The organism is Novosphingobium sp. BL-S-24, assembly GCF_055521575.1.
The window spans coordinates 1-47,947 of the sequence record NZ_JBVFVM010000003.1; the positions used below are offsets into that span (position 1 = coordinate 1).

The 47,947-nt window shown below is 56.6% G+C and carries 45 protein-coding genes and 1 other annotated feature; of the genes, 12 read left to right on the forward strand and 33 right to left on the reverse strand.

Features of this window, described 5'->3' with window-relative positions:
- Positions 1–379: 379 nt before the first annotated feature.
- The 8 genes from ACZ1JM_RS18460 to wecB form a co-directional block, all read right to left on the reverse strand.
- Positions 380–709: a hypothetical protein gene (locus ACZ1JM_RS18460; RefSeq protein WP_465135158.1), complete on the reverse strand. Its 330-nt coding sequence runs from the start codon at positions 707–709 to the stop codon at positions 380–382.
- Positions 710–783: 74 nt separating this feature from the next.
- Complete coding sequence (locus ACZ1JM_RS18465) at positions 784–2,010, reverse strand: hypothetical protein (protein ID WP_465135159.1); 1,227 nt, start codon at positions 2,008–2,010, stop codon at positions 784–786.
- Positions 2,011–2,021: 11 nt separating this feature from the next.
- Complete coding sequence (locus ACZ1JM_RS18470; RefSeq protein WP_465135160.1) at positions 2,022–4,235, reverse strand: GumC family protein; 2,214 nt, start codon at positions 4,233–4,235, stop codon at positions 2,022–2,024.
- Positions 4,236–4,249: 14 nt separating this feature from the next.
- A complete protein-coding gene (locus tag ACZ1JM_RS18475) occupies positions 4,250–4,960 on the reverse strand; it encodes a polysaccharide biosynthesis/export family protein (protein WP_465135161.1) in 711 nt (236 codons plus the stop codon).
- A gap of 34 nt (positions 4,961–4,994) precedes the next feature.
- Positions 4,995–6,380: an O-antigen ligase family protein gene (locus ACZ1JM_RS18480; RefSeq protein ID WP_465135162.1), complete on the reverse strand. Its 1,386-nt coding sequence runs from the start codon at positions 6,378–6,380 to the stop codon at positions 4,995–4,997.
- A 140-nt stretch (positions 6,381–6,520) separates the two neighbouring features.
- A complete protein-coding gene (locus tag ACZ1JM_RS18485; protein WP_465135163.1) occupies positions 6,521–7,750 on the reverse strand; it encodes a glycosyltransferase family 4 protein in 1,230 nt (409 codons plus the stop codon).
- A 239-nt stretch (positions 7,751–7,989) separates the two neighbouring features.
- The gene (gene wecC, locus ACZ1JM_RS18490) at positions 7,990–9,279 is read right to left on the reverse strand and encodes a UDP-N-acetyl-D-mannosamine dehydrogenase (RefSeq protein ID WP_465135164.1); all 1,290 of its coding nucleotides are present in this window, start codon (positions 9,277–9,279) and stop codon (positions 7,990–7,992) included.
- Positions 9,276–10,439, reverse strand: a complete 1,164-nt coding sequence (gene wecB / locus ACZ1JM_RS18495) for a non-hydrolyzing UDP-N-acetylglucosamine 2-epimerase (protein WP_465135165.1) — start codon at positions 10,437–10,439, stop codon at positions 9,276–9,278. The genes wecC and wecB overlap by 4 nt, the downstream gene beginning before the upstream one ends.
- Positions 10,440–10,698: 259 nt before the next feature.
- On the opposite strand from wecB, the gene ACZ1JM_RS18500 reads away from it, so the two are divergent.
- Positions 10,699–11,793, forward strand: a complete 1,095-nt coding sequence (locus ACZ1JM_RS18500) for a DegT/DnrJ/EryC1/StrS family aminotransferase (RefSeq protein WP_465135166.1) — start codon at positions 10,699–10,701, stop codon at positions 11,791–11,793.
- 5 nt (positions 11,794–11,798) lie between these two features.
- On the forward strand, positions 11,799–12,401 hold the full coding sequence (locus tag ACZ1JM_RS18505) for a sugar transferase (protein WP_465135176.1): 603 nt from the start codon (positions 11,799–11,801) through the stop codon (positions 12,399–12,401).
- Positions 12,402–12,438: 37 nt separating this feature from the next.
- Here the strand turns inward: ACZ1JM_RS18505 and ACZ1JM_RS18510 are convergent, their stop codons facing one another.
- The 6 genes from ACZ1JM_RS18510 to ACZ1JM_RS18535 all read right to left on the reverse strand — a co-directional run bounded on the left by ACZ1JM_RS18510 (position 12,439) and on the right by ACZ1JM_RS18535 (position 20,418).
- Entirely contained in the window at positions 12,439–14,253 is a 1,815-nt protein-coding gene (locus tag ACZ1JM_RS18510; RefSeq protein ID WP_465135167.1) for an alginate lyase family protein, read from the reverse strand.
- Positions 14,254–14,279: 26 nt separating this feature from the next.
- Complete coding sequence (gene asnB, locus ACZ1JM_RS18515) at positions 14,280–16,139, reverse strand: asparagine synthase (glutamine-hydrolyzing) (protein WP_465135168.1); 1,860 nt, start codon at positions 16,137–16,139, stop codon at positions 14,280–14,282.
- Between the two features lie 34 nt (positions 16,140–16,173).
- Positions 16,174–17,391: an O-antigen ligase family protein gene (locus tag ACZ1JM_RS18520; protein WP_465135169.1), complete on the reverse strand. Its 1,218-nt coding sequence runs from the start codon at positions 17,389–17,391 to the stop codon at positions 16,174–16,176.
- Positions 17,388–17,861 (reverse strand): serine O-acetyltransferase, encoded by a 474-nt coding sequence (locus ACZ1JM_RS18525; RefSeq protein WP_465135170.1) that lies wholly within the window; start codon positions 17,859–17,861, stop codon positions 17,388–17,390. Before ACZ1JM_RS18525 ends, ACZ1JM_RS18520 begins: the two co-directional genes overlap by 4 nt.
- Positions 17,858–19,201, reverse strand: a complete 1,344-nt coding sequence (locus tag ACZ1JM_RS18530; protein WP_465135171.1) for a hypothetical protein — start codon at positions 19,199–19,201, stop codon at positions 17,858–17,860. The genes ACZ1JM_RS18525 and ACZ1JM_RS18530 overlap by 4 nt, the downstream gene beginning before the upstream one ends.
- 452 nt (positions 19,202–19,653) lie before the next feature.
- Positions 19,654–20,418, reverse strand: a complete 765-nt coding sequence (locus tag ACZ1JM_RS18535) for an SDR family NAD(P)-dependent oxidoreductase (RefSeq protein WP_465135177.1) — start codon at positions 20,416–20,418, stop codon at positions 19,654–19,656.
- Positions 20,419–20,502: 84 nt separating this feature from the next.
- Between ACZ1JM_RS18535 and ACZ1JM_RS18540 the strand changes: the two genes are divergently transcribed.
- Positions 20,503–21,171, forward strand: a complete 669-nt coding sequence (locus ACZ1JM_RS18540) for an acetyltransferase (protein ID WP_465135172.1) — start codon at positions 20,503–20,505, stop codon at positions 21,169–21,171.
- Here ACZ1JM_RS18540 and ACZ1JM_RS18545 read toward each other — a convergent pair.
- From ACZ1JM_RS18545 to ACZ1JM_RS18570, 6 genes are all read right to left on the reverse strand, one after another.
- Entirely contained in the window at positions 21,081–22,178 is a 1,098-nt protein-coding gene (locus tag ACZ1JM_RS18545; RefSeq protein ID WP_465135178.1) for an aromatic ring-hydroxylating oxygenase subunit alpha, read from the reverse strand. The genes ACZ1JM_RS18540 and ACZ1JM_RS18545 overlap by 91 nt on opposite strands.
- A 5-nt stretch (positions 22,179–22,183) precedes the next feature.
- The gene (locus tag ACZ1JM_RS18550; protein ID WP_465135173.1) at positions 22,184–23,230 is read right to left on the reverse strand and encodes a ketoacyl-ACP synthase III; all 1,047 of its coding nucleotides are present in this window, start codon (positions 23,228–23,230) and stop codon (positions 22,184–22,186) included.
- Positions 23,227–23,439, reverse strand: coding sequence for a phosphopantetheine-binding protein (locus ACZ1JM_RS18555; RefSeq protein WP_465135174.1), 213 nt, complete (start codon positions 23,437–23,439; stop codon positions 23,227–23,229). The genes ACZ1JM_RS18550 and ACZ1JM_RS18555 overlap by 4 nt, the downstream gene beginning before the upstream one ends.
- Positions 23,440–23,462: 23 nt before the next feature.
- Entirely contained in the window at positions 23,463–24,500 is a 1,038-nt protein-coding gene (locus ACZ1JM_RS18560) for a ketoacyl-ACP synthase III (protein ID WP_465135175.1), read from the reverse strand.
- Positions 24,501–24,769: 269 nt separating this feature from the next.
- Positions 24,770–26,710 (reverse strand): polysaccharide biosynthesis protein, encoded by a 1,941-nt coding sequence (locus ACZ1JM_RS18565; protein WP_465135135.1) that lies wholly within the window; start codon positions 26,708–26,710, stop codon positions 24,770–24,772.
- A 394-nt stretch (positions 26,711–27,104) separates the two neighbouring features.
- Complete coding sequence (locus ACZ1JM_RS18570; protein ID WP_465135136.1) at positions 27,105–28,535, reverse strand: hypothetical protein; 1,431 nt, start codon at positions 28,533–28,535, stop codon at positions 27,105–27,107.
- A 285-nt stretch (positions 28,536–28,820) separates the two neighbouring features.
- Here ACZ1JM_RS18570 and ACZ1JM_RS18575 point away from each other — a divergent pair, with 285 nt between their 5' ends.
- Positions 28,821–29,141 (forward strand): hypothetical protein, encoded by a 321-nt coding sequence (locus ACZ1JM_RS18575; protein WP_465135137.1) that lies wholly within the window; start codon positions 28,821–28,823, stop codon positions 29,139–29,141.
- A gap of 422 nt (positions 29,142–29,563) precedes the next feature.
- Here ACZ1JM_RS18575 and ACZ1JM_RS18580 read toward each other — a convergent pair whose 3' ends face one another.
- Complete coding sequence (locus ACZ1JM_RS18580) at positions 29,564–29,869, reverse strand: conjugal transfer protein TraD (RefSeq protein WP_465135138.1); 306 nt, start codon at positions 29,867–29,869, stop codon at positions 29,564–29,566.
- 19 nt (positions 29,870–29,888) lie between these two features.
- Positions 29,889–30,212 carry a conjugal transfer protein TraD gene (locus ACZ1JM_RS18585; protein ID WP_465135139.1) on the reverse strand — a complete coding sequence of 108 codons (324 nt, stop codon included), beginning with the start codon at positions 30,210–30,212 and terminating at the stop codon, positions 29,889–29,891.
- Between the two features lie 168 nt (positions 30,213–30,380).
- Here ACZ1JM_RS18585 and traA point away from each other — a divergent pair, with 168 nt between their 5' ends.
- Both traA and ACZ1JM_RS18595 read left to right on the forward strand, forming a co-directional pair.
- On the forward strand, positions 30,381–33,278 hold the full coding sequence (traA, locus tag ACZ1JM_RS18590; RefSeq protein WP_465135140.1) for a Ti-type conjugative transfer relaxase TraA: 2,898 nt from the start codon (positions 30,381–30,383) through the stop codon (positions 33,276–33,278).
- Positions 33,279–33,289: 11 nt separating this feature from the next.
- Positions 33,290–33,988, forward strand: coding sequence for a DUF6118 family protein (locus ACZ1JM_RS18595; protein WP_465135141.1), 699 nt, complete (start codon positions 33,290–33,292; stop codon positions 33,986–33,988).
- Between the two features lie 105 nt (positions 33,989–34,093).
- Here the strand turns inward: ACZ1JM_RS18595 and ACZ1JM_RS18600 are convergent, their stop codons facing one another.
- The 7 genes from ACZ1JM_RS18600 to ACZ1JM_RS18630 form a co-directional block, all read right to left on the reverse strand.
- Complete coding sequence (locus ACZ1JM_RS18600; protein ID WP_465135142.1) at positions 34,094–35,368, reverse strand: HipA domain-containing protein; 1,275 nt, start codon at positions 35,366–35,368, stop codon at positions 34,094–34,096.
- Positions 35,365–35,625 (reverse strand): helix-turn-helix transcriptional regulator, encoded by a 261-nt coding sequence (locus ACZ1JM_RS18605; RefSeq protein ID WP_465135143.1) that lies wholly within the window; start codon positions 35,623–35,625, stop codon positions 35,365–35,367. Before ACZ1JM_RS18605 ends, ACZ1JM_RS18600 begins: the two co-directional genes overlap by 4 nt.
- Positions 35,626–35,864: 239 nt before the next feature.
- Entirely contained in the window at positions 35,865–37,346 is a 1,482-nt protein-coding gene (locus tag ACZ1JM_RS18610; RefSeq protein ID WP_465135144.1) for a SulP family inorganic anion transporter, read from the reverse strand.
- 71 nt (positions 37,347–37,417) lie between these two features.
- Positions 37,418–37,473 (reverse strand) — a sequence feature (sul1 is cis-regulatory element that is thought to sense ions involved in sulfur or methionine metabolism; They are found in Alphaproteobacteria).
- A 127-nt stretch (positions 37,474–37,600) separates the two neighbouring features.
- Entirely contained in the window at positions 37,601–38,002 is a 402-nt protein-coding gene (locus ACZ1JM_RS18615; protein ID WP_465135145.1) for a type II toxin-antitoxin system VapC family toxin, read from the reverse strand.
- Complete coding sequence (locus ACZ1JM_RS18620; RefSeq protein WP_465135146.1) at positions 37,999–38,235, reverse strand: type II toxin-antitoxin system Phd/YefM family antitoxin; 237 nt, start codon at positions 38,233–38,235, stop codon at positions 37,999–38,001. The genes ACZ1JM_RS18615 and ACZ1JM_RS18620 overlap by 4 nt, the downstream gene beginning before the upstream one ends.
- 121 nt (positions 38,236–38,356) lie before the next feature.
- On the reverse strand, positions 38,357–38,746 hold the full coding sequence (locus ACZ1JM_RS18625) for a type II toxin-antitoxin system VapC family toxin (RefSeq protein WP_465135147.1): 390 nt from the start codon (positions 38,744–38,746) through the stop codon (positions 38,357–38,359).
- Entirely contained in the window at positions 38,743–38,985 is a 243-nt protein-coding gene (locus tag ACZ1JM_RS18630; protein ID WP_465135148.1) for an AbrB/MazE/SpoVT family DNA-binding domain-containing protein, read from the reverse strand. The genes ACZ1JM_RS18625 and ACZ1JM_RS18630 overlap by 4 nt, the downstream gene beginning before the upstream one ends.
- A gap of 313 nt (positions 38,986–39,298) precedes the next feature.
- Between ACZ1JM_RS18630 and ACZ1JM_RS18635 the strand changes: the two genes are divergently transcribed.
- From ACZ1JM_RS18635 to ACZ1JM_RS18660, 6 genes are all read left to right on the forward strand, one after another.
- A complete protein-coding gene (locus tag ACZ1JM_RS18635; RefSeq protein WP_465135149.1) occupies positions 39,299–39,862 on the forward strand; it encodes a recombinase family protein in 564 nt (187 codons plus the stop codon).
- A 320-nt stretch (positions 39,863–40,182) separates the two neighbouring features.
- Positions 40,183–40,509, forward strand: coding sequence for a hypothetical protein (locus ACZ1JM_RS18640; RefSeq protein WP_465135150.1), 327 nt, complete (start codon positions 40,183–40,185; stop codon positions 40,507–40,509).
- A gap of 165 nt (positions 40,510–40,674) precedes the next feature.
- Positions 40,675–41,649: a replication initiator protein A gene (locus tag ACZ1JM_RS18645; protein ID WP_465135151.1), complete on the forward strand. Its 975-nt coding sequence runs from the start codon at positions 40,675–40,677 to the stop codon at positions 41,647–41,649.
- Positions 41,650–42,073: 424 nt separating this feature from the next.
- The gene (locus ACZ1JM_RS18650; protein ID WP_465135152.1) at positions 42,074–42,934 is read left to right on the forward strand and encodes a helix-turn-helix domain-containing protein; all 861 of its coding nucleotides are present in this window, start codon (positions 42,074–42,076) and stop codon (positions 42,932–42,934) included.
- A gap of 195 nt (positions 42,935–43,129) precedes the next feature.
- Positions 43,130–43,795 (forward strand): ParA family partition ATPase, encoded by a 666-nt coding sequence (gene parA / locus ACZ1JM_RS18655; protein WP_465135153.1) that lies wholly within the window; start codon positions 43,130–43,132, stop codon positions 43,793–43,795.
- A complete protein-coding gene (locus ACZ1JM_RS18660; RefSeq protein ID WP_465135154.1) occupies positions 43,792–44,070 on the forward strand; it encodes a ribbon-helix-helix domain-containing protein in 279 nt (92 codons plus the stop codon). The genes parA and ACZ1JM_RS18660 overlap by 4 nt, the downstream gene beginning before the upstream one ends.
- An 83-nt stretch (positions 44,071–44,153) precedes the next feature.
- Here ACZ1JM_RS18660 and rfbA read toward each other — a convergent pair whose 3' ends face one another.
- Genes rfbA through rfbC form a run of 4 tightly spaced genes read right to left on the reverse strand, consistent with a single transcriptional unit; the run spans position 44,154 to position 47,682 of the window.
- Positions 44,154–45,107: a glucose-1-phosphate thymidylyltransferase RfbA gene (gene rfbA, locus ACZ1JM_RS18665; protein ID WP_465135155.1), complete on the reverse strand. Its 954-nt coding sequence runs from the start codon at positions 45,105–45,107 to the stop codon at positions 44,154–44,156.
- Between the two features lie 12 nt (positions 45,108–45,119).
- A complete protein-coding gene (gene rfbD / locus ACZ1JM_RS18670; protein ID WP_465135156.1) occupies positions 45,120–46,019 on the reverse strand; it encodes a dTDP-4-dehydrorhamnose reductase in 900 nt (299 codons plus the stop codon).
- A complete protein-coding gene (gene rfbB, locus ACZ1JM_RS18675; RefSeq protein ID WP_465135157.1) occupies positions 46,016–47,092 on the reverse strand; it encodes a dTDP-glucose 4,6-dehydratase in 1,077 nt (358 codons plus the stop codon). The genes rfbD and rfbB overlap by 4 nt, the downstream gene beginning before the upstream one ends.
- Positions 47,083–47,682 (reverse strand): dTDP-4-dehydrorhamnose 3,5-epimerase, encoded by a 600-nt coding sequence (rfbC, locus tag ACZ1JM_RS18680; protein ID WP_465135179.1) that lies wholly within the window; start codon positions 47,680–47,682, stop codon positions 47,083–47,085. Before rfbC ends, rfbB begins: the two co-directional genes overlap by 10 nt.
- Positions 47,683–47,947: the final 265 nt, after the last annotated feature.

Genomic DNA, 47,947 nt, shown 5'->3' on the forward strand with positions numbered 1-47,947 from the left:
CTGAGCGCCGGTAGCGGTGGACGTGGCAACGGTGAGGGGACGTGCTGGGGCAGGCGCTGCTATGGACGGTCGTTCCGGGCGCCGTCGTCCGCGCGCTGCCGGAGTGAATGGCCGTGAGCACGTTCGACCTACCGATGTGGGGAGGCAGTCAGTATCTCATGTGGGTTGCGTTATGGCTTTGCCAGCATCGCCTATAGTCATGGGATCATTACTGCCAATCGGCGAGGTATTAAAGGGATGCCAAAGATCGCGAAGCAGTGAAATGTACCGTGAGTAGCAACACAGTCGAAACGCCACTCATAGCGGACCTAAAGATCCGCTTTACCAGCCAAGCAGGGCGAATATTAGATCAAAGCGGTTAGAGAAATAGAATTTAGCGCTAACGCCTACTCGTGCGGGACTGATCTTCAGCGATGACGAAGGGGGCCGTCACGTTTGCCTGCGGATCATAATTTTGATCAATCCGGTTGCGGATGCGATTCTGCACACGGTTTTGAATTCGGTTCGTGATACGAGCCATTACCTCAATCCCGGTTTTGCTGGCCTCCGTATCACGGGTTTGTCGCTGGCCTACCTGCCCGATTGAAGAGCCTGCGGTGCGTCCGGCCTGATTAATCTCGAACGATGTTTGAGGCTGCTGTTGCGGCAACGCCACTTGCTCGTCGTATTGGCTGTCAGCTTCGGAGGTCGTGCTCTGGGTCTGCCGCACTTGCGCGACTAAAGGCGATCCAACAAGTAGGAATCCAATACCGATTAGGCTATAAAGGGACATCACACTCTTTATCATCGCGCCGTCACTGGAACCAGTTCGATGCGGTCGATTTGGCCTGACAAACCAGAAATGGCATCCGATGGCTGTCCTATCAGAACGAGGGTTTGCGCCGGACAATTTTCCGGGACGCTGAACGTACCAAAAAAATTGCCGCTCGCGATATTAGAATTTGGCACTTCTATTCGCCCGAGCTCCTGTCCGTTCCGACAGATAAGCGTCCAGTAGGGCCGAGAACTATCAGCCTGCTCGATCGCGATGCTGTGTCCGGTCAGGCGATAGGTGCCTGGGGGAAGCAGCTGGAATTGCTGCAGCAATGGTCCGCCGACACTAGCTGGAGCAGCGAAATCGAAGAGGCCGCCCTGAATACTCGTCGTGAGACCCGACCCGTCATTGAGCGGCAACCAATCAAATTGCGATGGTGTATCCGGGGTTATCGCAAAGCGTGGATCGCGTGACCGGCGACGATCAACACCCGGGTGGGTGGCGGCATAATAGGACCAAGCGGCATCGATCTGGCCAGCTAAAATCAGCGCGTTCACGGCACCAGCTCGTGCTGCCTCGGGTATACGGACGCCGGTACGGCGCAAATCGAGAAACAACGCTGCGGTTAATTTCGGATCAACCCCGTTAACTGCCACGAAGCTGATGAAGTCCTCACCCCACAAAGGCTTGTCAGCCAGTGTTTTAACCAATTCTTGTCGGATCAGTGGATCAGCACTCGCTGACGCTAGCACAGGATAGAGCACTTTGCTGAGCGTCGGAAAGACACGCAAGGTAATGTCATACTGATGTAGCGCTCCCCGAATATCGCCCCGCCGTACCGCATCTTCGATCATGAATAGCTGAGTGCGCAGATCCCTCCGAGACAGTCTTTGCGCATAGGCGAAATAGCGCCGTGCCGTTGAGCTGTCGCCTCGCAGATCTGCGTTCACACCAAGCGTCGCTGCCGCAGCGACCGCTGTTGAATCTTGTTGGAGGGCATGCTTCGCCAAAATATCGGCATGGGCACGATCCTCCGGTGTCGCATCGATCCCTGCCAGTGACGTCGCATAGGCAGCAGTGACCCGACCATCATAGGGCGCAAGTCGATAGGCAAGCGCCGGGTTACTCCTGAGCAGCACTTGTGCGATCGAAAAGGTTACGCTGTAATATCCGAGCACGATCGCAATGGCGGCTAGTGCAAGACGTACCGTCCACTCACTAGACGAACGTCGTTTCAGATCGCGATAGAGAGACATGGTCGAGGCGCTTAAGCCTTCACATCTTTATCGCGGCCATAGCCATATCCGTATTCATAACCATATCCGTAGTGCGCCTTTCGGGCTTCAAACTTTGTGAGCACCCCGCCGAAGATTCGGGCATTCGCAGCAGCGAGGCGGTTAAGCGCGGTTTTGACCATACTCGAGCGAGTGCCATGCGATTCAACTGCGTAGATGACGCCCTCGACCCGGCTCGCGATCAGCGGTGCATCGGCGAGACCCATGACGGGTGGGCTATCGATAACAATATGATCAAAACGCTCAAGCAATCGATCAAGCAGGATGCCTAAACGATGGCCGGTCAGAAGCTCGGCCGCATTCGGCGGGATTGGGCCTGCCGTCATCGCAACAAAACCGAGATCATCCATAGAGAAAACCAGCGAATCGATATCATCATCGCCAACCAAGAAATTGCTGAGCCCACGGGCATGATCAACACCGCCAAAATGATGGACTGACGGTGAACGCATATCGCCATCGACCAGAATCACCCGCTTGCCCGCTCTTGCGAGCATCGTTGCAAGAGCCAGCGACGTTGTCGATTTACCTTCCGACGGTCGCGTTGACGTGACTATAAAGGACCGCGGTGCACCATGCTCAGTGGTGAAGCCAAGATTGGTGCTGATCGCGAGATACGCATCGACAAGGTCGGACTTGCGATCAAGTAGTTCTTCGCGTGGTGCCGCGCCATCAGTAATCTTGGGTACGGCACCAAGCAGTGGCAAGCCAAGACGACGCTCGACCTCCGCGGGATCTGCAATGGCCTCATCCATTTGCTCAAGTACAAAGGCTGCAAGCCCGCCGAGGACCAAGCCAGCTAGGAAAGAAATGAGCAAATTGACGAGAATAAGCGGACTTGAAGGCCGCTGCGGGATGTCAGCGGCATCAACTATCGAGATATTATTAACACCAACACCGCCAGCTACACCAACTTCCTTGTAGCGCTGCAACAGGCCATCATAAAGTGCGCGGTTGGTATCCACTTCCTGCTGATAGATATTGTACTGAATACTGCGCCGACGGTTATCGAGATAACCTGCTTTCAGTTCATTGACGCGAGTTTGAAGCGCACTTTCGCGTTGTACCGCTTCTCGGTACTCAGCCTGCAACGATCCGGAAACACGGCTTTCTTCGCGCGCAATTGAGCGATCAAGCTGGTTAATCTGGTTTTGAATCGCCTTTGCAGCCGGATAGCCTGGCTCAAACTGAACCATTAGCCGCTGATATTCACCCGAGAGTTCTGCACGACGTTGACGCAGGTTGTTGATTGCTTGGTTACGCAGCGCTTCAGCTGAAGCGCCGCCGCCGCTGCCCTGTTGTGCGCGAGCTTCGGCTTGGATACGTTCAGCAGTCGCTTGTGCCAAAGAAGCATTAAAGGCGGCCAGATCGTCAGCGACGATGGAACGCTCAACGGTCGTCGGGCTGCCAGTACCGGTGCCCTGCGCAGGCAAATTAATAATTTGCTGTGCGGATGCGTAAGCGACTAATTGCCGTTGGCTGTCGTCAAGTCGCTGTTTCTGCAATGCTAACTGACGTTGGAGCAAATTGCGGCCGTACGACGTGGCCTGAACCTTGCGCTCCAGGTTTGTTTGGATGAAGTTGTCCGCCCAAGCATTCGCAATACGCGCAGACAAGCTTCGATCTGCACTGGTAAATGTGATATCTACAAGGCGCGAGAAACGCGTCGAATTAATTTTTAAATTATCTTGTAATATATCCCCAGCGGTCCGCTGACGTTCAGCACGTCCCGCAGGAAGGTACCGGCCGTTAACAAGGCGAAATGCAGGATTGTCGCTTTTAAACTTAAACAATTCATAGAACTTAGGATCATCAACAAGGCGCAACTGTGTTGCCACCCGTTCCGATAAGGCTCGGGACTTTAATAAGCCATATTGGGTCTCATAAAATTCTGGATCGACAGAACTAGATTGCCGCTCGACGCCTTGAAAATTGGTTACTTGGCTTCCTTCACGAGCAATCTCGACGGTAGCGGTCGCCGCGTATTTCGGCGTCATGAGCAGAGTAACAATAAGTCCCAGTAGCACACATGCAATGGTTGCGCCGAGGATCACCCACCGCCATCGCATCACAATCCGAATATACTGACGTATGATAGACGGACCGTCAGTCGCTGATGGCGATACGATCGCAGACTGCGGGTGGGCAAAAGTACCCGCATCTAGGTTGGACGAGATGACATTCATGATCGTTCAAACCTTCACTGCAGAATAGCGATAAGCGGTGCCGCAAGCAGCGGCGCTAGCGATACAAAATCGCGGAACAGGCGTCGCTGCGGGGAGTCCCCGACGACGATGACATCGTTAGCGTATATGGCAGGATCGTCATACGAGCCTCGCCGGATAGCATCGATATTATAGAGACCAGCCATCTTGCGCCCCTCGACCGTGCGCAGGATCACCACATCTTCCTGGCGTGCAAATTCGCTTAACCCTTTGGCTGAAGCGATCGCACGCAGCAGTGTCATTTGGTTAGTTACTGGATATAGTCCCGGTTCGATCACCTGCCCATCAATAGTCACGACTTGGCTGACCGAGCTCTTAATGTTGATGGTGACTTCTGGATTGCGGACGTAGCGTTCTTTCAGCGCTATATCGATGGCTGTAGCAAGTTCTTGTGCGGTCTTGCCGCGTGCATCAACCGTACCAACTAGTGGCATTGCAATACGCCCGCTGGCATCAACTTGCATTTCTCGGCTTAGGTCAGGCACATTGAACACATCGACTTGGATCGTATCAAGTGGGCCAATCAACGCAGGTCGATCAGATGCAGTAAGATCTTGACGGGCCGGTGCAGGCAGCACGGTCGTATCTTGAACAACGGTCAGTCGTTCTGTCGAGGCCAAGGGCTCACGACGTGCGCACGCTGATAAGGCCAACATGAGCAAAAAGGCGGTGCAGATCTTTCGCATGCGCTAGGAATTTCCGATAAGCTGGGATCAGGCGCTATAGATGTTGGTTTCGCGCAGGTAAAGCTGACACCGTATCCTCATCAGATTGGCTTGAAAGCCACGCGCCAGCCAGCACCATCAGCGCCATGATTAACGGCGTTCGAGCGGGATAATCGAACCCGCTAGCGACAATGACAAGCAGCAACATTGCTGAACCAAGGCGTTGAAGAGTTGATCGCTGGTCTGCTAGACCGCGCCAAGCGCCAATGCTTGCCCATGCCCACCAAGCCAAGGCGGCGAACAGCAGCACCACCCCAGGCACACCGAGCCCGAGCGTCACTTCGATAAAATCATTGTGGGCATGATTGAAGTAGGTCGGTTTCAACAGAGCTTCTGGCTCACGAATCCGGAAAATTGGATCGAAACCTCCCAGTCCGCTTCCTGCCGGGAGGGCGGCGCGGGTCATTTCCCATACGACTGGAAAGGCGCGACTGCGCATGTCCTGATCGACATCAACTGCTAGGCTGCGTTGAATCGAAACTGCACGATTCGCGGCTACGCTGGTAAGCACGAGTGCTGCGGTAACTGCGATGGTTGCCGTTAACGCAGCTGGGAAAACCCAACGAGGTGCGTGACGTAGTCCCCGACGTAGCCCACGCAACGCAATAACTCCAGTGATGCTGATCGCCAGCGCTCCAACCGCCAAGCCCGCCCGCGATCCGGTAGCGAGTATCGTAAGCATAAAAAGCAAGAGTAACCCTAGTCCGACCGGGCCGCGCCACCGTAACGGCTTCCCTTCACGAAACACCCATACCGGCAAAAATAGAATGCCCAATGCCAAGAAAAGCGCGAAATGATTACGGTTCGCAAATGTACCACTAACGACGCCTGGCGTATCATTGACTAAAGGATTGCCGATATCGGCCCCGGCGAACTGCAGCAATCCTAGCAACATGGATCCCACCGCAAGTATCAAAATAAGATTAGGTAACCATGCTCTCTCGACCTTGTTTAATGCCGAGGTCGATACCAAAACAGCTAGCGGGACAATAAGCGCAGTCAGTGCATTAACGGTAGCTCCGGGCACTAGCGAGAGCCTTTGCCATGCCCCTTTAGCGTCGTTTTCGGTCGCTGCGCTGACGAAGTGACGGTCAGGCAATACCTGCCAAAGGCTTGCTGGAAGCGGCAGCAACTGGATTGAAGTGATCGCGATTGCGGCCCCAAGGAAAATCCATACTGGCCTAGCGTATGTGGTCGTGGGCGGCCGTCCAATCAGAATCACAATCACCAGCGCAAAGGATGCCGCCGTCCGAACAACGATCTGTCCGGCTGCATCACCGCGCGAAGCCCCGCCGGCGAACCATAGAGTTATCAGCAATAAGCTTAATGTTACAAATGCTGGACTTGGCCGGAGCGCGAAGCTGGAAGATCTGATGAGCATTTGCGATGTCTAACTGGCTATTTGGGATAAATCAGAGCCACAGAAGCACCTGTCACAAAGCTGACAAGACGCCAATATTCTCATAATATTCCCAATCTGATGACCTAGTGACAATCCAAAAAAATGCGCATTGACACCACTTAACGATGCGTATCTCGCTCCGCACCTTCGATCCAATCAGCCCATCGATCCGCCAGCATATCACGCGCGAAGCGACTCTGGGCAAGATTCTTGGCGTGCCGGCCCATCCGTGCTGTCATTGCACGGTCATCGGCAAATCGCTCCAATGCGTCGGCAAAGACTGAAGGATTCTCAGGTGGTACGGCAATGCCGCATTCTACCTCAGTAATGATTTCGGATAGCCACCCAGGATAATTGTTCAGCACCGGCAGTCCGGATGCAATGTAATCGAAGAATTTGTTGGGCGAGGTACCATAATAAAAAGCTGGCACATTCGCTAGTACCTGCAGTCCGACGTCTGCCCGCTTGAGTAACCCAACAAGCTGTGTTTTACGCACGGGATCAAGGAACAGGATATTGTCCAGTCCCTCATGCGAGGCGCGTACCTGAAGCATAGGCTTACACATGCCATTGCCGATCAGGACGAGTTTGATATCGCCGCGCCCACGCTGCTTAAGGATCGCGGCTGCGTCCAGTACGCTGTCAAGTCCGTTGGCAAGACCGTGCGCCCCCGTGAAGACTGCAACTAGATCTGTATCCTGCACCCCAGCAGGCTGCCAGGGTGCCACATCGGTTGAGAAAATATCAATGTCGCAGCCATTGGGTACGGAGACGATACGCTCTCGCGCAACGCCGCGACGGGCAATGCCATTCACAATACCAGGCGAAAGCGCGATGAGGCGGTGCGCCGAACGATAACTGATCCATTCCAGCATCGACATCGCGCCAAGCACCAGCGGATTGCTGATAACCCCCATCGCCCGAGGCAGTTCGGGCCAAAGGTCGCGAACCTCAAACACGAATGGCTTGCGACGAAACCAGCGCCCAAGGACACCCGGCACGCCGACCGTGAGCGGAGTTGTGGTCGCGAATAGGAGGTCGTATTTTTCGGTAAAGACGAGGCGGCTCGTACGGAACATGAACTGAAGAAAGGTCTTCGTCCGCTTGGCGAAGCCGTCCTTGTTGGAATAGACGAGATCGACCTCGATCACGTCGATCCCATCGACCGTACCACGGCGGATACCTTTTTCGAACGGGCCAGCGAGACCGCTTTGACCATCCACACCACGGCCGCACAGCATCGTTACTCTATGGCCGCGCTCGATTAGGCGGCGCGCCATCTGGTAGGATCGGATACCGCCAGCGCCCTGCGGCGTGGCGAAATGCTGATGGATATACAGCAGCCTCATAAGATTAATGACACTCGCTCATGATGTGTCGCGTCCGTTAATTGTCACTTCGAGTAACGAACGCCGGTTTCCCCGAAATAAGCGGCTTTCTGGACCGATAACAAAGGCTCATTACTGACAGTCGGATATGGCAAAACGCCAATCAGAACCCTTTCTCACAAGTGAAGCCGGGCACCGTCGGTGGACCTGCTTCCCAAGCGCGTACGCATCGTCAGATGTCATGCGCCCGGTTGCTCCGATCAGGCCACCTTGTTTGGCAGAGCTTCGGTCCCGGTCCACAGCCCACGCGTGTCAATCACCTGTGCATCAGCCGACAAATGAACCTGTGCCCCGCGAAACGCGGCGTGATCGACCAGCAGCAGTGCGATATCGGCAGCCTGCAACGCTGTCGCGACATCTTCCAAACGAACCCGTCCGGCCAGTCGTTCGGGCAGCACGTCGATATGGGGTTCCACAGCGATCACTTCGATTTCGGGCATATCGACCAAACGTTCACAGATAGCCAACGCGGGGCTCTCACGCAGATCGTCTATGTTGGGCTTGAAAGCCAACCCCAAGCAGACGACACGCAGAGTACCGACACGACGCTCGCGCAGATCAGTCACGGCGGTACGAACCTTGTCGATCACCCATTCAGGTTTGCCGTCATTAACCTCGCGCGCGGTCTTGATCATCCGGGCCTGCTCCGGCGTAGAATGAACGATGAACCAGGGATCGACGGCTATGCAGTGACCGCCTACGCCTGGCCCTGGCTGCAGGATGTTGACCCGTGGGTGGCGGTTGGCCAGCTGGATCAGCTCCCATACGTTGATGTTCAACCGGTCACATATCAGCGAAAGTTCGTTGGCGAATGCGATATTGACATCGCGAAAGCTGTTCTCCGTCAGCTTGCACATCTCTGCCGTGCGCGCATCCGTGACGATGCATTCCCCCTTCACGAACGAGTCATAGACCGCGCGAGCAGCCCCCGAACACGCCGGGGTCAGCCCGCCGATCACCCGGTCATTGCGCACGAGTTCGACCAGGACATTGCCCGGCAGAACGCGTTCTGGGCAATAGGCGATCGCGATGTCGGCCTCTCCTTCGACATCGTCGAACGCAGGGAGCCGCAGGTCGGGACGGGCCGCGGCGATCCAGCCCGCCATCTTCTCCGTCGCTCCCACCGGGCTGGTCGATTCAAGAATAACCGTATCCCCCTTTTTGAGGACCGGTGCGATAGCCTCGCTCGCTGCCTGAACATAACGCAAGTCTGGCTCGTACGACTCCTTGAATGGCGTCGGCACGGCGATGAGGAACGCGTCGGCCGGTTCAGGCGTGGTCGTTGCGCGCAGCTGACCACTGGACACGGCCTTGGCAACCATATCGTCCAGCCCCGGCTCGACGATATGGATGCGCCCTTCGTTGATCGTCTCGACAGTAGAGGCATTTACGTCGACGCCGATCACCCGAAGCCCCGCCGTGGCAAGCACGGCAGCAGTCGGCAGGCCGATATAGCCAAGACCGATTACGGAAACTGTAGTCATCGTCATGCTGTCTGGAACTTCCTGTTTATTGCCTTGCCCTCCACCCAGGAGACGAGGCCGTCAACGATGCGCGCAGCTGCGGCACCATCCCCATAAGGGTTGTGTGCGAAGCTCATGCGGGCATATTCGTCATGATCGGTAAGAAGCGTAGTGACCTCGCGCAGGATGACATCCGCATTCGTTCCCACCAGCTTGACCGTACCTGCCTCGACCGCCTCGGGGCGCTCGGTGGTGTCACGCATCACCAGAACTGGCTTGCCCAAAGACGGCGCCTCTTCCTGCACCCCGCCGGAATCCGTCAGCACCACATACGCCTGATTCATCAAATAGACGAAGGGCAGGTAATCCTGCGGCGCAATCAGGTGGATGTTCGAGATACCGGCCAGTAACCGATTGACCGGCTCCTGCACGTTCGGATTCAGATGTACGGGATAAACAATCTCTACATCGGGAAAGCGCGTGGCGACGGTCGCCAATGCCTGACAGATGCGCTCAAACCCGTCGCCGAAACTTTCCCGTCGGTGACCGGTCACCAGTATCATGCGAGAACCGGGGCGAAGCTCAGGCAGTTCCGCACGGATTGTAGTGTTGAGCTTCTCATCTTCCCGCAGCCGCTCGGTCACCTGCAGCAGCGCGTCGATTACCGTATTGCCGGTGATCATCATGGTATCTTCGGACACGCCCTCTCGGCGCAGATTTGCGGCGGAAGATGCAGTTGGTGGGAAATGTAGCGTTGCCAGCGCTCCGGTGAGCTTACGATTCGCTTCCTCAGGCCAAGGAGAATATAAATTGTGAGTCCGCAACCCCGCTTCGACATGCCCGACTGGGACCTGATGATAATAGGCCGCCAAGCTGGCAGACAGAGTTGTCGCCGTATCACCATGGACCAGGACAATGTCTGGTGTGAAGGAACGAAATACGTCGCGCATTCCTAGTAAGATTGCGCTGGTCACGTCGCTGAGATCCTGCTTTGGCCGCATGATTTTTAAATCATAAGCGGCCTCAAGCCCGAAGATACGTAAAACCTGATCCAGCATTTCACGATGCTGGCCTGTGACGCAGATTCGGCAGTCGAACCGCTTATCCTGCATGAGCAACATTGCGACTGGCGCCATCTTGATAGCCTCGGGCCGCGTCCCGAAGACCAGTATCACTTTGATCGTCATTGTGAAACGGTAGCCCCTACCTCGGAAATGCAACGCCCTTGGCATAAAGTAGTGACAGGGGCTACCCCGTTGATAGGCTACAAGCCCGTTATTCTGTTTTAAAAATGCAGGCTGACCGCCGAGAATGTCCCTTTGCGGCAGCTAACTATTGACACCAATCTGTCCCCCTTTAGGCGTTCCGGCAGATTTCCGACTGCGGTCACCGTTCCTTGTTTGAGAGGTTTTTGTGCCAGATCGTCTTTTTCTGTCTGCGCCGCACATGGGCGGCGCTGAACCTCAACTCGTCCAAGAAGTGTTTGCTTCGAATTGGATAGCGCCGACTGGACCGATGGTGACGGCATTCGAACAGGATTTGTCAACGCTGACAGGCATTTCTCATGTCGCAGCCCTGTCAAGCGGTACAGCAGCACTCCACTTGGCACTCCGACTCAGCGAAGTTGGGCCCGGCGATGAGGTGTGGGGGACAACCATGACTTTTATCGGGGGAGTAGCCCCGATCCTGTATGCTGGCGCGACACCGGTTTTCATCGACATCGACGCAGACGATTTTTTGATGGATCTGGATCTTCTCGAAGCAGAGCTCTCGCTCGCGCAAGAGAAAGGTAAATTGCCCAGGGTCGTCATCACGACCGATATCTATGGCCATGTTATCGATGGTGACCGTGTCGCCCATCTGCGTAAGGAATTTGGCTTCATCTGGATCAGTGATGCGGCCGAAGCCGTAGGTGCATATCGCAATGGGCGGCATGCGGGAAAAGGCGCTGATTTCGCGATCCTGTCTTTTAATGGTAACAAGATCATCACAACTTCCGGGGGCGGCGCGCTGGCGAGCGACAACGAAGAGGCCATCGAGCAGGCACGATTCCTATCGACTCAGGCTCGCGATGCGGCCCCCCACTACGAGCACACAACTTATGGCTACAACTATCGCTTAAGTAATGTTTGCGCCGCGATTGGGGTCGGGCAGTTACAGGTTCTTGAGAATCGTGTGGACCAGCGGCGACGCATCCATGACTGGTATCGCGATGCACTTGGATGCGTTTCGGGGCTGGAATTCAGTCCGGAAGCCGATGGAATGCGAGCCAATCGCTGGCTGACGACGGTTTTGATTGATCCAGATGCTTCAGGCTTCGATCGTGAGACGGCACGATTAGCGTTAGAAGCTCAGAACATAGAAAGCCGGCCGTTTTGGAAGCCGATGCATATGCAGCCAGTTTTTGCCAATGCCCCGTGTCGTGGTGGGCAAATGGCTGCTGCAGTGTTTGAGCGGGGACTTTGTTTACCCTCAGGTTCGGCGATGACGTCTGGTGATGTCGATCGTGTGGTCGCAGTGCTGCACAAGCTTGTTGCTTGATGTCGATGCTTAAACGGTTCGTGGATATCGTCGGTGCCGGAGTGGGTTTAATCTTGCTTTCACCAGTGAGCATGGTGTGCGCCGTTGCGGTAGCGCGAAGCATGGGGCGGCCGGTGTTGTTTCGACAGAAACGGCCAGGCAAGGGAGGTCGCCAATTTGGCATGGTGAAATTTCGCACGATGTCGGATGCGCGCGATACCGAGGGCCGTCTACTGCCAGACGGGGAACGACTGACTCGCGTCGGTCGCTTTATGCGATCGACGAGTCTTGATGAATTGCCCGAGCTTTGGAACGTGCTGGTAGGTGATATGAGTCTAGTCGGGCCACGTCCGCTGCTAACGAACTATCTAGAACGTTACACTTCTGAACAGGCACGCCGGCATGATGTGAAGCCGGGAGTCACAGGATGGGCTCAAATTAACGGTCGCAATGCAATTTCTTGGGACGAGAAGTTTGCTTTGGACATATGGTACGTGGACAATCAGTCTTTCTTTTTGGACCTAAAAATACTCTACTTAACTGTAATGCAGGTAGTGCGGCGTAAAGATATTAACTCAGCTGAGGCCGCAACGATGCCAGAATTTCTAGGAAGCTGTGATAAGCCTTAAAGGACTGTCGTCATTATCGTTGCAGCTAGTAGCGAATTTACCAATGAAAGAGACTCGTGACCCGCCCCGGCCGATGAATTTCCAATTCTAGCACTGGAAGTGCTGTTTTCTCAAGATAATGACGCGATTCTAGTCCTTCGACAATTTCCAAGCGAGTGATTGGAGAGTCGCTGCTGAGCGTAATACGCATTTCGTTGCATATGACCCCATCCGGGGTTAATTGCCACTGACGTGGTGCTAGCCGCCACCGTAAAACGGCACGTTGCGCAAATCCGTCAATATCATCGATCACCTCTAGAGTGTTCGATGTGAGGGTGACGGCACGAGCATGTGATGCTCCCATCCAATCGCGGTAACGAGCTGCGAGATGTGCTTCCAAAGCCGATTCTGTTGTATATGGGCTGGCAAGAATATCGCCTTGAGGCCAAGCGCCGTAAAGAAAGCGGCTCAACCGGGGCATTTGATCGCGATCGTCAAATTGTACCGTGTTATGGCTACGTACGCCGCTGAAATAGTCGAGCAACTCAGGGTCGAGTGCATAACTAAAGCTGCCGCCATCCCGAAGCCAGTTTTCTCCCGCAATGGTGAGGTCGAGATGAAGCGCATCAGCCTGTGATGGCCGAAACCGGAACCGTGGAAAGCGCAATAACACTGCGGCATTTCCGCGCCGAAGCACGCCGAAGCCGCCATCTTTAGCGATCCGATCGCCAAGCGGAGCAAGCCTTTTTTCAATCGGAGAAAGGTTTAACCAGCGGAGCTGATCGTTCCACCGTCCTTCACCATAAGCGACCCGATCTAGGAACAATTGAGAAGCCAATTGTACACTAGGTCGGTAATCCCGGAATGGTGTATCACTCAGCGGTATTAAGCGAGAACCATCGTTTTGACCGGTGTTGGGTACATCTCCGGTCACCGGATCAGTCAAGGCGCGTAGCCACTCAGTCGCGCGACCCGCCTGACGGTAAAAAGTGTCGGAAAATGGCGGCAGCTTCAGCTTTCTCCGCCAGAGCTCGATCAGTGACAATGTATCTAATACGGAGCGGTGATAATTCGTCGAATATAAGCTGAAAGTGCCATCTGCACCAATTAACCGCGAGACGCGATTTTCGAGCCATTTGCGCCCACTATCACGCCAGCGCTTTGCTCGGGCATCGCCGCGCAACGCGGGCCAACTGCCAGCTAGGAACAGCGCTGCTGCCTCCGATGTTCCGTGATTATTGTCTTGGGCGATGGCATATCCGATAGTCGGATGGATCCGGGCGGCATGACAGGCAACTAACCCGGTCAACCCTTCGGGCGGATCATCATGTTGGTTCAGCACCAGGGCGGCCGTTACCAAGTGCATGATACGTATCGATGCTTCTTGACCGCATTTCCAATTGGGTCCGCGCGCGGGTGGGTTTTGCGCACACCAACGCGTGATCCAAAGGTTCAGTTTCTCGATTGCAAGCGAATCACCCGCGCGGGCCTGCTGAGCAAAAGCAGGAGCCCAAGCAAAGCGCGAAAGTTCCCAAATTTCTTTAATATCACCGGCTTCGGCTGTGAAGTCGGGGATGGTCCACCAGAGTTCGGTTGCCGCGCCGAACTGAGCACCGGAAAGTGGATTGCTTAGAAAGTCAGGAATCCCATCAGGAAGAGAAATGCAATGTTTTCCAAACAATAATCCTCCTTCTTTCCAGCTCGAGACGGCAGGAAAGGTGACGATTGCTTGGCTAGAGTCCACCGGTCGAAAATAGGGACCTTCAGGCAGATGTGAGTCAGCAGGTGGGCGGGTGACTTTCAACAGCAAACGATAACGAAAGACCCGGGCGATGTTGATCAGCCCAAGCGCACTGGCAGTTCGCGCCAGCATCAAAGTATGCTTTAGACGAGCCCGCATTATTGAATTAGATAATCGTTGAAAGTTGATAACCAAGTATCCAGCGCCCAAGCAGTGAAGATTTGTCGATTTGCAACAGATCGGTCCCCATTGAGGAACTTTTCCCATAGTGAAAGCAACGCAGGACGATCCAGGAAGCCATAATCGTAGATTGCAGCATTAGATCGGAAGAGCGTGTCTAAATGATTTCGTAATGGTCCGCGCAACCATTCTTCCTGAGGATTAGAAAATCCCTGCTTATCGCGACGCCAGATGATCTCTCGAGGAAGGATATCCTTGAATGTGGTGCGCATCAGAGATTTGGTCCAGCCTCGCGAAACTTTGAGTTCCGTTGGCAACGACAATCCGAACTCGACGATCCGGTGGTCGAGATAAGGCAAGCGCACCTCCACACCATGCGCCATCGACTGCCGGTCCTCATAATGGGTTAAGTAAGGCACAGAGTAATGCTGAAGATCTGAAAGTTGCCGCTCTGCAAGCGTTTTGCTTCCTAACGCGACGTCGCGGCGATGGACTACGCTTCGTATTTGCGGGTTAAGAGCCGAGGGAGCGCGCCCTTGGCCAGGGAGGTAACGCTTGGCATCACTGTAGTTGAGTTGGCTCAGTACCGTCCCGGAAATAGCTGACCCTGCCATATTCCCGAGAGCATCAGTCAACCGATGGCGACGAAGTTGATCTCGCATTGCCCAGAAAAAGTATTTCCGATACCCACAGAAGATCTCATCTGCGCCCTGGCCACTAAGAGAAACAATCAGCCCTTGCTGACGCGCCAGTTGCATCAGTCGGAAAAAGGCAACGTTGGAAAAGCTTCCGAGCGGCGCATCGTTGTGCCAAGTGACATTCGGCAACAGCGCCGCATTTTCATGAGCATCAGTACCCAGATCGACACGATGGGCATTGATGCTCAATGACTTGCACACGCGGTCTATATGCATTGATTCGTCACCAGCCACCCCCGGTGAAACTGATGAAATGGCATGAACACGCGCGGGATCCCCTGCTTGCAGGGCCATCTGTGCCGCAAGAATGCTTGAGTCCAACCCACCCGAGAGGGTGATCCCTACTGGAACATCTGCGCGCAACCGGATCCTTACCGAATCCTCTACCAACTCGCGAAGTTGGGCCTCAGCTTCAGGGCGATCTATCGCAATAGGACGCGTTTGTGGCGTCCAATATCTCATGCTGACCAAGTCCATTGCCCCGGAACGTCCCCAGACGATCTTGGCTAAGGTGGCGGGAGGCAACTGCTCAATGCCATTCAGCCAAGTCTGTTCGGATACGTCCTGTAAACCTTGGTCTATATAGTCCGAAAGAATCTGCTGGTTTACGCTGAACCCGGTCCCCGCCAACGCTGCCACTGTCTTCATCTCCGAAGCAATGACGATGCGCTTGTCCGTCCGGTATATGTAAAGTGGCTTTTCGCCTGCTCGATCACGCGAGATATGTATGTCGTTCTGTTCGGGATCAACATGCACGATTGCCCACATGCCATTCGCTGCCCGCAGTGTCTTCTCTACACCGTTGAGTTCGGCAAGTTCCAGCAGAACTTCGGTGTCGGTGCCCGTGCGCCGCGGACTGCGCATTCCAGGAGCCAGTTCGACATAGTTGTAGATTTCGCCGTTAAATATTATCCACTGTCGACCGCTGAGTGAACGCATGGGCTGAGTGCCAGCATCGGATAGGTCGAGTATCGAAAGCCGCTGATGCCCAAGCAGAACGCGACAGCCATTTGCCAGCGTCTCGATGGTATGCGCCGTCTTATCCGGCCCACGATGTCCTTGGATGCGGGTGGCAATAGCAGCCATTGCTTCCGCTTCACCGTCGGTGAATTGACCGACTACGGCGAAGATGCCACACATTATATTGTCTCCATATACTCAGTCCACCGAACCCTCAATCGGCTCGGTGGACCTCGCGATCAATCATTTTGGCATCGGGGACGTTGAGGCGGATAAGCGCGATTATCACCAGAACCACTTGGATTGTTCGATAAGATGCTTGGGTCAAGCAGAAGATGACGATCAGCGTCAGCGAAAGAAATGCGAACCAGTCGCCTCGTGCAAGCTGGCGTAGGTATGGCCTTGGCAGTACGGAAAAGAAGTACAATGCGATCCCGATCACTCCTAACGTCATCGCCATATAGGCGAACGAAGAATGAACATAGCCCACATAGGCTTCAACAGGACCGCCGGTGTCCTCCACACCAAAAAAAGTTATTGATGTAGGAACTTGCCAGCCTACTCCCTTGCCGATGATGGGTGATTCCCGGAAGCTGTCGAGCGCATAAGCCCATTCCAGTTGGCGAGACCCCATCGCATCATTGTTTAAATCTTCGAAACGCTCCGTCAGCCCGAATGAACCGAATACGCCATACCGATAGAACAGAAAAAAGCCGACGATGATTAAGGCGAGCGAAAATAGGTTTAAGCGGCGGAGCCGTTCCAAGAAGTAGATTATGAATGGTACTGACATCAGTACCAGTCCAACTCGATAACCAATCCACACATAAGAATATACTAATACAAGGAGTAGCAGCCATCGTTGCCATGCTTTGAAAGTCGTATTTGCGTATAAAAGATAGGGTACCATGATGAGTGGGTATGGAAGCACTGAATCGGCGACGTTGAAGGTGAGGCGCGCAGAGAACACACCTCCTTTTGTTATCTGCAAAAACACGGCAGTGAGCAGGATACGGATCAGCCAGCACAAGCCCGCCACAAACAGGGAATGCGACAGCCATTGGTGATCGCGTTTGGTCAACTGGGGGAGAAATATCGAAAGTATGAAAAAGAGGAAGGGCGTCACGCCTCGAAGCCACTGCTCGAGACCCCAACCATTTGCTATAAGGGTTACTACACTTACCAACGCATATAGTACGAATAATAACATCGCGAGCGTACGGGCGTCGGGGATGGTCGGTCGAACCACAGCAATTTGGTAAAGGAAAACACCACCAAGAACGGCAACGAAGATGCCAGTACCGATATTTGCGCCAGGCACGTAGCTCATGAAAGAGGAGGCAATCAGCAGATATCCGAACGCCTTCACACCCTTACTGATCGGCTCGCTATCAGCGACGACGGTATTGGCGCTAGAAAAATTGTACTTCATGGGCGCTCAGATTGCATGATTGCGCTATAGTCGGCAGCGGTTTCTCCAACACGACGAGCTGGCATTCCAGCGATGACAGAATTCGGAGGAAAGGACTGAAGAACCACGGCATTGGCGCCGATGATTGATTTAGAGCCGATTTCGATGTCGCCGAGCACCCGTGCGCCTGCCGCGATGTAGACCCCATCGCCAATCCGTGGGCACGCCTTCGCGTCCTTGCTGACATAGGCTTCACGTGCGCCAATCGTCACTGCTTGGCCCAGCAGACACCTTTTGCCCACTACAGCATTGGCATGGATCACAAGCGACATCCCACCATATGCGACGATTGATCCCTCCCCTATTTGGCTGGAGGAAGGAATGGAGCAGCGCGTGATCAAATGATTCAGGCGATCAATAACCTTTGCCGTTCGCCGCCATCCGCGCCGATAAATGGCGTGACCGACTCGATAGAGAAGCATAGCATTCATGATGATAGCCGGAACAAGAGTGTCGCAAATCCTACTGTAAGCGTCGCTACTCCAACCGCCACGACCAGAAAACCGGCGACCAGTAGAGCGCCAATTCCAGCAAACAGAAGCGTGAAAAAAACTAGAGGCAAGAATTTTCTGGAAAAAATAACAGCCAATACAAATGGATAGAGCGCAACGCAGACAATTAATGAAATGGCGTAGTACTCGAGATCGCGACCAACTAACAGAACCCCTGCAGTCACAAGTGCGAATAAACCTACCGCTGGCCCAACGGTGCGGATGCCGTGGCGGTTGAGCAAAACTTTTTCAAAAACAGCGCTGAAAAGGACAACTGGATAGACGGCCAACGCATACAAATACAAATGATCGCCGTCAGCCATGCCGATCCAGCCAATTGCAGTCATTGCAATGAACCAGCAAAAAAGCAATATGGCGAACACAGGCGCAAACGGCTGCATAACGCGAATAAGATCTGTAGGGTTTTTAACCGTGTTGCTAATAGCGTACAACATCTTTGGATTAACGGGACTCAGAGAATAGCCCATAAGAACGAAAGTTGTTAACAAACGCAGGGCACCAATTTGCCCGGCCGGTAAGTGCTGACTGGCAATGATGATTGCGCCGAAAGTAGCAATGATTTGGAAGGCCGCGAACAATACGCGATAGGGCAGTTGGCTAAGCATAACGGCATTGGTCGTGCGCGGCGCTGGGGCAACGAGTGGTGCAGCCCGTCGATGTTCAAAGAACAGTAGACCAGTTCCTATACAAAACCCGATAATATTTGTGATAGTTAACGCCAGTGGTAGGTCGGTTCGGCCCAGCGCAAACCAAATTAGGGTTATAACAAGATGGAGTGTGCCAAAAGCCGCAGCATACAGAAATTGTGAAACCCGGCTACCAATCTGAAACATCAAGTTCAAGACGACAGTGGAAATGACGAGTGATAAAAATAGTCTAAAATCAAATACCGCCTGCAAAGCGGTAGGAAATAACAAGCGTGCTCCTGCCAATATGATCAAAGCACCGGCAGAAACAACCAATGACGACTTAATGAGAGTCAATGGGTCACGTTCGACGATGGTGGATTCGGCAATCAGATCGATGATTCTTTGAGTAATAAAGGTGAGCACGGTGGCCGTTGCAAAATGGCCATAAGCGGTGAGTCCGAATAATAGAGGATACCCATAGCTCACGATCAATGCCGAGCCTATCAGCGAGGCTTGGGTAAGACTCGGAAGAAGGGAGTGTAGGACTCTTGCCATTACTGCGAGGGCATTGCCTGGCGCTCCGGGTTGTAATGATTTAAGCAGTGAGGGAGGCGGCATGGCGGTGTCCAAGGCATTCCTGTAGTGTTTACTGCGCCCGCCACTGCTTGGAGCTGAGGAAGCCCGCTAGCAAATGGCAGCAAAGCCCGCCAGCGCAAAATCTTGGAATGCGTTATCCCGATTGGCACTTGCATCCTGATAGGGGGTGAAATCAACATCCTCCACATGAGCGGCTAGAAATTTGGGCTTAGCTCGTTTGACCTATGCCGACCAATTTAGCTGGCACGTCGAATTATCATTCTAGCCGTTGATAGGTTGATGCCTGCGGGGTATCGATTAGTAATAGTGGTGCCACAATCTCTTAGATATTTTATGCTGCTCAATCAGATATCTATGAGATTGTGGCACCACCCGCCCATTCATATCAGCCGTGAACGGCTTCAATAGTCCCAACTATCGTCGCATGGGATCGTACCTTTTCAGGTTTGTCCCCTAAGGCCCATCGATTAGCTAGAATATGCGGATTATTGTGCGGTGTAGCCACCATCCACGGACATCGTCGTGCCCGTTATCCACCGAGATCCCTCGCTAAGCAGAAAAAGCGCAACATTGGTGACATCGTCGGTTCGACCGAAACCAAGAAGGTGTCGGCGTTCGTAATCGGAAATGGCGGCGTCGCCCAGTGTCTTAGCCAAGCGTTCGTGCATTTCGGTTTCTACGGCGCCAGCTGCGATGCTGTTGACCCGAACTTGGCGTGGGGCGAGCTCACAGGCGAGCGAGCGGACCATGCCGTCGACCGCGGCTTTGCTGGTCGAGTAGCCAACCATGCCCGCAGTCCCGCGCAGGCCAGCTACAGACGACATAAATATTAAAGATGCACCATCGTTGAGTACACCGCGCGATGCTGCCGCACGAGCTATACCAAGTGAGCCGAACAGGGTCGCTTCAAACAGGCTGGCCGCATGATCGTTTTTAAACATCCGCATCGGACGGACGAGTTCCAAACCGGCGCTGTGGAATATGCCATCGAATGCGCCTCCATCGACAGCGATTGCCTTCACGATGTCAGCTGTCGTCTCAAGATCCTTGAAGGCGACTGCATGCACGGTATGTCCGTCACCCTCGAGCGATGTCCGGGTTTCTTCCAATCTTTCTTCATTTCGGCCCATAAGCGCAAGGCGCCCACCGGCTTGTGCGAAGGCGATAGCTGCAGCCCGTCCGAGACCCGATGACGCGCCGGTCACGAGTATGTGTCTTCCGGCTAATGTGCCTGCTGCAAAAAGAGCCATTGCTGCTTCTCCGAATTGTGCCGCCTTCATTGTATCAGCGGCGAGGGGGGCTATAGCGGTTTCCATGTAGTTGGAGTGGATGTGATGGAAAAGGGGCGAACAATCATTGTTGGTGCCGGTGGGTTCGGTCGAGAACTTATCAATTGGGCTCGGGATTGCCATCAAGCCGGGTCGTTACCCCCAGTTGTGGGGCTATTGGATGATGATCCGATAGTAATGGAAGGGTTTTCTTACTCGATTGGCTTAATTGGAACGGCTAAGGATTTTACCCCGCTATCGAATGATTTATTGTTGATGGCGATTGGAACACCGGCCGTAAAAAAGCGGGTCGCCGAGATGTTGATCGCCAAGGGAGGGCGTTTTGCGACGCTGGTCCATCCCAGTGCCGTGATCGCTGCATCTGCACAGATTGGCGAGGGGTCGATCTTGTGCCCACTTTCGCTGGTTTCTGCGGATGCTGTTATAGGACGCTATTGCAGCATCAATGCGTTATCGAGCGTAGGGCACGATGTGCGTCTTGGTGACTATTCGACATTGAGTGCGCATGTTGACTTGACTGGTGCGGTGTCGGTCGGTCGTGGCGTTATGGTAGGAACTGGTGCGAAGATTCTGCCGAAGGTGAAGATCGGCGAGGGAGCTACGATCGGTGCTGGTTCGGTGGTCTATCGGACTGTCCCGGCAGGTCGCTCAGTCTTTACCCCCCCTGCCAAGCTGCTTGGGGTTGCTCGATCTACAGATACGGATTCGCGATAACTTTGCCGAAAATGAAGAAGTTTTTCTTCTGATGTCGACCAAAAACGCGGCGGGTTCATCGACCAGGTATCGGTTGGAACCCGCTTGCATATGTCATGGTCTTCCTCAAACACCGCTCGGTTCATCGTCGCGGAGGACTGCATCAGCGAAGTGACCAGTTCTGGTTTTATCGATGATTTTAGCTGTCCAGTAAACAAACGACTGGTGAAATAGGATCGCTCAGCATCCTTACCAGGTAAGAAGTGCTGAATTGATTGCGAAAACCCGAAAGTTGAGGAGATCATCGTAAAAGGGAAAAGATAGAGGCTCTCATACCCTTGGAACTGATGTTCCAAGTCGAACATCCGCGTTAGCGAACGCATTCGTTTTGCGATACGCTCGTCACCGAGTGGGGATGACCATACCGAGTTGCGACCGAAATATCGATTTTCACCTGGTGTTAGTTTCAGAGTGTTGAGCGTATCCGGGTGAATTGCATTAACATGGTAGGGCTCGAGTGCATTTTCGAGCGCGATACGCCAATCAGCTTCGTACACATAGCGATTGAAATCCCACCGCGCGGCAATGCTGTGAGATATTGCTTCGAGTATCGGAGCTAGTCCGGCAAGCTGGGTATCGAGATCTTGCGCAGGCGCGCGCGATACGAATGCAAAGTCTCCCACCCAAGCTATTTGAAGATTGTTGAGCGAGAGATTGTTAAGATCGCAGTGCGACAATGACGGCGCGTCTGCGATGAAGATGCGTCCTTTAGCATAGGACCAGTTGTGATAGCGACAGACGAAGTGTTGACGCCCGGAGTTCTCGTCGAAAATGCGTGCCCCACGATGCGGGCAGCGATTGTCGAAAGCAATAACTGACGCGCCATCGTTAAAAAGCACGACTTCATGACCAGCGACGTCGAACCTGACGAAATCACGAGTCTGTGCGAGTTCGCTGCGATGCGCGAGGAGGTGCCAATTTTCTTCCCAAAGCTGGAGAGAATGGCGACTGAGGTCGAGGGGGGGCATGGCGGTCACCGGTAATCGATCGTCTCGACGCACAAGAGCGGCCCAACCGCAACGTCTGCCGAACCCCAAGAGAAGCCTACGCCAAAGCCGAACATGCCGAGCCGGAGCTGCTCCGACTGCAGCCGATCGGCCATGTCGGTCGTCATCAGTAACGGGATCGTTGCGCTACTGGTGTTACCGAACCGATCGATGTTAATTGGTATCTTGTCCATCGGCAGTTTGGACTTCTTGGCCAGATGCCGCAGCATGAAGGCATTTGCTTGATGGAATAGGAAAGCGTCAAACCGGTCGACACCGCCAGCCCGTTCAAGTGTATTGGCGACTAGGGGGGGGACAGTTGCGAGTGTAAAATTGAAGATGGCCCCGCCATCCATGTAAAGTGCGTCGGCTTTCGCCCCTTGCATATCTTCGCCCGGGGGCGGGGGTTTTCGGTAGGCACCCTCGGCGATCATCAGCTGCCGTTCGCCCAAACCATTGGTACCTAAGACGAAATAAGCTTCGCCGGTCTCGTCAATCTCTAAAGCTGTGGCGGTACCGGCATCGCCGAATAGCATTGCAGTGCTGCGATCATCGTTATCGACCGTCTTGGTGATTGTATCGCCGACTAGCAGTAACACCCGTCGTGCTGCACCGGATGCGATAGACGTCATGGCCAACCACAATCCGTAAGGGTAGCCAGAGCAGCCAAGATTGATGTCGAAAGCTATGACCTGCTTGCCAAGTCCCAATCGGCCCTGCAGGGCACAGGCGGTTGCAGGAAGGCGGTAGTCGGGGGTTTGTGTCACGAAAAACAGCGCATCGACGCTGGTGCGATCCCATCCGAGCCGATCGAGCAGATGTTCGGCCGCATGCTGACAAAGGTCTGCAGTTGTAGTATTTTCGTCAGCCCAACGGCGTTCGAGAACGCCGGTCATTTTCTCAATATCGTTAGCCTTGTCACCGAATCGTGCACGAAATGAAGCATTGTCGACAATACGCTGGGGCACGCACGAGACTACGCCAGCGATCCGGCTACCCGTGACCGATACGGTTCGTCCCGGCGCCATTGTCATGCTGCAGCAGCAAGCTTTTCGACTGCGCCGACAGTCGTGCATTCAACAAGTGCGTCGGGGCTGACCGAGCGATCATACAACTCGTCAATGAGCGCTATCGTCGAGACTATCGCAAGCGAGTCCCAAGCTTCGCCAAGCTCGTAGCCGTGACTGATCTCAGATGCGTCCACGTCTAGGATCTCTGCCATGCCTTCATAGAATTCTGACATCGGTCGTTCTTTCAATTTTGAGATTAAAGGGTTACTAGTGCGCCAGCCCATGACAGGCCAACGCCGAATCCAAGTAGGGCAATACGCGCTCCTGCTGATAGCCGACCAGCATGAAGTTCTTTTTCTAGAACGAACGGTATGGTTGATGAAACGGTATTGCCAATCGTCTCGTAATGACGAGGTACGATCGCGTCATCGAGGCCGAGCTTTTTCTGCAAAGTATCAAGCATAAATTTGTTTGCCTGATGAAGAACAACGGCTGAGAGATCGGACACGTTTATATCTGCTTTGTCCAATAGACGCCGGAAGGTACGAGGCACTTCACGCAGTGTGAAATTGAGGACAGCGCCGCCGTCCATGAATAGATTGTCGCTACTACGCAGGTTATCCGAGCGATCCTTGCCTTCGATGGCCGTCTCTGGGCCATGGGGCAAACGGAACCCTCCCGCAGGCACCATCAAGCGGTCTGCACCGGATCCATCAGTGCCGAAGATGAATGGCCCGATCGATGCAGTACCGACGTCGTGAGCGGTGATGACCGTTGCCGCAGCACCGTCTCCGAACAACGTTCGGACACTTTTATCGCGCTTGTTGATATATTTGGAATAGGTGTCAGCGGTAACTAACAGCACTGAGCCAGCAGCGCCCGACGCAATTAAACCGGTGGCGAGTGATAAGCCGTACACGAACCCAGAACAGCCGAGATTGATATCAAGTGCGCCGATCTCGGTCGGCAAACCGATCTTATCCTGGAGCACGCAAGCAGAGGTCGGTAGAATATAGTCCGGTGCTTGGGTACACAGGATTAGGAAGTCGATCGTCTCGCGCAATTCCGGCCGACGGTCGAACAACGCAGTGCAAGCTCCAACAGCCAAGTCGAGCGCTGTTTCGTCCGATGCAGCAATCCGGCGTTCGCGAATCCCAGTCTTGTCGAAAATCTTTTCTTCTGGCCAATCTGGAAAATCACCCGCCAAGTCCGCATTGGAAAGCACTCGATCAGGTAGATGAGTCGCGATAGCGACGATTTTTGCAGGCGTTGAAAGAATAGGTTGAACTGACACGATGAGGCTTCTCGCTGATGCAGCAAACCCTTAGAGGGGATAAGCCATATCGTCCAGCCCTACCTAAGCCCGCTTGCTTCCCAAATGCTCGGCGACCCGAACACGCCTACTGCAACCCCCAGTAACTGGGTAAGCCATGTCTGATTTGATAGGGATGCACTTTGAGTCACCTTCGCCTCGAAAGCCGGACAGTAATTTTTGCGCAGGCCTCGCCTACTCATTCTGCTTCCGTCTCACAGCCATGCTGACCGCTTCTTGTTGGAGCTGGATTAGGTGCTTTTGGCGACCGCCATGTCATTCCATCCCGTCGCGGTCGCGAGATGGGTCCAATCCATCAGCCCGTCGCTCGGAGCAAATTCTTCAACTAGTTGTAATAAAAGTTGGCGGAGGGCCATGGTGTCCTGTGCAGCAATATGCCGCGCGACGAGTTCAAGGTTTTGTTGAAGCTCGTCCCAAGGGAGTAATTTTTCCGCTGCCATCATGATACGAGGGTGTGGTGTTTTCTGGGGATTGCTGCCAATTAGCAGCTCCTCGTACAGTTTCTCACCGGGGCGTAAACCGACTGTTTTAATCTCGATATCGCCACTAGGATTATCTGCGTCGCAAACCGTCAGCCCTGATAGTTGGATCATATTGCGGGCCAAGTCGAGGATGCGGACTGGCTCACCCATATCGAGTACAAACACCTCGCCGCCCTTAGCCATGGCACCGGCTTGCATGACGAGTTGTGCCGCTTCTGGGATGGTCATGAAGTAACGAGTTATGCCCGTGTGGGTGATCGTCACCGGGCCGCCATTGCGGATTTGTTCGCGAAACAGCGGAACGACCGAGCCGCTCGACCCTAGTACGTTGCCGAACCGGACCATCGAGAAGCATGTCGAGGGGCGTGTTGAAGCAATTCCCTGTAGAATCAGTTCTGCAAGCCGCTTCGAGGCCCCCATTGTGTTTGACGGTCGCACTGCTTTGTCGGTGCTGATGAGAACGAAGTTGTCAACGCCATGCTCGATAGCGAGGCGGGCGACAATTAATGTACCTAGTGCATTATTGCGGACACCTTCGAGGATGTTGTGCTCGACCAAGGGGACATGCTTGTAGGCTGCGGCGTGATAAATTTGCTCCGGTCGCCACGTCTGTATGATTTGCTTTATGCGGGCTTCGTCCGTCACGGAGGCGAGAAGGGGAATGAGTTCGCAGCCCGCCCTGCTCAGACCTTCAAGTTCTCGGTGGACTGAATAAAGCGCATATTCACTGTTTTCGATAAGTATAAGGCGCTGGGGTTGCAGTGCCATCACCTGCCTCGTCAGTTCGCTGCCTATAGAACCTCCAGCGCCGGTGACCATAACGGTGCGGCCGGTGATTTTAGCCGGCAGACGGTTGGTTTCGGGCGGGACAGGCGCGCGGCTGAGCAAGTCGTCGATCGACAGGGGGCGCAGGTCATCGACCTTTACTTCGCCTCGGGCGAGATCGACGACGCCAGGCAGGATACGCACCTCGATATGAGCTTCGCGCAGCCGGGAAATGATCTCATTGCGCCGACTACGCCCGGCTGAGGGTATTGCGAGAAGGACGTGGTGTACATCCAGATCAGTCACAAGCGTGTTGAGCATTTGGGGATCATAAACAGGCAAACCATTGACCGTTCTACCCTGCAACGTGCGATCATCGTCGAGGAACCCGACGACCTTCATCGTGCCACCATTAGCGATTGCAGCCGCCAGTTGCCGGCCTGACATGCCCGCTCCGTATATCATCGTGCGATCGGAAGAGGGAGAGTGGACCAGCTTGCGATAGGCCCCGCCCAGCCAGTAGCTAGCGCTGGTACGTGATAGAAGAATGAAGGCAAAAAGCAGCAGTGGTTGGATCATCCCCACCGTTCGTGGGATTCCATCAACACCATAAACCGCGAAAATTGCTGCATAAATGACACCATAGCTGGCGCAGGCCCGGATCGTGACCCAGACGACTTCCTGCTCGGCATGACGCAGCACTGCCCTATACAAGCCCGATACAATGAACACAGGAATAGCAACTAAGATAGAAGCGACCACGGCCAAGGTCGGCCTGCCATCAAGCGATAAAAACTCGCCTAGACGCAGATAGTAGGCGAGCCACACGGCCACGATGCAGAGCGCGATGTCGATCGCAATGGAAATTATGCGCTTTGACGCCCGGGACAATGCCAGCAAGGGCCCGATAATAAAATTTATCATTTAGATAGAAGCTCTAGAAATTTGCTGCGTCAGAGGAGAAAATGCCTCTAGAAACGTGCCTACTGCCACCGTCCTAGCTAAACAAGCAAGCTCTGGTTTGCCATACGAAGCTATATAGAGATGGTCAGGCAAAATTCGGCAACGGGGTAAGCATATTTTCTGCTCGAGGCAGCCAGGATGGCTGCGAGATGGAAGAAAACGAGGACCCGTTCGCTGAAAACGCTTCGTACGGCAAAATCGGTGAACTGTGGCTGACACAAGTCTATTTAACGCTTCTTCAGCAAATTTAAGCGTTTCTGAGCTGTTGCTCACGCTATGACAGCTTAGACGATAAATTTCTTTTATCACATCAGCTTGTATCCATCCGCCTAGGTGGATGTCATGAAGCGCTTGTTTAGACCGAGTAAGCTCCAGAAATATGAACAGTTCCGACTTTGTCTATTGTGATACCACCCGCGCTGGCTCCATCAGCAACCGTGTAAATCTGGATCATCTTCGTACCAGGGATTACTGCTGCCCCAATCAGACCCGTGAAAGTTAGATCTGAAGGTAAAATCTGAACGGGGACAAAGTGTCCCGCCGCGTTGAAGGCGGTGAAAGGGAGCCCGGTCAATCGCATGGGGCCGGCACCGGTGTGAGCCGTCCATGTGAGCGAGATTTGGAATGTGACAGTGCGCCCGACCCGTGAGAAACGGCCAATCTGCAGAGTGTAAATGCCAGTCCCCGACCTCGTCGCGCCTTCCAAGATTGGCATGAAAGCACCATCCTCGTAATGGTCAAGCTTCGTCCCTTTCTCGAAGGTGATGCCGCCCTCTTCCACGCTTAGTGTGCCGGTTCCCGCACTGACAATGTTGACCCGACAACTCGAATAATAATTCCCCTGCAGTGTTGTGTTGACGCTGCCGCCTTTTACATCGATTGCGACATTTAGGCTTTCAAATCTATTGCCAGCAATTGTGTGACCTTCACCGCAAACATGAATGCCGTCACTGATGTGGTCGGGATGCTCGATACCGTTGTTGAGAATGCGCAGATTATTAGGCGCGAAACTAGCTTGGCCAAATATTTCGATCCCGCGCCCGCCAGCCACCCCGATCTGAAACCGGTTGTCTCTGATCGTGTTGCTATTAGCGCCGCGTTGAAGCATGATCCCGACTTCGGCCAAGCCGAAATAGCAATTCGAGACTTCGTTATAGGTGCATTCAGTCGCTCCAAATGTGCCGGCCGCCATCAATAGCGCCCAGCAACCTGCGCCTGATCCAAGCGCCCATACATCCTCAACCGCTCCGAATTGCTGCGAGCCGAAATTAATCACGACTTTGTTGGAGCCTACCAGTCCTGTCGCAATCAGCTTAAAATGATGGAGGCTGCAACCGTAGCGCGTGACTGAAGTCCAAAGCGGGTTCCAGATCGCGGGTCCTTCAGTTGGCTTATAAACGAGCACGGTCGCATAGCGCCCTCGGCCGACAAGGCTCACATTATCATGATTAAATGCAAGCCGAGCGTTAAGGGTGAGCATTCCTTCCGGCAGCAATACCTCGCCTCCACCGCGAGCGCCCACAGCATCCATTGCCCGTTGGATGGCGAGATGCGAGTTGGTCGGATCAAGGTCGAAGTCGGTAACGTGAACGAAAGAACGAAGCTTCGCCTGCGTAGTCGTTTCTTTGGCTCCGTCACCCGATTGGAGGAATCCATTAAGGGTTGTGCCGTTTGAGGCCAGGGGCTCCCTATCCTCCGGCGCGTTGATCTGCGATCCGCGGAGGGTGGAAGCGCTTGTTATTAGCCAAGCGCCCAAAGCCCGTCGCGTTGTGCTCAATGAATTCATTGATAGGCTCCGAAAGCAAAATATTGACAAATTTATAATTTGGTATCTTTTCAAAAAGATAGCGGATTATCATAAGTCGAAGTGTCTATAACGATGAACTGAATGGTTTATGATATGTCGGATCTGTCGAAAGCTGATCTCTAGGCCGATAGGGAAGTGGTCGATCTGGCTAAGCAATTGCCATGATGCAGTCAGCGGTCAGATGAACCTCTAAGCATACATGTGGACGTATCGTAGTCTTGCACTAACACTTGCGCTTTCAGTAAGGATTGGCATAGCCCTGCTATGGATATTCCTGGAGTATACCACGACTGGATCATATGGATTGGCGACGGAACCGGTTTACCTGATGCAATTCTGCACATTCACGCAGGACTGACGATCCTTCTCATTGTGCGATTGGTCATTAGGCGTTCACTTGGTACCTTTATTCCATTCGCGGCGGTCGTCCTCGGAGAATTTTTCAATGAGGCGCTGGACTATCTGCATTATGGCTTACGATTGCACGATACGCTTTCCGATATTGGGAACACGTTGTTCTGGCCTTTCGTGATTAGCCTTGCCATTCACTTGCGTCCTATGAAGGCGAGACAAGTTCTAACCTAAATGCACAACATGTAGACACTCAGACAATAAGACGCGGCAACTTGCTTGGATGATTAGTTGCGACGTCCTGCCTTAAGGCACGGATTTTAACTGTTTCGTGGTGATTCGCCAAATTATCGAAATGCCGGAAGCATTTGCGTTCGACTGCATCGAGCGAGCGCAGCCATGATCACGAGCAGGCGCACCAAATTCGACGTGTGAGCCGCCCACCCAACGGCCAGAAGACAGGAACGTCGAGGGTGATTTTTCTATAGCTACGCAAAAGGTGAAGGCGACCGACCGGCTTATAAGAAGTCCTTTGAGCGATCGAAGCGCAAGGATGCCGTACGCCGATAATGCCGGCGGCCGTGCGCGGGGCTTGGGAATGGATTGAAACTGCGATTCGTTTATCTCGTGCAAGCGTGCGTCATCAATACGATTACCTAACGTGAGCCAGATAAAGGGTGTGAGTGAGCGTGCTGGTGAATACCGTCACGACGATCTGCTTGATCTTCAGACGGACCCTGCTGTCGTTTCCTGTGCCCCACTCCCATCTCGAACGCCCGCTTTCCGCGTCGTTTCCAGAGAGTGAGTGTTTCGCCGGTAACATCGCCACGAGCGCGGTCGGCCAGTTCCAGTAGCGCGCCGTAGATGGTTGCGCGATCGTCATCGGTTAGATCGACCAGGCCCGCCTTTTGAATGAGGCCGCCCAGTTCGATCAGGTGGCGGGTGCGTTCGCGGCGTTGCATGACCCAGGCTCGGGTATCGTTACGACGCCGCGCCGCTTCCAAGCGCTGGATCAACGCCCGGTTGCGGATCTGTGCTTTTGCTGTTGCCGCCAGAAGCTCGTTTGCCTTTGCCCCCTTGCTGCTGAAAGAAAGCGGCGCCTTTCGATCGCCACGCCTCCCGTGCTTCGGTGTTTTGCGAAGCGACGGCATTGAGCAGCGCGCCGGCGAGTGTTTCCATATCCAGCCCGTCAGCACCGGTCGCGGTAACAAGCTGCCCGAGTTGTTCGACCCGGCGTGCCTTTAGGGCACGCGCCTTGTCCTCCAATGCCTTCAGTTCGGTATCGTAATCACGCACCTTTCGCATGGGGCCTCCGTATTCCGTCTCGATATCGCATTAGTCTAACAAAAAGGTTGGATCAGACAACCCGCCTCACCAGATAGCGCAAGTCAATCATGGGTTGCGTAGCAACTTTGAATGCGCGCTTATACGTCGTTGCCGACGTGGGCAGAAAAGTGCATTGTGATTGTTACGATGGCGATCTACCATTTCAGCGCTAAAGTTATCAGCCGTGCAAATGGCTCCAGTGCTGTGGCGTCCGCTGCGTATCGCTCCGCATCTGAACTGTTTGATGTCCGGCTTGGGCGCGATCATGACTTTTCGAACAAGGCCGGCGTCGTCCACTCTGAGGTGCTCTTGCCGCAGGGAGCACCAGACCGCCTTGGCGACCCCACCACGCTCTGGAATGAGGTGGAAGCGGGGGAGAAACGCAAGGACGCGCAACTGGCGCGGGAGGTGGAGTTTTCGATCCCTCGTGAGATGAACGAAAAGCAGGGTGTTGCGCTGGCTCTTGATTTCGTTGTGGAGCACTTTGTTAAACGCGGGATGGTCGCGGATCTCAACGTGCATTGGGACAAGGCGCCGGACGGCAGCCCCAAGCCACACGCGCATGTCATGCTGTCGATGCGCGACGTGGGGCCGCAAGGATTTGGCCAGAAGAACCGGGAGTGGAACAGCACGGAATTGCTGAAGGAATGGCGCGAGGCTTGGGCGGCCCTCGTCAACGAGCGCATGGTGGAGTTGGGGCTGGAAGGGAGGATCGATCATCGGTCGTTTCTCGACCAGGGCATTGAGCTGGAGCCGCAGCACAAGATTGGCCCGGCAGGAATGCGCCGACTGGATCGCGGTGAGGAGGCGGAGCGGGCCGAAGACCACCGCCGCATTGCCCGCGAGAATGGCGAGAAGATCATCGCTGATCCGCGAATCGCGCTGGATGGCATTACCCGGCAGCAGGCGACGTTCACGGTTCGCGATTTAGCCGCGTTTGCCTTCCGCCATTCGGACGGAAAGGAGCAGTTCGATCGCGTGATGGCGGCGGTGCGTGCCTGCCCCGAGCTGGTGGCGCTGGGCAAGGACGGGCGCGATCAGGAGCGGCTTACCTCTCGCGAGATGATCGCCACGGAAGCGCGCCTGGAGAATGCGAGCGACGACATGGCGCGGCGTGATGAGCATGGCGTTTCGGTGGTCCATCGCTCCGGCGCGCTGGATACTGCGCAGGGGAACGGGCTGGTGCTGTCTGGCGAACAGCGCGATGCCTTCGACCATATTACCAAGGGTCGCTCGCTGGCATCGGTCATCGGCTATGCCGGTACGGGCAAGTCGGCGATGCTGGGTGTCGCTCGCGAAGCATGGGAGCGCGAGGGCTATCAGGTGCGTGGAGCGGCCTTATCGGGCATCGCGGCCGAGAACCTGGAGGGTGGATCGGGCATTCAGTCGCGTACCATCGCCAGCCTTGAGCATGGCTGGGCGCAGGGGCGCGACCAGCTTGGGCCTAGGGACGTCCTGGTGGTGGACGAGGCCGGGATGATCGGTACCCGGCAGATGGAGCGGGTGCTGTCCCACGCTCGGGACGCTGGCGCCAAAGTGGTGCTGGTGGGCGATCCCGAGCAGTTGCAGGCGATCGAGGCGGGGGCGGCGTTCCGGTCCGTCGCAGAGCGGCACGGCGCGGCCGAAATCACCGAAGTGCGCCGACAGCGCGAGGACTGGCAGAAGGACGCGACCAAAGCGCTGGCGACCGGCAGGACGGCGGAGGCCCTTCACGCCTATGCGGATCACGGCATGGTCCAGGAAGCCGACACTCGCGAGGCGGCGCGGGCCGAGCTGGTGGAAGTCTGGGATCGCCAGCGTCAGGCCGATCCTGACAAGACCCGGATCATCCTCACGCACACCAACGCCGAGGTGCGGGAGGTGAACCTAAAAACACGTGAGCGTGTCCGTGCGTCGGGTGGCCTGGGTGAGGACGTGGGCATTATCGTCGATCGCGGACAGCGGGCCTTTGCGACCGGCGACCGGATCATGTTCCTGCGCAACGAGCGCTCGCTTGGGGTCAAGAACGGGACGCTGGGGACCTTGGAGCGTGTCGATAATGGGCGCATGGAGGTGCGGCTCGATGGGGGCGGTGGCGCCGCGTTCGATCTCAAGGACTATGCCGCCGTCGATCACGGCTATGCGGCGACGTTCCACAAATCGCAGGGCGTCACCGTCGATCGCGCCCATCTTCTCGCCACGCCGGGCATGGACCGACACAGTGCCTATGTCGGCCTGTCACGGCACCGCGACGGGGTGCAGCTTCACTATGGGCGTGATGATTTTGCCGACCAGCGCCAGCTGGCCCGCGTGCTCTCGCGCGACCGGGCCAAGGACATGGCTGCTGACTATGCCCCGCCCTCCCCTGAGGAACGCGCGCAGGCGTTTGCCGAGCGACGTGAAATACGCTGGCCTGAGCGGGCGCGGGAAATCGTCCATCAGGTTCGCGACAAGGCCCGGGGCATGTTCGCCGGGTTCAAGCCGAAGCCGGTCACGCCGTCGCTCGATCGGGAAGGCAAAGAGGGGGCAATCAACACCGGTCAAGGCAAGGCCATCGAACGCTATGCGCGGGCCGTGGCCGACATAGGCCGAATGCGCTCGCAGTCCTTGCCGGTGCTTCCGCATCAGGAGAGCGCCTTGCGCAAGGCTGGCGAGGTACTGAATACGGTGCGGCCTGATGCTGTGCGCGATCTCGCATCCGCGTTCAGCAGCAACCCCGGCCTGATCGGACAGGCGGCCGCAGGGCATACCGATGGTGCGGCGCGCGCCATGGTCGAAGAGCGCCGGGTGCGGCTTGACCCGGAAGCCCGCGCCGAACGGTTCGTAGAAAGCTGGCGCGGGTTGGCGCGCGAGCGAACAGGCGGCGATCCCGCTCGCATGGACAAGGCCACCACCCGCATGGGCGCGATGGCCGACGGCCTGCGTCGCGACCCCGAACTCGCAAAGGCGCTGGAGCGCCGCGCACCCGAGCTGAATGTAAAACTGGAACACGGCCGGAGCATCGAGAAATCGCTGGAGCGCTCGATCGGGATTGGCCGTGATCGCGACAGGGGCCTGAGCCGATAGAGGAAAGCCAAGTGATCGACGAAGAAGGCCTGGATGAAGCCGCGCAAGCATTCGAGGAACTGCGTGCCGAAGTCACGCTGATGCGCCGCGCCGTGGAGCGTTTGACGGCCGAGCGCACGGAGATCCCCGATGCGCCCGACTATTCCGAGACTCTGGGCGTCATCGCCAACAATATCACCGTCACGGCGCAGCGGGTCGATCTGCTGGCAAAAAGCCCAATGCTGGAGATGACGCCCGAGCAGATGGCGGCGCGGATCGCTGCCGCCAGCAGCACGGCGCGGCAGGAGGATCGGCAGATGATCGCCACGACGCGCATGAGCTTGGAGGACACGACCCGTCAGCTTCGCAGCTACGTCGCGTTGGCGCGGCGCAATGACGAGCAGAACCGCTGGCTGGCGATGGCAGGCGCTGCCGGAATACTAGTCGGCATGGTCTTCTGGGCAACGCTGGCCCCGCCCATCGCGCGTGCCCTGCCGGCAAGCTGGCATGTACCAGAAAAGATGGCCGCATCCACGCTCGATCGGCCGATGTGGGAAGCTGGACGCCACCTGATGATCACGGACGCCCCGGCGAGCTGGAACGCGATCGTCGATGCCTGGAACGTCGTCGAGGGTGATCGCAAGACGGTCGAAGGCTGTCTGAAAGCCGCGGCCAAAGCGAAAGACACAGTACGCTGCACCATCATGGTCGAACCAGAGGTGAGGCGGTGATAAGCTCTACCTTCGCCACCAAGGCAAACGGTTGGTGACCGCTGCGGCGACCAGGGGTGTGGCAATGCGATTGCCGGGTTAGTGCTCCCAACCGCCCTGTCGGCCTCACCCTGCCTTCAGGGCAAGCCGCTGGGCGCGGTCGGCGGTGGCGGTGGCGAGGTCCATCGTGGCGGTGGGGGCGAGGCCCGTCACCGTCACGCCTGCCGCGATTGCAGCCTCCACCGCGCGGGCCAGCGCCAAGGCGCGGCGGCGCAGGTAGGGGGCGGTCAAACCGGCGTCGGCGGCGAAGCGCGTGAAGCTCTCGGCGTCGATCTCTTCCAGTGTCGCCGCGCCGCCGAAACGCATCGCCAGGCGGGGTGAGAGTTCATCCCACACCCGCGTCGCCACCAGGTCGTAGAGGGGGGCCAGCACCACCTCTCCGCCTGCCCGGCCCCCTCCATCGCGGCGCAGCAGGCTAAAGTTCTTGGCGTGGGCATCGGCGTTGCCGACGATCACGTTGAACAGCGCCGCGTCCGCCAGCTTCAGCACTTCGCGCGCGGGGCGGGTGGCAGCGCGGCGCAGCAGGGCGAAAGAGTCGCGGAACGTCGGCCCGCCCTCCGCCGCGTACTTGCGGTTGGAGGGGACGCCCAGAGCTTGCGCGAAGTCCTCCTGATGCAGCCGCCGGGTCGCGCCGTCTCCTGCCGTGCGGTCGTAGCGTTCGACGAGAAGGAACGCCCTGCCCTGTGCCGCCCGCCATTCGCCATGTGCTGCGTCCAGCCCGATCGCGCGGGCAAGCGCAAGACAGAACGCCTCGTTCGCGGCAAGGCCCGGGAAGCGCGCGGGCTCGGGCTTGATAAGGTGCGTGGACGGTTCGCCGGGGCGTGGCACAGCCACTGCGCCATCGACCAGCACCACCGGCAGCTTGCCTTGGGCGCCTGCAAGGCTGAGGCGCGCGCCGCCCTCCCCCGCCAGCATCGGCACGCGCGGCAGGCGGTCGAGCAGCGCCGCTAGCGCCGCCTCGTCCAGCGCCTGCGCGGAGTGGGCAAGGTCGGGCGCGGGCGGCACTTCCCCGTCCGGCAGGAACGCGAGCGCCCCTGCGACATCGCCGCCCAGCGCCTGCAGCAGCCGGAACGGATTGTCGGGCGAAACGCCAAGCGCGGCGGCGACGGCGGTGCGCTGGCCTTCCTCGGGCAGCAGGCCGCCGAACACGGCCTTGCACACGCCATCGGCATAAGACTCCTCGCGCCGGGGCATCGCCTGCGACAGCGGCGGCGCGGCGGGGTCTGCCAGCCACTCTGGCGCATAGGTGAAGTGCATCGCCCCACCCCGGTCGATCACGAGTTCGCCCGCGACGCGCGTGTTCCACCAGACCGTCAGGCGATCGACCACCGGCAGGCTCATGCGCCCTCCGCCCCCGGTCGTGCGATCTCCAGCGAACAGCCCAGTGCGGCCAGCACGGCGAGGACCTTTCCCAGCTGCACGGTGTCCTTGCCGCGCTCCAGCTCAACCAGAAAGCGCAGGCCGACGCCGCTGGCCGCCGCCAACTCGTCTTGCCGAAGCCCCTGCGCCTTACGCTCGGCGCGGATTAGGCTGCCAATGTCTGTGGCGTTTTGCACGAATTCGCTCCCCGGTTTTACCGAGCGGGAAATTATAGCCATCAAAAGTCTATTGCAAATACAATATTCCCGAACGGGAAAAATCTATGACGCTACGACGAATTTGTGCAATTAATTCCTGAACGGGAATTTTTCAGGACCTTAGAGTAGCGCTTCTACGAATATTGCATAACTTGCCGAGCAGAGAGATCCTGACATTCCCGTCGCATTCCGAGCCTTCGGGGCCGAATGTTTCCCCGGGGAAACATCCGTCAAACATTGGGTCCGACCGATGAAAGGTGTCACCCCGCCGCCTCGCGAACCAGCGGTGCGTGCCGATCTACGAGTATCGCGCTGGCTTGGTTGAGGCCGATCAGTTCCACCCGCATACCATGGCGGCGCATCTTCGTGACGACTTCCTCCAGGGCGCCCACCGCGGTGATGTCCCACAGATGGGCTGCGGTAAGGTCGATCCGCACGTTTTGCGTCGTGTCGCGCAGATCGAAGCGGTCCGCGAAAATCTCGGCGCTGGCGAAGAAGATCTGGCCGGAGACCGTGTAGGTCCGCGTGTCGGTCAGAGGATCTAGGTCTTCTTCGACGCGCATGAGTTTCGTCACCTTGAAGGCGAAGAACACGCCGCTAAGCAGCACGCCGACCGCGACCCCGGCAGACAGGTCGTGCGTCGCGACCGTCACCGCCACCGTGGCCAGCATGACGACCCCGGAGACCTTGGGATGCCGGGCCAGATCCGTCAGCGAACTCCAGGAGAACGTGCTGATCGACACCATGATCATGATCGCGACGAGCGCCGCGACGGGGACCTGAGCGATCCATGGGCGCAGCGGAACCATGACGACCAGCAGGAAAACACCGGCCACAAGGGTTGAGAGGCGCCCCCTGCCCCCGTACCGCACATTGCCTACGGTCTGGCCGATCATGCCGCACCCCGCGATGCCTCCGAAAAAGCCGGCCGCAACGTTGGCAAGGCCAAGGCCTGTGCACTCGCGCGCCTTTGAACTCGTCGTCTCGGTCAGGTCATCGACCACACTCGCGGTCATCATCGATTCCAGCAGGCCCACCGCCGCCATGGCGAAAGCGTAAGGTGCCACAACCCGGAACGCTTCAAGGGTGAGCGGAAAGTCGGGCAGGTGGAACGAAGGGAGCGACGTAGGCAAGCGGCCGAGATCAGCGACGGTGTGGACCGGCATCGGGAACGCGACGCTGATCAGCGTCAGGATCACGATGCAGATGAGCGGTGACGGGATGGCCGTCGTCAGGCGGGGCCACAGGTAGATGATCCCCAGACCGCCAGCGATCATCATGTAGGTGTGCCAGGTCACGCCCAGCATCTGCGGCACCTGCGCGGAAAAGATGAGGATCGCCAAGGCATTTACAAAGCCCGTCCGGACAGACCGTGACACGAACCGCAGCAGGACGTCGAGCTTGAGCAGGCCGAAAACGATCTGAAGGATACCGGCCAGGATCGTCGCAGCGAGCAGATACTGAAGGCCATGGCTGTGAACCAGAGCGGCCACGACCAGCGCGACCGAACCGGCAGCGCCGGAGATCATCGCTGGTCGGCCACCAGCGATCGCGATGACGATCCCGATCACGAACGACGCGAACAGGCCGACCTCGGGATCGATTCCGGCGACGAAGGAAAAGGCGATCACCTCAGGAATGAGGGCGAAAGTGCCGACCATACCGGCCAGCACATCGCGGCGCGCGCCACCGGCGCCGCTGAACCATTCAGCACGATACCGGGCCAAGGGTGTGATGTTCATTGATATATTATTCCGCAGAAATCGCAGCAGCGCCGTCTTCGAGAAGCGGCGTGATATCAGGGTGCGAAGTGCGTTGTCCGGCGGATCGGCGGCCGGAATAGCCACCCGGAATTGCACCGGGTCCATGCGAATGCCGCCCCGTTAGCGGCAAATCTACTGCGCCGCAACATGGCGCCCCCTCAAGAGCGGAACGGGCCGCCCACGTGGCAGGTGCCGTTAAACCGAAAGTCGGTAGGCTGTCTTTGTGAGCCCTGTCACCAAACGAGACCCGGCCATTTCGGCATCCCCGTCAGAGAATGGAACGCGGCATCGGTCGAAACCAGCGCCATCCCTCTTGTGATCGCCGTCGCCGCAATGATGCGGTCGAAGGGATTACGGTGGCTCCAATCCATCGTCGAAGCGAACAGGCTGGCTTCTGGTGACACCTCGATCAGACGCCCGCCCTGCTCTTCTGCCAGTGGGATCAGGCGATCAAGGAAGGGGGCCATTTCCGGCCATTCTCCCAACCGGACTTTCTGACCGATCTCGAACAGACTGATAGCACTGATCGACACCGTTTCGGCCTGTTCCATCGTAGCGATGGCGGCGGCAGACAAACGCACATCCGCCGTCAGCGACCATACCCAGGCGTGCGTGTCGAGCAGGATATGCTTCACTCGCTGCCGCCCTCCCAAAGCGCCAGGTCCTCATCATCCATAGGCTCTAAGAAATCCGGCCCGGTACCGATGATTTGACCCTTGAGGACACCGATCTTGAACCGACCGCGCGGAAAAGGAACGAGCTTGACCATGGGCTGCTTCCCCTTGGCGATAACCACCTCTTCACCTGCGAGAGCAGCCTCAATCAACTTGGAGAGATTGGTCTTTGCCGCATGAACAGTGACCTGCATAAAAGAGCCCTTAGCTAAGTTAGCCCACTTTATCTTACCTAGAAGTTGTGGGCTAGCCCTTTCACCAAGGATGAAGCGACCAAAAGAGGCAGACTGAACGGACCGTCGCTTCTTCGATATGCTAGCGGACTATAACCACCTTCGCGCCCACGGCGGAGGCTAGGTCTTTCCACGCTCGATCGGCGGTATAGGCGGGCACGTTGAGTTGCTTGGCCAGCGCCAGGCAGAAGCGATCGCCAAGCGACAGGCCCGCTGGACTGGTGGCGGCGCGCAATGCCCCGGCCTCCCAGGCTAGTGTCTCGTCAGCGGGTATGACGGTGTAAGGCAAAGCGCCCAGCATCGCGCGGATTTCGTCCAATGGCGCGCCAAGGTGGGCGAAATGGCTAACGACTTCGGCCTGGTTGAACACGCCGACCGCCGCCTCACCGATAACGCCAGCCACCTTGCTTGCGCCACGCTCGCCTTTTAGCAGCGCGATGATTGCAGATGCATCAAGAACCGCTGTCGTCACTGGCCACTGTCCTCGCGCCGTCCAGCGATGAAGGTATCGACCGAGGCATCGGGATGATCGGCGTATTTCTTAGCGATCGCCTGGGCGCGGGCAACCGCTTGGGCCACGGTTCGCAGCACCACGCCGTCACTCGTTTCTTCGATGAGCACCGCGCCACCGGCTTCGAGGCCGAGACGTTTGCGGATCCCCACGGGCAGACTCATTCGGCCATTGGGCGTGATGTTCACTTGCAAGGACATTTGGCCCCAACCTCCATTACGAATTTGGAATACAGAAATAGCACTGGATAGTGGGTATGTCATCAGATGCAGCAAGTGACAATAAATGCATTTTATGTCATACGGTAATCTGATTGGTGCATTTTAGCGTGTCTGGCAGATCGCGCACTTTAATGGCGCATTTTGTGAGCAGAGCACTTTCCCGAAAACGACCGTCCAGCGGGAATGCGCACGCCCTGCCCTCGCTGAAGGTCGTAAGCGGATTTCGCTTTCCCAAAATCTGTTCCCGATTTAAGATTCCCGAAATTATCGAATTTAATGGGATAACGGGAAAATGCTGATCGGGTACGCGCGTGTTTCGACAGCCGACCAGGATTTGTCGCTTCAGACCGACGCCCTGACCAAGGCCGGATGTGACAAAGTGTTCACAGACAAAGCCAGTGGCGCGAAAAGTGATCGACCCGGCTTGGCCGAGGCTCTGGCCTTCGCGCGCGCTGGCGATACACTGGTAATTTGGAAGCTCGACCGGCTCGGCCGCTCGATCCAGGGGCTGATCGCGTTGGCGGCGGACCTGTCCGCGCGGGGTATTGATTTCCGGTCGCTGACGGATGGCTTCGACACCTCTACCGCGTCTGGGCGCCTCCTCTTCCATATCCTCGCCTCCGTCGCTGAAATGGAGCGCGAGTTGATAAAGGAACGGACCGTGGCGGGCCTCGCTGCGGCCCGAAAGAAAGGCGGCATCGGCAGCGGCCGAAAGCCGGCGCTGACTCCCGACAAGATCGACACTGCCCGCAAACTGCTCGCCGCAGGAGACAAACCCGCCAAAGTGGCGAAGCTGCTCCAGGTCGGCCTTTCGACATTCTACCGACATTTCCCGGCAAGCGAGCGGGAAGCGTAATCGCCCCTGCTCGACCTGATTATCTTGTTTCGCGATCATGAGCCTGCCTTCGTCCTTACGGACTGGCGTGCGATATGATTGCTCACCACCAAACCCAGGCGGTAAGGTGGCTATACATGGATACTAGTAGACTATCATACGTGTAGACATGTATGATTATATGGCCTGCAAACTCCCTGACCCCGGCCCTACCTGCGCTTGGGCAAAAGTTATGGCAACCAATACCGACGTGTCTATTCGAAGACATGTAGACAATGATACATCTGGCAAGATGTCGATCTATGGCTTGCGTTCGCTGTATGGATCGGCATGGCCAAGACATGGACATTCCTGGCATCTATCACGACTGGATCATGTGGATCGGCGACGGCACCGGCCTGCCCGATGCGATCCTTCATATTCACGCGGGTCTGGCGATCCTTTTGCTTGTGCGTCTGGTGACCGGTCGTTCGCTTGCAACCTTCATACCCTTCGCGGCTGTCGTTGTTGCCGAATTCGGCAATGAGCTTCTCGATTACCTTCATTACGGCATGCGGGTGCAGGACACGCTGACCGATGTGGGCAACACGCTGTTCTGGCCTTTCGTCATCAGTCTGGGCGTTCGCTTGCGGCCTATTACAGCCCGAGATCGACCTTCAGACATGTAGACACGTCTAATAATCAACTTGTATAGAAGTCTATGAAGAAGGCCATTTCACGGGATGCGTGTATTTCTACTCGAAAGCACGAATCCAACACATTCTACCGCTCTTCCCCCACGGCGAACCGGCTTTTCCTCCCTAAAGTTCGTGCTTTCGAGTAGGAAATCCAACATGACGTCATCCGAACCGAAAAAACCCCGGAAAACCGCCGTTTCGCGCCGTACCGATATATCCCAGCGCGATCTGTTCCAGCTCGACAGCCCGTTGTTGGGGGAGATCCGTGGCGAGCGGTCTCTCATGGCATTTCCGTTCTTTGCGCTGGCTAAAAGTGCCTGGATGAAGCCGGTTTCCTACCATCACGGCCCTGTCTCGATCGAGGTGCGCCCATCGGCCAATGGCGTCGCCACCATCTACGATAAAGAAATCGTCCTCTACATCGCCAGCCTCATGTCAGCGAAGCTCGATGCGGGAGAGCAGGTCAGCCAGGATTTCGTCTTCACCGCGCATGACTTGTTCACAGTCACCGGGTCGAACCAGTCAGCCAGGTCGTACAAACGCCTCTCTGATGCTCTGGAGCGGCTGCAGGGTACGCAGATCAAGACCAACATCGAGGCTGGCGGGGAAGGGGAGGAGGGCTTCTTCTCGTGGCTCTCAGAGGCCCGCCTGCATTATTCCAAGACACGCAGCGGGGAAAAGCGGCTGAAAGCAGTCCAGGTGCGGCTGTGTGACTGGCTGTACCGCGCAATCCTGCGCGATCGGCAGGTGTTGGACTATGCATCGACGTACTTCCAGCTCGGCCCCATCGAGCGGCGGATCTACGAGGTTGCGCGGGCCAGTGGCCCCGATGCTCCCGGCCAGGAACTGCAGATCGACCTGGAGACGTTTCGTCGGCAGATCGGCTACCAGAATCCGCTTTCCAACTTCCGCACCGCGCTCAGGCAGGTTGCCGGAACCGGCACGATCCCGGACTATGACGTCGAATTGGTAGAAGCCGAAGCGCCGGCGGAAGCCACCCGCACGCGAGGGCGCAAAGCGGCGTCGATCAATGTGATCATCACTCGAAGGCCTACCGATCCGGACGATTTGGAAGAAGGTAGCGCTGACACAGGCGAATCACGCGAATCAGATGAAGGCCTTTCCGGTTGAGCACCTTCTTCGGATCGTAATTTCTACTCGAAAGCACGAACTGCAACGCCATTTCCTACTCGAAAGCACGAATGGAATGGCCATTTCCTACTCGAAAGCACGAACTTTTTCTGCATTTCCTACTCGAAAGCACGAACCGTAAGCGCTTTTGATGTTGGGTTTAATCTGCGACAATGCCGCCACGCTGCCGGCATGGGGCCGGTAACAGGAATAAAGGTGGCCGCGTGACCCCATAAAAGAAAGCCCGGCACGAGGCCGGGCATCCTAAAAGGGTAGATGGAGCGACGTCGCCAAACGTCGATCCGGAACGTAAAATACCAGTACGTTCCCTCCTGATACCCCAGAACTTGATCCCGTTCAAGGATGCGCGTTTCGCGCCACGCCCTCTTTTTGCCTGCGTCCCGGCCCCTGAGGGGGAAGGAAGATGAGTACGCTTACCCTGGGTGAGGCGACAGCGATGGCGCTTGGCCGTGTGGGATCAGGAGTCCAGTCCCGGCGGCGGACTGCTCACAGTGGTGCTTTGCATCGCACAGGGGCGCCTGTACGCCGCGACAGCATCGAGGCAGGCACCTTCGAAGAGCAGTTTTTCGCCGTGCCTGTCAAAGGTGAAACCGATCGTCTTCTGCGCATGGCCCGGGGTGCGCTCGATGCGGGACGGCGTCTAAAGCGCGCCGTGCGTGCCGAGGGGAGGGCGCTATCGCCTGCCGAAGCGGCGCTTACCGGCATGACTGCCAGCGCTGTACGTGTATTCGAGGAAATCTGCACGTTGGCTCGCCTCAATGCTGGCCGCGTGTTTCCCAGCTATGATCGTTTGTCCCAGGCGACAGCGCTCGGCCGCGCTACCGTAGCGCGAGCGCTTTTTGCGCTGGAACAAGCCGGTTTTCTGGTTCGGCAACGACGTTTCAAGCGTGTGGAAGGGGAGGGGCCGCGCTATGCCCAGACATCCAACGCCTATCGCCCGGTTACGCCCAAGGGGCTTCTGCAGCATCTCCCGCGTTGGATGGCCCCATCGCCGATCCCTGATGACGCCGCGTACCGCCAAACGGAGCAGGCCGAGCAGCTTGAAGCAATGCAGCGCAGCCTCACCTGCCGGGAACTGGCTGAAACGGTTATAGGCGGGGCATTAGGCCGTGTTCTCGCCAAACTGGGAGCCGCTCTCGACCGTGAAAATAGTGTGTCTTCGTGCGAGTCTCAAAAACAGTCTGAACCGCTAACCCAATTATATTATTCAAGCATAAATAGCGTCGGCCTAGTCGGCCGACATAGTCCGCCTGACGGCGATTAAACGCAAAGTCCGATATCACACCCACCGAACTCACAATCTGCAACGTCCAAGCGTCGGCTACGCCGCCGCAGTGCTCCCAAGGGGATCAGGTCATTTCGGCATTGCTTGATCGCACGCTTCATCGTTTGCGGAAGCCAAGAAATTGGCGATCTTACATATCGACAAGACAACGTGTAGACACGTATGGAGGTGTTCATGTCCAACATCCCAAAAACCGTTGCGGTCATCAGTCAGAAAGGCGGGGCTGGAAAAACCACTTTGGCCCTTCACTTGGCGACGATCGCCCAAGATGCAGGCCGTGTCGCCCTGATCGTTGATACCGATCCGCAGGCGACCGCAAGCCAGTGGGCTGCGTGGAGACAGGATCAACCTCCCGAAGTAATTGACAGCCCGCCGCCCCGGCTTGCCGCCAAAGTAGCTGCTGCGCACACTCAAGGCGCGGAGTTCGTCGTTATCGACACGCCGCCACATGCCGACAGCGCAGCTCGGGCAGCCGTCGAAGTTGCCGATCTTGTGTTGATCCCATGCCGACCGAGTGCGTTCGACCTGGCCGCGATCCAGACAACGGCAAAGCTGGTGCAGCTATTGCGCAAACCAGCCTTCGTCGTCTTCACCGCAGGCCCACCCAACGCACCGCGCATCTATGCTGAGGCGAGCGAGCTGGTCGACAGCTACGGTACACCGGCTTGCCCGGTTATCCTCCCTGACCGCGCCGCCTATCGCCACGCCAGCGCTGAAGGGCGCACCGTGACGGAAGCCGATCCCGCAGGACGTGCGGCCGACGAAATTCGCGACCTATATAAGTGGACGTGTCGACAATTAGACATGGCGCCACCCCGCTATCGAAAGATCCCCGCATGAGCCGCAAGCCCAGTTTCGCCAACCTACGCACAGCGGCCCCAAAACCGACCGCTGCCGAAGAAGCCCTAGCCCCGGTTCAGCAAGAAGAAGGTGCCGTCTCTACCCGGCCGGAAAGCCGCATAGGCCGTAAGCAGATCGCAGGCTTCTTCACCCCCGAAATGAGCTTCGCTATGCACATGCTGGCGCGGCGTCAGGGCCGAAGCCTGCAATCGCTGATGGCCGAAGCCTTCAATGACGTGCTGCGCAAGCATGGTGAAAGCCCGATCGGGGAGTAGGGGGCTAATATGGAGATATGGGTCCTTCACAGATTATGGTGATTGCTTAGAAGTAGATAAATGATCCACCCCACATAGACTGCTCAAGCCACCTGATTTGCTAAAGCTGCCTTTGCATCTGTCATGAAAATGACTTGGGCCGAAATCTCCGGCGAGTTGTTTCCAAAATCGGGATTTTCCAGAACACCGCGCAGATAATGAGCGTAATCCGATTTGCCCAGCTTACGGATAGACGCTTCCATCTCGGCCGCCCCGATAAATCCCTGGCGGAAAGAGATTTCTTCCGGGCTGGCAATCTTGAAGCCCTGTCGTTTCTCAAGTAACCGGACGAATTCGGCTGCATCGAGCATGCTGTCAGGCGTTCCGGTATCCAGCCAGGCGTAACCCCGGCCCATGATCTCGACCGATAGCTGATCCCGCTCCAGGTAGATCCGGTTGAGGTCGGTGATTTCCAATTCCCCCCGTGGGGAGGGACGAAGATCGGCGGCGATGTCCACTACCTGTTCATCGTAAAAATAGAGGCCCGTCACCGCCCAGTTGGAACGTGGATCTTTGGGTTTTTCCTCAATCGAGACAGCCTTCATGGCTTCGTCAAATGCGACCACGCCATAGCGCTCCGGATCTTTGACGTGATAGGCGAAGACATTGGCGCCGTTTTTGCGATGGCCTGCCCGGTTCAGCAATTCCGGCAGGCCATGCCCGTAATAAATGTTGTCGCCGAGGATCAGGGCAGATCGTTCTCCCGCAACGAAGTCCGCCCCGATAACATAGGCTTGGGCTAGACCGTCGGGGCTGGGTTGCTCGGCATATTCCAAGCTCATGCCCCACTGCGAACCGTCGCCCAGCAACAGCTGGAAAGAAGGCAGATCGCGGGGGGTCGAGATGATCAGAACTTCCCGGATTCCCGCCAGCATCAGCGTGGTCAGCGGATAGTAGATCATTGGCTTATCGTAGACCGACATGAGCTGCTTCGAGGTCGCCAGCGTCATTGGGTAGAGCCTGGTGCCGCTACCGCCCGCAAGGATGATGCCTTTCACGTCACGTTCCTTTCACAGAGCTGCACAAGCCGGCATGGGTAATCGACAAACCACGTCAGGCAGCGCAGCTCGCCAATCAGGAAGCACCATCCCGTGTCTTTGACGTAGGAGATCGCAATCGAGCCGTGAGTTTGCGGGGCGGGTTGCAGTGGTCGGATAATCCGCCGTGGCTATGCGCCGCACGCTTGCAGACGGGCCACCCAATTCAGCGAATGTGCCGAATATGGCTTCCGCGAAATCCGCCCACGACGCCTCTCCCCGAGCGGCCATGTGGAATACTCCGCGAAGCTGCGGGTCGGAATTTGCAACAAGGTTCTGCGCTACCTTCAAAATGCCATCGGCGATATCGAGCGCGTTGGTCGGGTTGCCGATCTGGTCCGCAACGACGGACACTTCATGCCGATCCTGAGCCAGACGCATCATGGTCTTCACGAAATTTCCGCCGAACGGGCTATAGACCCAAGCCGTCCTCAAGATCGCACTGTTGCGGCCATGCGCTGCCAGCACGGCCTTTTCGCCTGCTAGTTTGGACGCGCCGTAGACGCTGGCAGGGCCTGTCGTATCGGTTTCGAGATAGGGTCGCTCAAGCCTGCCGTCGAAAACATAGTCGGTCGATAGGTGAACCAGCGGCACCCCAAGGGATGCAGCAACCTGCGCGACCGCATTGGCTCCGGCGGCATTGACGGCATATGCCAGCGGGCTTCCCGCCTCGGCCTTATCGACGGCTGTGTAGGCAGCCGCTGACACTACCACCTCCGGCTCAGCCGTCGCAATCGCACGCTTCACACTGGCAGGGTCGGTCAGGTCCAGTTCTGGTCGCCCCAAAGCAATAATCACGTGTCCTGCCGCGCTGCCCCGCTCGATCAGGCTGGTGGCGACCTGCCCGACTTTGCCGGTGACGACGATCCTCATGCCGCGACCTTGGCGCCCGCCAGCGCGACGTCGGACAGTCCCAGACGCGCGCCGTCGTAGCGGTCGCGCAGCGGGCGCCACCACCATTCGTTATCGAGATACCAGCGGACGGTCTTTTCGATGCCTGTGTCGAAGGTTTCGCGCGCGTGCCAGCCCAGTTCGGCCTCAAGTTTCGTTGCGTCGATGGCGTAGCGAGCGTCATGCCCTGGTCGGTCTGTGACGAACTCGATCAGGCTTTCTCGAGGTGTGTGGCCGGGCATCAGCTGGTCGAGCAGCCCGCAGATTCGGCGCACGACATCGACATTGCGGCGCTCGTTGCGTCCACCGACGTTATAGGTTTCCCCAACCCGGCCGCGCTCGGCTATCGTATCGAGCGCGCGGGCGTGATCATCGACGAACAGCCAGTCCCGCACGTTTTCGCCCATGCCGTAGACGGGCAGCGGACGCCCTTCGAGCGCGTTGAGAATGGTCAGCGGGATCAGCTTTTCGGGGAAATGGTAAGGTCCGTAATTGTTCGAGCAGTTCGACACCACCACCGGCAGCCCATAGGTCCGGTTCCAGGCTTTTGCGAGATGGTCCGAAGCGGCTTTCGAAGCGGAGTAAGGTGAGCTGGGATCGTATGAGGTCGTCTCTGTAAACAGCCCCTCGTCACCGAGTGATCCATAGACTTCGTCGGTCGAGACGTGGAGAAAGCGAAATGCCTCTTTTGCAGAGCGGCCCAGTCCATTCCAGTAAGCCCGGGCAGACTCTAGCAAGCTGAAGGTGCCCACCACGTTCGTCTGGATGAAATCCGCCGCGCCGGTGATCGAGCGATCCACGTGGCTCTCGGCGGCCAGGTGCATGATGCGATCTGGGCGAAACTGCGAAATCGCGGCGTCCATTGCTGGCCTGTCGCAGATGTCCGCGTTTAGAAAATGGTGGTTTTCACTGCGCTCTACGGCCTTCAAAGAGGCTTTGCACCCTGCGTATGTCAGCGCATCGATGATAAGGACGTCGTAGCCTTTGTTCAGTACGAGATGGCGAACGAGAGCCGATCCGATGAAGCCCGCTCCTCCGGTAACGATTACACGCATGCTCGGCAGCCCTCGATCGATCCAACGAGCGGACGACCGTCATAGAAAAAAGGGCTGTCGAAATCAGCAAGGCGAGGTTGCGCCGCATCTTTGGCTGAAAGCTCGGGTGTCACACCATCGGGGATTGGCCAATCGATGCCGATGTCGGGATCGTCCCAGGAAATCCCATGATCATGCTTGGGCGCGTAGGTGCTGGAGCATTTGTAGCTGATTTCACAATCCGGCTCGAGCGTGAGAAACCCATGCGCGAAGCCAACGGGAATATAGAGCTGGTTCCCGTTCTCAGCTGACAGTTCCGCCCCAACCCACTGACCATAGGTGGGCGAGCCTTTTCTGACATCCACCACGACGTCAAGAATACGTCCGCGAATGCAGCGTACCAACTTGCTTTGACCGAAAGGCGGCGTCTGGAAATGGAGGCCCCTCAGAGTGAAAGGAGCAACGGACAGTGAGTGATTGTCCTGAACAAAGTGGCAATCAATACCCAAAGCCGTGAAGACGGGTTCGGAATAGACTTCGGTGAACCAGCCACGGGCATCGCCAAAGCGACGGGGTATGATCAATTGGATGGGAGAGGCATTCTGGATCATGCCTTGGGTTAAACCCACCTGCCTCGCATAACCATGTGGCGGTTTACGTGGTATCTTTCACTAATGCCAATTGAAGAGGAACCCTGATTATCAGAGTTTTTACTCACATCATTTTGAGTTGAAAACTTGTGCGTCCCGATCCCCTTGATCCCGTTTAGCTGGCGCGATCAAACCCCCGATCCTCGGTCAGATAGGTCCGGCCTTTGTCGCCAGTTTCACCTCGTCACATTTCCTGCCTGCGCTGGCTTTGTTTGTGTGGGACCGG

What these genes read in the sequence shown, in the direction of transcription:
- ACZ1JM_RS18645 (WP_465135151.1), top strand. Translation starts at nt 40,675, where the DNA reads ATGACGTCATCCGAACCGAAAAAACCCCGGAAAACCGCCGTTTCGCGC.
- ACZ1JM_RS18605 (WP_465135143.1), bottom strand. Translation starts at nt 35,625, where the DNA reads ATGGCTATAATTTCCCGCTCGGTAAAACCGGGGAGCGAATTCGTGCAA.
- rfbB (WP_465135157.1), bottom strand. Translation starts at nt 47,092, where the DNA reads ATGCGTGTAATCGTTACCGGAGGAGCGGGCTTCATCGGATCGGCTCTC.
- ACZ1JM_RS18520 (WP_465135169.1), bottom strand. Translation starts at nt 17,391, where the DNA reads ATGAAGTACAATTTTTCTAGCGCCAATACCGTCGTCGCTGATAGCGAG.
- ACZ1JM_RS18580 (WP_465135138.1), bottom strand. Translation starts at nt 29,869, where the DNA reads ATGCAACGCCGCGAACGCACCCGCCACCTGATCGAACTGGGCGGCCTC.
- ACZ1JM_RS18555 (WP_465135174.1), bottom strand. Translation starts at nt 23,439, where the DNA reads ATGTCAGAATTCTATGAAGGCATGGCAGAGATCCTAGACGTGGACGCA.
- ACZ1JM_RS18525 (WP_465135170.1), bottom strand. Translation starts at nt 17,861, where the DNA reads ATGAATGCTATGCTTCTCTATCGAGTCGGTCACGCCATTTATCGGCGC.
- rfbD (WP_465135156.1), bottom strand. Translation starts at nt 46,019, where the DNA reads ATGAGGATCGTCGTCACCGGCAAAGTCGGGCAGGTCGCCACCAGCCTG.
- ACZ1JM_RS18600 (WP_465135142.1), bottom strand. Translation starts at nt 35,368, where the DNA reads ATGAGCCTGCCGGTGGTCGATCGCCTGACGGTCTGGTGGAACACGCGC.
- ACZ1JM_RS18620 (WP_465135146.1), bottom strand. Translation starts at nt 38,235, where the DNA reads ATGCAGGTCACTGTTCATGCGGCAAAGACCAATCTCTCCAAGTTGATT.
- ACZ1JM_RS18635 (WP_465135149.1), top strand. Translation starts at nt 39,299, where the DNA reads ATGCTGATCGGGTACGCGCGTGTTTCGACAGCCGACCAGGATTTGTCG.
- wecB (WP_465135165.1), bottom strand. Translation starts at nt 10,439, where the DNA reads ATGACGATCAAAGTGATACTGGTCTTCGGGACGCGGCCCGAGGCTATC.
- ACZ1JM_RS18575 (WP_465135137.1), top strand. Translation starts at nt 28,821, where the DNA reads ATGGATATTCCTGGAGTATACCACGACTGGATCATATGGATTGGCGAC.
- ACZ1JM_RS18505 (WP_465135176.1), top strand. Translation starts at nt 11,799, where the DNA reads ATGCTTAAACGGTTCGTGGATATCGTCGGTGCCGGAGTGGGTTTAATC.
- ACZ1JM_RS18640 (WP_465135150.1), top strand. Translation starts at nt 40,183, where the DNA reads ATGGACATTCCTGGCATCTATCACGACTGGATCATGTGGATCGGCGAC.
- ACZ1JM_RS18550 (WP_465135173.1), bottom strand. Translation starts at nt 23,230, where the DNA reads ATGACAATGGCGCCGGGACGAACCGTATCGGTCACGGGTAGCCGGATC.
- ACZ1JM_RS18540 (WP_465135172.1), top strand. Translation starts at nt 20,503, where the DNA reads ATGGAAAAGGGGCGAACAATCATTGTTGGTGCCGGTGGGTTCGGTCGA.
- ACZ1JM_RS18475 (WP_465135161.1), bottom strand. Translation starts at nt 4,960, where the DNA reads ATGCGAAAGATCTGCACCGCCTTTTTGCTCATGTTGGCCTTATCAGCG.
- ACZ1JM_RS18500 (WP_465135166.1), top strand. Translation starts at nt 10,699, where the DNA reads ATGGGCGGCGCTGAACCTCAACTCGTCCAAGAAGTGTTTGCTTCGAAT.
- ACZ1JM_RS18485 (WP_465135163.1), bottom strand. Translation starts at nt 7,750, where the DNA reads ATGAGGCTGCTGTATATCCATCAGCATTTCGCCACGCCGCAGGGCGCT.
- ACZ1JM_RS18610 (WP_465135144.1), bottom strand. Translation starts at nt 37,346, where the DNA reads ATGAACATCACACCCTTGGCCCGGTATCGTGCTGAATGGTTCAGCGGC.
- ACZ1JM_RS18570 (WP_465135136.1), bottom strand. Translation starts at nt 28,535, where the DNA reads ATGAATTCATTGAGCACAACGCGACGGGCTTTGGGCGCTTGGCTAATA.
- asnB (WP_465135168.1), bottom strand. Translation starts at nt 16,139, where the DNA reads ATGTGTGGCATCTTCGCCGTAGTCGGTCAATTCACCGACGGTGAAGCG.
- ACZ1JM_RS18480 (WP_465135162.1), bottom strand. Translation starts at nt 6,380, where the DNA reads ATGCTCATCAGATCTTCCAGCTTCGCGCTCCGGCCAAGTCCAGCATTT.
- ACZ1JM_RS18630 (WP_465135148.1), bottom strand. Translation starts at nt 38,985, where the DNA reads ATGTCCTTGCAAGTGAACATCACGCCCAATGGCCGAATGAGTCTGCCC.
- ACZ1JM_RS18535 (WP_465135177.1), bottom strand. Translation starts at nt 20,418, where the DNA reads ATGGCTCTTTTTGCAGCAGGCACATTAGCCGGAAGACACATACTCGTG.
- ACZ1JM_RS18585 (WP_465135139.1), bottom strand. Translation starts at nt 30,212, where the DNA reads ATGCGAAAGGTGCGTGATTACGATACCGAACTGAAGGCATTGGAGGAC.
- ACZ1JM_RS18465 (WP_465135159.1), bottom strand. Translation starts at nt 2,010, where the DNA reads ATGTCTCTCTATCGCGATCTGAAACGACGTTCGTCTAGTGAGTGGACG.
- rfbC (WP_465135179.1), bottom strand. Translation starts at nt 47,682, where the DNA reads ATGATCCAGAATGCCTCTCCCATCCAATTGATCATACCCCGTCGCTTT.
- ACZ1JM_RS18650 (WP_465135152.1), top strand. Translation starts at nt 42,074, where the DNA reads ATGAGTACGCTTACCCTGGGTGAGGCGACAGCGATGGCGCTTGGCCGT.
- ACZ1JM_RS18470 (WP_465135160.1), bottom strand. Translation starts at nt 4,235, where the DNA reads ATGAATGTCATCTCGTCCAACCTAGATGCGGGTACTTTTGCCCACCCG.
- ACZ1JM_RS18545 (WP_465135178.1), bottom strand. Translation starts at nt 22,178, where the DNA reads ATGCCCCCCCTCGACCTCAGTCGCCATTCTCTCCAGCTTTGGGAAGAA.
- ACZ1JM_RS18510 (WP_465135167.1), bottom strand. Translation starts at nt 14,253, where the DNA reads ATGCTGGCGCGAACTGCCAGTGCGCTTGGGCTGATCAACATCGCCCGG.
- ACZ1JM_RS18565 (WP_465135135.1), bottom strand. Translation starts at nt 26,710, where the DNA reads ATGATAAATTTTATTATCGGGCCCTTGCTGGCATTGTCCCGGGCGTCA.
- ACZ1JM_RS18660 (WP_465135154.1), top strand. Translation starts at nt 43,792, where the DNA reads ATGAGCCGCAAGCCCAGTTTCGCCAACCTACGCACAGCGGCCCCAAAA.
- parA (WP_465135153.1), top strand. Translation starts at nt 43,130, where the DNA reads ATGTCCAACATCCCAAAAACCGTTGCGGTCATCAGTCAGAAAGGCGGG.
- wecC (WP_465135164.1), bottom strand. Translation starts at nt 9,279, where the DNA reads ATGACGATGACTACAGTTTCCGTAATCGGTCTTGGCTATATCGGCCTG.
- traA (WP_465135140.1), top strand. Translation starts at nt 30,381, where the DNA reads ATGGCGATCTACCATTTCAGCGCTAAAGTTATCAGCCGTGCAAATGGC.